This is a genomic window from Planktothrix serta PCC 8927, assembly GCF_900010725.2.
Taxonomy (GTDB): domain Bacteria; phylum Cyanobacteriota; class Cyanobacteriia; order Cyanobacteriales; family Microcoleaceae; genus Planktothrix; species Planktothrix serta.
Genome location: NZ_LR734868.1, coordinates 1 through 57,671 on the forward strand (window position 1 = coordinate 1; position 57,671 = coordinate 57,671).

Annotated in this window: 56 protein-coding genes and 1 tRNA gene (1 of these 57 running past the window's edge); 27 read left to right on the plus strand and 30 right to left on the minus strand. The window is 39.4% G+C overall.

Annotated features, from left to right (window positions below; genetic code table 11):
* Nucleotides 1-500 precede the first annotated feature (500 nt).
* Nucleotides 501-728 (plus strand): hypothetical protein, encoded by a 228-nt coding sequence (locus tag PL8927_RS10590; protein ID WP_083620974.1) that lies wholly within the window; start codon nucleotides 501-503, stop codon nucleotides 726-728.
* Nucleotides 729-763: 35 nt separating this feature from the next.
* Here the strand turns inward: PL8927_RS10590 and ggt are convergent, their stop codons facing one another.
* Nucleotides 764-2,326, minus strand: coding sequence for a gamma-glutamyltransferase (ggt, locus tag PL8927_RS10595; protein ID WP_331281812.1), 1,563 nt, complete (start codon nucleotides 2,324-2,326; stop codon nucleotides 764-766).
* A gap of 253 nt (nucleotides 2,327-2,579) precedes the next feature.
* Here ggt and PL8927_RS10600 point away from each other — a divergent pair, with 253 nt between their 5' ends.
* The 4 genes from PL8927_RS10600 to PL8927_RS10615 all read left to right on the plus strand — a co-directional run bounded on the left by PL8927_RS10600 (nucleotide 2,580) and on the right by PL8927_RS10615 (nucleotide 4,565).
* Nucleotides 2,580-3,074 carry a DUF4168 domain-containing protein gene (locus PL8927_RS10600; protein WP_083620976.1) on the plus strand — a complete coding sequence of 165 codons (495 nt, stop codon included), beginning with the start codon at nucleotides 2,580-2,582 and terminating at the stop codon, nucleotides 3,072-3,074.
* Between the two features lie 99 nt (nucleotides 3,075-3,173).
* The gene (locus tag PL8927_RS10605; protein ID WP_083620978.1) at nucleotides 3,174-3,656 is read left to right on the plus strand and encodes a DUF4168 domain-containing protein; all 483 of its coding nucleotides are present in this window, start codon (nucleotides 3,174-3,176) and stop codon (nucleotides 3,654-3,656) included.
* Between the two features lie 103 nt (nucleotides 3,657-3,759).
* Entirely contained in the window at nucleotides 3,760-4,134 is a 375-nt protein-coding gene (locus tag PL8927_RS10610; protein WP_083620980.1) for a HicB family protein, read from the plus strand.
* Nucleotides 4,131-4,565, plus strand: coding sequence for a type II toxin-antitoxin system VapC family toxin (locus tag PL8927_RS10615; RefSeq protein WP_083620982.1), 435 nt, complete (start codon nucleotides 4,131-4,133; stop codon nucleotides 4,563-4,565). The genes PL8927_RS10610 and PL8927_RS10615 overlap by 4 nt, the downstream gene beginning before the upstream one ends.
* Before the next feature lie 53 nt (nucleotides 4,566-4,618).
* Here the strand turns inward: PL8927_RS10615 and PL8927_RS10620 are convergent, their stop codons facing one another.
* The 5 genes from PL8927_RS10620 to PL8927_RS10640 all read right to left on the minus strand — a co-directional run bounded on the left by PL8927_RS10620 (nucleotide 4,619) and on the right by PL8927_RS10640 (nucleotide 6,857).
* On the minus strand, nucleotides 4,619-5,029 hold the full coding sequence (locus tag PL8927_RS10620) for an Npun_F0494 family protein (RefSeq protein ID WP_083620984.1): 411 nt from the start codon (nucleotides 5,027-5,029) through the stop codon (nucleotides 4,619-4,621).
* 50 nt (nucleotides 5,030-5,079) lie between these two features.
* Nucleotides 5,080-5,313: a hypothetical protein gene (locus PL8927_RS10625; RefSeq protein ID WP_083620986.1), complete on the minus strand. Its 234-nt coding sequence runs from the start codon at nucleotides 5,311-5,313 to the stop codon at nucleotides 5,080-5,082.
* 198 nt (nucleotides 5,314-5,511) lie between these two features.
* A complete protein-coding gene (locus tag PL8927_RS10630) occupies nucleotides 5,512-5,922 on the minus strand; it encodes a type II toxin-antitoxin system VapC family toxin (protein ID WP_083620988.1) in 411 nt (136 codons plus the stop codon).
* Nucleotides 5,919-6,227 carry a hypothetical protein gene (locus PL8927_RS10635; RefSeq protein WP_231505979.1) on the minus strand — a complete coding sequence of 103 codons (309 nt, stop codon included), beginning with the start codon at nucleotides 6,225-6,227 and terminating at the stop codon, nucleotides 5,919-5,921. Before PL8927_RS10635 ends, PL8927_RS10630 begins: the two co-directional genes overlap by 4 nt.
* A 138-nt stretch (nucleotides 6,228-6,365) precedes the next feature.
* Nucleotides 6,366-6,857, minus strand: a complete 492-nt coding sequence (locus PL8927_RS10640; RefSeq protein WP_083620989.1) for a hypothetical protein — start codon at nucleotides 6,855-6,857, stop codon at nucleotides 6,366-6,368.
* A gap of 178 nt (nucleotides 6,858-7,035) precedes the next feature.
* On the opposite strand from PL8927_RS10640, the gene PL8927_RS10645 reads away from it, so the two are divergent.
* A complete protein-coding gene (locus PL8927_RS10645; protein WP_083620990.1) occupies nucleotides 7,036-7,974 on the plus strand; it encodes a DUF1848 domain-containing protein in 939 nt (312 codons plus the stop codon).
* Nucleotides 7,975-7,987: 13 nt separating this feature from the next.
* Here PL8927_RS10645 and PL8927_RS10650 read toward each other — a convergent pair whose 3' ends face one another.
* From PL8927_RS10650 to PL8927_RS10675, 5 genes are all read right to left on the minus strand, one after another.
* The gene (locus PL8927_RS10650; RefSeq protein ID WP_083620994.1) at nucleotides 7,988-9,343 is read right to left on the minus strand and encodes a kinetochore Spc7 family protein; all 1,356 of its coding nucleotides are present in this window, start codon (nucleotides 9,341-9,343) and stop codon (nucleotides 7,988-7,990) included.
* Between the two features lie 78 nt (nucleotides 9,344-9,421).
* Entirely contained in the window at nucleotides 9,422-9,646 is a 225-nt protein-coding gene (locus PL8927_RS10655; RefSeq protein ID WP_231505980.1) for a hypothetical protein, read from the minus strand.
* 283 nt (nucleotides 9,647-9,929) lie between these two features.
* On the minus strand, nucleotides 9,930-10,457 hold the full coding sequence (locus PL8927_RS10660; RefSeq protein ID WP_083621112.1) for a hypothetical protein: 528 nt from the start codon (nucleotides 10,455-10,457) through the stop codon (nucleotides 9,930-9,932).
* 217 nt (nucleotides 10,458-10,674) lie between these two features.
* Nucleotides 10,675-10,941: a type II toxin-antitoxin system RelE/ParE family toxin gene (locus PL8927_RS10670; protein WP_083620998.1), complete on the minus strand. Its 267-nt coding sequence runs from the start codon at nucleotides 10,939-10,941 to the stop codon at nucleotides 10,675-10,677.
* Between the two features lie 2 nt (nucleotides 10,942-10,943).
* Nucleotides 10,944-11,153, minus strand: coding sequence for a hypothetical protein (locus PL8927_RS10675; protein WP_083621000.1), 210 nt, complete (start codon nucleotides 11,151-11,153; stop codon nucleotides 10,944-10,946).
* Between the two features lie 178 nt (nucleotides 11,154-11,331).
* On the opposite strand from PL8927_RS10675, the gene PL8927_RS10680 reads away from it, so the two are divergent.
* Complete coding sequence (locus tag PL8927_RS10680; RefSeq protein WP_083621002.1) at nucleotides 11,332-11,769, plus strand: peroxiredoxin; 438 nt, start codon at nucleotides 11,332-11,334, stop codon at nucleotides 11,767-11,769.
* Nucleotides 11,770-11,880: 111 nt separating this feature from the next.
* Entirely contained in the window at nucleotides 11,881-14,517 is a 2,637-nt protein-coding gene (locus PL8927_RS10685) for a C39 family peptidase (RefSeq protein ID WP_083621004.1), read from the plus strand.
* A 363-nt stretch (nucleotides 14,518-14,880) separates the two neighbouring features.
* On the opposite strand, the gene ilvA is transcribed toward PL8927_RS10685, so the two are convergent.
* The gene (gene ilvA, locus PL8927_RS10690) at nucleotides 14,881-16,392 is read right to left on the minus strand and encodes a threonine ammonia-lyase, biosynthetic (protein WP_083621006.1); all 1,512 of its coding nucleotides are present in this window, start codon (nucleotides 16,390-16,392) and stop codon (nucleotides 14,881-14,883) included.
* A gap of 159 nt (nucleotides 16,393-16,551) precedes the next feature.
* Here ilvA and moaA point away from each other — a divergent pair, with 159 nt between their 5' ends.
* Nucleotides 16,552-17,538, plus strand: a complete 987-nt coding sequence (gene moaA, locus PL8927_RS10695; RefSeq protein ID WP_083621008.1) for a GTP 3',8-cyclase MoaA — start codon at nucleotides 16,552-16,554, stop codon at nucleotides 17,536-17,538.
* Nucleotides 17,539-17,638: 100 nt separating this feature from the next.
* Here the strand turns inward: moaA and rpsD are convergent, their stop codons facing one another.
* The 7 genes from rpsD to PL8927_RS10730 form a co-directional block, all read right to left on the minus strand.
* Nucleotides 17,639-18,247 (minus strand): 30S ribosomal protein S4, encoded by a 609-nt coding sequence (rpsD, locus tag PL8927_RS10700; protein ID WP_083621011.1) that lies wholly within the window; start codon nucleotides 18,245-18,247, stop codon nucleotides 17,639-17,641.
* Between the two features lie 312 nt (nucleotides 18,248-18,559).
* Nucleotides 18,560-18,793 carry a hypothetical protein gene (locus PL8927_RS10705; RefSeq protein WP_083621013.1) on the minus strand — a complete coding sequence of 78 codons (234 nt, stop codon included), beginning with the start codon at nucleotides 18,791-18,793 and terminating at the stop codon, nucleotides 18,560-18,562.
* A 180-nt stretch (nucleotides 18,794-18,973) separates the two neighbouring features.
* Nucleotides 18,974-19,153: a type II toxin-antitoxin system VapC family toxin gene (locus PL8927_RS10710; RefSeq protein ID WP_197047387.1), complete on the minus strand. Its 180-nt coding sequence runs from the start codon at nucleotides 19,151-19,153 to the stop codon at nucleotides 18,974-18,976.
* Nucleotides 19,135-19,350, minus strand: a complete 216-nt coding sequence (locus PL8927_RS10715; RefSeq protein WP_083621114.1) for a hypothetical protein — start codon at nucleotides 19,348-19,350, stop codon at nucleotides 19,135-19,137. The genes PL8927_RS10710 and PL8927_RS10715 overlap by 19 nt, the downstream gene beginning before the upstream one ends.
* A gap of 24 nt (nucleotides 19,351-19,374) precedes the next feature.
* Entirely contained in the window at nucleotides 19,375-19,569 is a 195-nt protein-coding gene (locus tag PL8927_RS10720; RefSeq protein WP_083621016.1) for a hypothetical protein, read from the minus strand.
* Nucleotides 19,570-19,752: 183 nt separating this feature from the next.
* Complete coding sequence (locus PL8927_RS10725; RefSeq protein WP_083621018.1) at nucleotides 19,753-19,965, minus strand: hypothetical protein; 213 nt, start codon at nucleotides 19,963-19,965, stop codon at nucleotides 19,753-19,755.
* Nucleotides 19,966-19,970: 5 nt separating this feature from the next.
* On the minus strand, nucleotides 19,971-20,126 hold the full coding sequence (locus tag PL8927_RS10730) for a hypothetical protein (protein WP_231505981.1): 156 nt from the start codon (nucleotides 20,124-20,126) through the stop codon (nucleotides 19,971-19,973).
* A gap of 278 nt (nucleotides 20,127-20,404) precedes the next feature.
* Between PL8927_RS10730 and PL8927_RS10735 the strand changes: the two genes are divergently transcribed.
* From PL8927_RS10735 to PL8927_RS10745, 3 genes are read left to right on the plus strand one after another with little or no spacing between them, the layout of a single operon-like run.
* Nucleotides 20,405-21,634 (plus strand): DNA double-strand break repair nuclease NurA, encoded by a 1,230-nt coding sequence (locus PL8927_RS10735; RefSeq protein ID WP_083621023.1) that lies wholly within the window; start codon nucleotides 20,405-20,407, stop codon nucleotides 21,632-21,634.
* Nucleotides 21,635-21,645: 11 nt separating this feature from the next.
* A complete protein-coding gene (locus PL8927_RS10740; protein WP_083621026.1) occupies nucleotides 21,646-23,307 on the plus strand; it encodes an ATP-binding protein in 1,662 nt (553 codons plus the stop codon).
* Nucleotides 23,307-24,398, plus strand: coding sequence for a Druantia anti-phage system protein DruA (locus PL8927_RS10745; RefSeq protein WP_083621029.1), 1,092 nt, complete (start codon nucleotides 23,307-23,309; stop codon nucleotides 24,396-24,398). Before PL8927_RS10740 ends, PL8927_RS10745 begins: the two co-directional genes overlap by 1 nt.
* A 145-nt stretch (nucleotides 24,399-24,543) precedes the next feature.
* Here PL8927_RS10745 and PL8927_RS10750 read toward each other — a convergent pair whose 3' ends face one another.
* Nucleotides 24,544-24,894 carry a type II toxin-antitoxin system PemK/MazF family toxin gene (locus PL8927_RS10750; protein WP_083621032.1) on the minus strand — a complete coding sequence of 117 codons (351 nt, stop codon included), beginning with the start codon at nucleotides 24,892-24,894 and terminating at the stop codon, nucleotides 24,544-24,546.
* A complete protein-coding gene (locus PL8927_RS10755) occupies nucleotides 24,887-25,078 on the minus strand; it encodes a hypothetical protein (protein WP_026786301.1) in 192 nt (63 codons plus the stop codon). Before PL8927_RS10755 ends, PL8927_RS10750 begins: the two co-directional genes overlap by 8 nt.
* A 239-nt stretch (nucleotides 25,079-25,317) precedes the next feature.
* Here PL8927_RS10755 and PL8927_RS10760 point away from each other — a divergent pair, with 239 nt between their 5' ends.
* Nucleotides 25,318-25,920: a hypothetical protein gene (locus tag PL8927_RS10760; RefSeq protein ID WP_083621034.1), complete on the plus strand. Its 603-nt coding sequence runs from the start codon at nucleotides 25,318-25,320 to the stop codon at nucleotides 25,918-25,920.
* An 86-nt stretch (nucleotides 25,921-26,006) separates the two neighbouring features.
* Here PL8927_RS10760 and PL8927_RS10765 read toward each other — a convergent pair whose 3' ends face one another.
* The 4 genes from PL8927_RS10765 to PL8927_RS10780 form a co-directional block, all read right to left on the minus strand.
* Nucleotides 26,007-29,708, minus strand: a complete 3,702-nt coding sequence (locus PL8927_RS10765; RefSeq protein WP_083621037.1) for a beta strand repeat-containing protein — start codon at nucleotides 29,706-29,708, stop codon at nucleotides 26,007-26,009.
* Nucleotides 29,636-31,429 (minus strand): calcium-binding protein, encoded by a 1,794-nt coding sequence (locus PL8927_RS10770; RefSeq protein ID WP_156093163.1) that lies wholly within the window; start codon nucleotides 31,427-31,429, stop codon nucleotides 29,636-29,638. Before PL8927_RS10770 ends, PL8927_RS10765 begins: the two co-directional genes overlap by 73 nt.
* An 89-nt stretch (nucleotides 31,430-31,518) precedes the next feature.
* On the minus strand, nucleotides 31,519-35,151 hold the full coding sequence (locus PL8927_RS10775; RefSeq protein ID WP_083621044.1) for an Ig-like domain-containing protein: 3,633 nt from the start codon (nucleotides 35,149-35,151) through the stop codon (nucleotides 31,519-31,521).
* Nucleotides 35,152-35,553: 402 nt separating this feature from the next.
* A complete protein-coding gene (locus PL8927_RS10780; RefSeq protein WP_083621047.1) occupies nucleotides 35,554-37,737 on the minus strand; it encodes a hypothetical protein in 2,184 nt (727 codons plus the stop codon).
* 156 nt (nucleotides 37,738-37,893) lie between these two features.
* On the opposite strand from PL8927_RS10780, the gene PL8927_RS10785 reads away from it, so the two are divergent.
* The 3 genes from PL8927_RS10785 (at nucleotide 37,894) to PL8927_RS10795 (ending at nucleotide 41,232) form a co-directional block, all read left to right on the plus strand.
* Nucleotides 37,894-39,300: a proton extrusion protein PcxA gene (locus tag PL8927_RS10785; protein WP_083621050.1), complete on the plus strand. Its 1,407-nt coding sequence runs from the start codon at nucleotides 37,894-37,896 to the stop codon at nucleotides 39,298-39,300.
* 102 nt (nucleotides 39,301-39,402) lie between these two features.
* The gene (locus tag PL8927_RS10790; RefSeq protein ID WP_083621055.1) at nucleotides 39,403-40,413 is read left to right on the plus strand and encodes an NAD-dependent epimerase/dehydratase family protein; all 1,011 of its coding nucleotides are present in this window, start codon (nucleotides 39,403-39,405) and stop codon (nucleotides 40,411-40,413) included.
* A 6-nt stretch (nucleotides 40,414-40,419) separates the two neighbouring features.
* Nucleotides 40,420-41,232: an MBL fold metallo-hydrolase gene (locus PL8927_RS10795; protein WP_083621058.1), complete on the plus strand. Its 813-nt coding sequence runs from the start codon at nucleotides 40,420-40,422 to the stop codon at nucleotides 41,230-41,232.
* A gap of 27 nt (nucleotides 41,233-41,259) precedes the next feature.
* Here PL8927_RS10795 and PL8927_RS10800 read toward each other — a convergent pair whose 3' ends face one another.
* On the minus strand, nucleotides 41,260-43,383 hold the full coding sequence (locus tag PL8927_RS10800; protein WP_231505982.1) for a PAS domain S-box protein: 2,124 nt from the start codon (nucleotides 43,381-43,383) through the stop codon (nucleotides 41,260-41,262).
* A gap of 395 nt (nucleotides 43,384-43,778) precedes the next feature.
* Nucleotides 43,779-45,584: a ShlB/FhaC/HecB family hemolysin secretion/activation protein gene (locus PL8927_RS10805; RefSeq protein WP_083621061.1), complete on the minus strand. Its 1,806-nt coding sequence runs from the start codon at nucleotides 45,582-45,584 to the stop codon at nucleotides 43,779-43,781.
* A gap of 282 nt (nucleotides 45,585-45,866) precedes the next feature.
* Here PL8927_RS10805 and PL8927_RS10810 point away from each other — a divergent pair, with 282 nt between their 5' ends.
* Together PL8927_RS10810 and PL8927_RS10815 are read left to right on the plus strand one after the other, a co-directional pair.
* Nucleotides 45,867-46,205, plus strand: coding sequence for a 2Fe-2S iron-sulfur cluster-binding protein (locus tag PL8927_RS10810; protein WP_083621063.1), 339 nt, complete (start codon nucleotides 45,867-45,869; stop codon nucleotides 46,203-46,205).
* A gap of 53 nt (nucleotides 46,206-46,258) precedes the next feature.
* On the plus strand, nucleotides 46,259-46,690 hold the full coding sequence (locus tag PL8927_RS10815) for a hypothetical protein (RefSeq protein ID WP_083621065.1): 432 nt from the start codon (nucleotides 46,259-46,261) through the stop codon (nucleotides 46,688-46,690).
* A gap of 31 nt (nucleotides 46,691-46,721) precedes the next feature.
* On the opposite strand, the gene PL8927_RS10820 is transcribed toward PL8927_RS10815, so the two are convergent.
* A tRNA-Leu gene (locus tag PL8927_RS10820) sits at nucleotides 46,722-46,802 on the minus strand.
* Nucleotides 46,803-47,068: 266 nt separating this feature from the next.
* On the opposite strand from PL8927_RS10820, the gene accC reads away from it, so the two are divergent.
* The 3 genes from accC (at nucleotide 47,069) to PL8927_RS10835 (ending at nucleotide 53,941) form a co-directional block, all read left to right on the plus strand.
* The gene (gene accC, locus PL8927_RS10825; protein WP_083621067.1) at nucleotides 47,069-48,421 is read left to right on the plus strand and encodes an acetyl-CoA carboxylase biotin carboxylase subunit; all 1,353 of its coding nucleotides are present in this window, start codon (nucleotides 47,069-47,071) and stop codon (nucleotides 48,419-48,421) included.
* Between the two features lie 266 nt (nucleotides 48,422-48,687).
* Nucleotides 48,688-52,671, plus strand: a complete 3,984-nt coding sequence (locus tag PL8927_RS10830; protein ID WP_083621070.1) for a magnesium chelatase subunit H — start codon at nucleotides 48,688-48,690, stop codon at nucleotides 52,669-52,671.
* A 238-nt stretch (nucleotides 52,672-52,909) separates the two neighbouring features.
* The gene (locus PL8927_RS10835) at nucleotides 52,910-53,941 is read left to right on the plus strand and encodes a DNA-methyltransferase (RefSeq protein WP_083621072.1); all 1,032 of its coding nucleotides are present in this window, start codon (nucleotides 52,910-52,912) and stop codon (nucleotides 53,939-53,941) included.
* 5 nt (nucleotides 53,942-53,946) lie between these two features.
* Here PL8927_RS10835 and PL8927_RS10840 read toward each other — a convergent pair whose 3' ends face one another.
* Nucleotides 53,947-54,945 carry a BstXI family restriction endonuclease gene (locus tag PL8927_RS10840; protein ID WP_083621074.1) on the minus strand — a complete coding sequence of 333 codons (999 nt, stop codon included), beginning with the start codon at nucleotides 54,943-54,945 and terminating at the stop codon, nucleotides 53,947-53,949.
* The gene (locus PL8927_RS10845; protein ID WP_083621079.1) at nucleotides 54,938-55,189 is read right to left on the minus strand and encodes a helix-turn-helix domain-containing protein; all 252 of its coding nucleotides are present in this window, start codon (nucleotides 55,187-55,189) and stop codon (nucleotides 54,938-54,940) included. Before PL8927_RS10845 ends, PL8927_RS10840 begins: the two co-directional genes overlap by 8 nt.
* 421 nt (nucleotides 55,190-55,610) lie before the next feature.
* On the opposite strand from PL8927_RS10845, the gene PL8927_RS10850 reads away from it, so the two are divergent.
* The 6 genes from PL8927_RS10850 to ycf46 form a co-directional block, all read left to right on the plus strand.
* Nucleotides 55,611-56,060, plus strand: a complete 450-nt coding sequence (locus PL8927_RS10850; protein ID WP_083621081.1) for a hypothetical protein — start codon at nucleotides 55,611-55,613, stop codon at nucleotides 56,058-56,060.
* A complete protein-coding gene (locus PL8927_RS10855; RefSeq protein ID WP_083621084.1) occupies nucleotides 56,035-56,457 on the plus strand; it encodes a hypothetical protein in 423 nt (140 codons plus the stop codon). The genes PL8927_RS10850 and PL8927_RS10855 overlap by 26 nt, the downstream gene beginning before the upstream one ends.
* A 51-nt stretch (nucleotides 56,458-56,508) precedes the next feature.
* On the plus strand, nucleotides 56,509-56,721 hold the full coding sequence (locus tag PL8927_RS10860) for a hypothetical protein (RefSeq protein ID WP_083621119.1): 213 nt from the start codon (nucleotides 56,509-56,511) through the stop codon (nucleotides 56,719-56,721).
* 25 nt (nucleotides 56,722-56,746) lie between these two features.
* Complete coding sequence (locus PL8927_RS10865; protein WP_197047384.1) at nucleotides 56,747-56,905, plus strand: hypothetical protein; 159 nt, start codon at nucleotides 56,747-56,749, stop codon at nucleotides 56,903-56,905.
* A gap of 197 nt (nucleotides 56,906-57,102) precedes the next feature.
* Nucleotides 57,103-57,453: a hypothetical protein gene (locus PL8927_RS10870; RefSeq protein ID WP_083621089.1), complete on the plus strand. Its 351-nt coding sequence runs from the start codon at nucleotides 57,103-57,105 to the stop codon at nucleotides 57,451-57,453.
* A 98-nt stretch (nucleotides 57,454-57,551) separates the two neighbouring features.
* Nucleotides 57,552-57,671 carry the beginning of a stress-responsive protein Ycf46 gene (gene ycf46, locus PL8927_RS10875; RefSeq protein ID WP_083621091.1) on the plus strand. 1,401 nt of this gene lie beyond the right edge of the window, so 120 of the gene's 1,521 nt are visible here — the first part of the coding sequence; its start codon is at nucleotides 57,552-57,554; its stop codon lies off the right edge, out of view.

Below are 57,671 nucleotides of genomic sequence, written 5' to 3' on the forward strand. Positions count from 1 at the left end.
CAGTCTGGTCAACTTGGGCTTGATTTCAAGCCCCCGTTAAAATCGGTACCCCGATTTAACGGCGGGTTGTTGACAGTGCTTGTGATTGCAATAAACCATTCAAACTAACGACAAGTCTGTTTATTATTAAACGGTAAAACGGAAAAATAATCTAGTATAGGAGGCTACTAACGAGATTTATCGGTAATTCTATTTTTTCCAGTATAGCCGTTTTCAGCCCCTAATAAAATAGTTTTCTGAGACCAATGTTGTATTTTTTAATACATTTTTTAAGGTATTTTATTTTTATTCGATAATAGAATTTAACTATGTAGGGTTATAATCATGATCTCAACCAAAATCCTTCCTAAGTTAGATGTGCTTATGGGTCGGAATTCTGAACAATAGAGAAATCGGATAAAAATTGTTTAGATAGTTTTCCTTGGTGAAAGAATACTAAGGGACTTATGAAAATTTTTTCCGCTAATTGAAAATATAATTTTAGAAATAGGACAGAAATAATGATGCGTTTTATTCAAGTTAAAAATTTTGGTTTTAGCATAGATGCCGTCATTTGTTGGCAACGCTTAACCGATGAAATTGGCAGTCCCTTAGTGGTAAATTTTCAAGGAGATCAAACCCTGAAGTTTACCGATGAGGAGGCAGAACAACTGCATCAAATTTTAAATAATCTTTCAATGAGCTTAACAACTCGAACCTTAACTCCTCATCGCTTGGAAGTGGCTTAATTGTTGTTCCTACCTGTTCCCTGTTCCCTACTATATCAGTCTTCGTGACTCTTTAAACTGACTCCATTGCGACGTTGATCTCCGGCTCCGAATAATTGTCCGTCCGATGTTCTGACTATAGTATGAACACCCCCGAAAAACATATTTTTTTCCGGCCATAATCTGATCACATCCTGTGGGGATAAATCCAGACCTTTAATCATTTCTGGATCAAATCCTGGTTCTATATCAAAGCGATTATTTTCCCAATGAATCCGAGGATAGTTAACAGCATCTTCTACGGAAATTCCCAAATCAATTAAATTTAAAAGGACTTGTAAAATAGCCGTCCTAATCCGATTTGAACCGCCAGAACCGAGAACAATTTCTGGTTGATGACCGTTTAATACTAAGGTGGGAGACATCATAGAGGAAATTCTAACATTTTCCGGCCATTGATGAAATCCTTGGGGATTTAAGTCTTCTTCTCCTAACATATTATTCACCATAATTCCAGTTCTAGGAATAATATATCCTGAACCTTCTCCATTAGAAGTTGTCACACTGGCTGCATTTCCTTCTTGATCCAAAACACTAATATGGGTGGTACTTCCCCATTTATTAATGGGATGAATCAACTGTTGTTGATAGCTAGATAAGGAAGATAAGAAACTTTCGGCAATATTATCTTGATGTAAATTAGCATCTAACCCATCTTTTCGGGCAGTATTTGTTAACTGCATTACAGTCTTTAAAAGGTTTAAATATTGAGAAGTACCAAACTGAATTTGAGTTAAATTAATATCTGATAATAATTGGAGCGCAAAGGCGATTAACGTGCCTCCCGAACTCGGAGGAGGATTGGTTAATATTGTTTTTCCTCGATAGTTAATCTTTAAAGGGTGACGTTTAATTACTTCATAATTTTTCAGATCCTCTAAAGTTAAATGTCCGCCCTGTTCTTGACAATCTCGAACTAAATGATCAGCAATTTCACCTTGATAAAATTCTCGAATTCCACCGGAGACTAAAGCCTCTAAAGTTTGGGCAAAGTGGGTCATAATTAAGCGATCGCCAACACCAAGAATTTGACCATCAGGCGCGTAAATTTCCCGTCCTTCTGCTGTTGTTAATAGAATCGGTTGTAATAAATTAGAGAAAGTATAAGCTTGAAAAGAATTGATTTCAACGCCCTGTTTTGCCAAATTAATCGCAGGTTCAGCAACAATAGAAAACGGCAAACGTCCCAAGGTTTCATGAACTGCCATCACCCCGGCCCAAACACCAGGAACAGCCATCGAACCCAAACCAATATGAAATTCTTGGATAGTTGTGCCAAAATTAACACCAACCGGATAAAAATCTAACTTTGATGTTGGACGTTTACACCGAGGAGTTTGAGTAAAAAAATCAAATAAAACATTTTGATTTGTGTTAGTATGGGCTAATAAAAATCCGCCTCCTGCTAGGGATGTTAAACCGGGTTCCGTCACACAAGCAGCTAACATACAAGCCACTGCCGCATCAAAAGCATTCCCCCCAGCACGAAACATTGTCAAACCCGCTTCAACCGTTTCTGGATGCCCTGCTGCAATTACTCCATTTGTTTTCTGCATCATGTTTAAATTTCCCAGTTCAGCAAATTTCTAAACCTTTCAGCATACAATGGATCTAGGACGATAAAAATTGTCAATTAATCCCATAGCAGTATTTGGGTGTGGAGCCTTCCTCAACCTCCCAGTCAAACCCTCAGTTCCATAAAACTCTTAACTTAAGAGTTTTTAAGTTTTAGATGAGGAACTTCTTACCCATAAAATAATTCAAGACAACTAAGCACTTTCCCCCTATCCTGTGGCATCAGAACATCTCGATATGATCGATTCCTTGCGTCCCTTGCGATTTATGCGTCAGTATCAGTCAGTCACCCAAGCTCTATTACTAGGACTATTCTCTTGGGGAGCCGTTCTCTTGGGAATTGTCCCCGATTTGTCGGGAACAACAACTTCTGTATTTAACACCGTTGTTCAGGCGCAACAGTCCCCAGAATTTAGCGAAATGGAAATTCGCAGCTATGCTCGTGCGGTTTTAGGGATTGAACCTAGACGTCAAACCGCTTTTAACGAAATTCAAGCGATTATGGGAGCCGGAAAATCTATTCCCGATGTGGTTTGTAATGAAACCCGAACAATTAATCAGTTGGATAAAGCGGTTCGAGACATTGCGGTGAATTACTGCACCCAAGCTAAATCAATTATTGAAACTAACGAGTTAACGATTACTCGTTTCAATGAAATTACCCAACGTCAACAAGCCGACCCCGCTTTGCAAAAACGCATTCAAGCGGAACTCCAGAGTCTACAAAACTGATTAGGGTTTGAAAACAAATAGGAACATACTCCTCTCCCCCAAAAGTTTCAGCTTCTGTTCTATCAAGATTTTGAGTTTATATATTGTGAACCCCCCCCTATGAAAACTATATTTTCCGGTCGTCAATTTCTATCTAAATCTTTAACCGTTGCTATTCTATCCGGCTGTGGTGGCTTTTTAGGATGGAGTCAAACGCCATCGCAACCCTTCCCCCATCTGAGTTTGGGTTCTGCGGCTCAAGCGCAAGAAAGCTTTAATTATAGTGAAGAAAATATTAGGAATTATGCTCGTGCTGCGTTGGCTTTAGAATCCAGACGTCATGAAGTGGTGAATGAAATTAAAAAAATTGTTGGGGATGTTCCCCGGATTATTTGTGACCAACCCACCAGTTTTAGTGCGTTACCCGGAAATGCACCTAAATTGGCCGTGAGTTACTGCGACCAAGCAAAACGCACGGTTGAAGCCAAGGGATTAACGATTTCTCAGTTCAACGAAATGACCCGTCGTCAACAAAATGATCCTCGCTTTAGACAACGAATTCAAGCGGAAATTTTACGACTATTACAATCGGGCGCCAATTAGGTTTCCGGTGACACCACTCAAGAAACTGGGTTTCGGGCTCTATTCCCTGTTCCCTGTTCCCTGTTCCCTGTTCCCTATTTTTGCTATATAAAAGGATATTTCTATGACTGCCAACTTAATTCAAGATTTATCTTCATCAATTGCTAAACTGACTTATCCTGTGTTAATTCAAAAACAGAATGAAGAATATATAGCAACTGTATTAGGTTTGGATTTTAAAGTTAAAGGTTCAAGTAGAAAAGAAGCACTTGAACAATTATTAGAACAGGTTAATATTATGCTCAAACAAGGTGAAATTGTGCAACTGGAAATTTCTCTAGCGGAACCGGAACATCCTTGGATGAAGTTTGCAGGAATGTTTAAAGACGATCCCTATTTTGACGAAATGCTCAAAGATATTGAAGCTTATCGTCGTGAACGAGATGCTGAAACGGAAGAATATTATCGTCAACTTGATTTAGAGGAGACAGTGAAGTGAGTTTATGGATATTAGATACAGATCATATTTCCTTATTTCAACGACAACATCCTGTTGTAACCCAACGAGTAATTACAGTTAGTCCTGAAGAAGTTGCAGTTACTATTGTTACGGTAGAAGAACAGTTTTATGGACGTTTAAACCAAATTAAAAAAGCGAAATCTGCTGATGAGCTTCTATTTGCTTATGCTAGATTAGAAGAAACTTTAAAGTATTATCAAACGATTAATGTGATCAATTTTGATCAGGAAGCTTATCATTGCTATTTTGAGTTATTGCGTCAAAAAATTCGGATTGGTACGCAAGATTTACGCATTGCGGCTCTTGTTATCACCAATAATGGGATTTTAGTCACACGCAATCGACAAGATTTTGAACGAGTTCCTGGGTTAAGGTTTGAAGATTGGAGTATTGAAAATATAGGTGTTTAGAAACTGCGATCGCTTCAGTATAAACTTTTGAAACCGGGTTTTTTTCAGTTTGATTAAAGCGGAAATCGTAACCAACGATTGAGAGTATTAATCGAGCGATCGCACAAAGAAGGCTGAGGTATGCCTTGATTTTGACCCTCCCATTGGTCTATTAATTGCCGTCCTAGAGGTGTTAGGCGAAAACTATCTGTAATCCCCTGGCCATCAACTTCTCGCCGGAGAACCCCCACTTGTATCAGCCAGAGTAACGCATTTTCGGCTGTCCCTTCCGTTAAGGCTGTGGAGGTATAGGCAGAATTGACCCCAGACTGTCCTGCAATTCCATTCAAACTGATACTGCTCAACCGCATGGTTGCAAACAGTTGCAGTTGAAACGGAGAACACCGGATCGCTCGTTCAGCCCGTTTGAAGGTACGTTCAGAATATGGGATGGAAGACTTCTCTGGAGAGTCCAAAACAGTCATAACGCTTGAATAAGATAACTTTCTTTTTGTACTGTATCCCATCTCAAGGATTAACGCTGAAAGAATTGATAGCGAGATAATACCGTTTCACCGTGATCAGGAATCCAGGCCACCCATTCATCCTCACCGAGTTGACACAGGAGCAAGGCTTCATCGTGGCTGTAGGGATTCGGTTGTTGCCAAAGTTGCACCCAAGTTGAGGGTTCAAATTCCGAGGGATACCCGACAATGGGTTGCCATTGGGGTTGAATTTCTGTATCCGCTTGTTTGAGATTAAGTTTCATCGTTCCTTGTCCATTATCAACCGTTAATGCTTAAGTTCTAGCTATCTCGACTGGATAACTTAAATTATTTCTGTATCCAGAGTTACATAATTTCAAGTTTAACAAAAGAAACTGTTGCAGAACTTAACGTTTGAAGCGGGCACATGAGAAAAAAATTGAATCCTAATAAACCCAATCACCTGTAACAGATCCACGATTTTAGGGTATTACTTCAAAAGCATCTCGATCATACAGTCGATAAATATAAAAATCACTATCTAATGTAAATATGCGTTTAATCTTTTGGCTTTCTGCCGTCGCAACGAGAGAAGAATCTGCTAAATCCATAGGAATATCTTGATATTTTTCCATCAAAACCTTCATGCGTTGGCATTCGGTTTCATTAACAGAATGAAGATACAAGGCTTTTCTATTGAGGAATTCCCATAAGATTTTCTGTGCTGACCAACCTCGCAATTCTGATAAGAAATACATAGCTTCAGTAAAACAAGGCCATGTTGTTAAAAGAGAACCTGTCAATTTTCTATAAGTTTCAACACATTGAAGATGGGTTGCTCCCTGGCCCTTATCGATTAGAGCAACTAGAGGCCCTGTGTCAATTAAAATCATGGTCGCTGGAGTCCTTGTTTAGAGAGTTTTGTTGCAATTTGTTCTCCGAAATCTGTTTTCTTAAACTGATGATAAGGTTCAGTTTGACTATCAATAGCACCAATTAAATCTCCTATTTGTTCAGACAAGAGTTTTTCTTCTGATTGCTTTTTTAAGATTTGGGACGCAATCCAATTTTCAGGAGTTAAACCTTGTTCTTTGGCGATTTCTAAGAGAGTTTTGTAAGTTTCTTCAGGTAGAGTAATTGTATAGTTTGACATAAATTTAAAAAAATTGGCGTTTTCTCTCTTTTTTAATTCATCCATTATAATAGCATAAATAAATCCTAAGTTTCAAGTTCATCCAAATTACTCAACGATGAGGTGGTGGATCTATAGTGCTACACATTACAGACAGATAAATTAAATTCAACTCACAGCGAGAAGCTCATTCAGCTTATTTTTTCAGTCTGGGGATGCCATTAATAGATTATAGATTTCTCCCTTGTAAGGTTGCCAAATATAACTAGAACTAAACGGTTCAAAACCTGGCAATATTTCCAAACCATGAGTAAGTTCTTTTGCCAAAACTAATCCAGGAAGAGATAAATTGGGCAAATCTTCTATAAGTTCACTATAAGTTCTAAATTCATCAACTTCAACACCCACCAAAGCATAACGAAACGAAGGAGCAAGCCAGAGAGTTTGATATAATAAAATACCTAACTCTGTCATTTCATAAGCACTTTCAGGACTATCTATTCCCACTTCACTAATATTATTGGGATAAACCCGACACCACCAATTTTGCTCCATGTCTTGAAAAGTGTCTGTGCGACATTGGCATTGGCGACCATTTGAGAGTAACCATTCTATTCCCTCAAAGTGTTGAGCAAATTGATTGACATTGTTTTGATCAGAGCCACACTCTGCCGATAAACTGAATATCCACACCATTGTTATAGACTCCTATAATAGATATTGCAAGAGAAACGGACATTCCTTTTTTAATTTTAATTAAATAAACCTTAACTAGCACAATTTTCTTAAGGGTTAAATGCTACAATAACTGTTGACTCTAAACACCCACTGTTAGCATCAAAATAAAAAACCTATATTGGGTAGAAAAAATAAAATGATTATTAGTGCCAGCAGACGTACAGATATTCCAGCATTTTACCATAAATGGTTTATGAATCGCATTCGAGCAGGTTACTGCGTCGTGCCAAATCCGTTTAATCGTAATCAACTTTCCCGCATTGATTTGACTCCAAAAGATGTGGAAATTATCGTTTTCTGGACGCGCAATCCTAAACCTTTATTATCATCATTATCTGAGTTAGATCGACTCGGATATAAATATTATTTCCAATTTACAGTGATGAATAATCCCAGCTTTATAGATACTAATAAGCTACCTTTGTCATCCTCTATTGAAACATTTCAGAAATTAGCTGAATCCATCGGTTATGAAAAAGTTATTTGGCGATACGATCCGATTGTTTTTAGCCACTATACTGATATAGATTTTCATCTTCAGCAATACGCTGATATTGCTCATCAATTATCGGGTTATACTAGCCGATGTGTAATTAGTTTTATGGATCGGTATGCCAAAAATAATCCTCGCCTCAAAAAGATTGAAAAAGAACAAAATATTAAAATTTATAGCTTTGAAGATATCCCAGAAGTTTCTAGCGTTTTTTTGCCCTCTATTGCCAAAATTGCCCATCAATATAATATGCAGCTTTTTAGCTGTGCTGAATCTTTGGATTTGGACTCTTATGGTATTAAACATGGTAAGTGCATAGACGATGATTATATTAATCAAGTTTTTCAAATAGAAGTCAATCATAAAAAAGATTCTAGTCAACGAGAAGCTTGTGGTTGTGTCAAAAGCAAAGATATCGGAATGTATGATAGTTGTTTATTTGGGTGTCAATATTGCTATGCAACTACCAGTTTTGATAAAGCCAGGGAAAATCACCGACAACATAATCCTGATTCACCTTCTTTGATTGGATGGTATGAGACTCAAAATCACCAAAAAGGGAATCAATTAAGACTATTTTAAAAAGGGATAAATTTCATAGATTAACATAAAACAGCTTTTGAGTTCTATGAATCTTATCAAGTTTAAATTTATCTAATTTAAACCTCCATGTTTCTTGATATAAATCTTCTGATGATAATTGTATTTCTTCTGTATAGCATCCATTTTGATACCAAAAGTTAAAAAACTGTTGAATTCTATTTTCTAAATCTGTAGGACTAACACAAAGGAAATAATTCATGCCTGACTGACTTTCCCTAATAGTATTAGCTAAGTTATTGATTTCAAATCCTGTAATATCTAATATATTTGAAAAAATATGTAACTTGATGTTCTGAGTTGATGTTGAAAAGTCATTTTTATTTAAGGATTCAAGCTGTTTATTAATTAATTTAATATCTATATTCTGGGAATCCAAACGCAAATGATTTATATGTAAAATTCCACGGCTTAAAGCTATTTCGGAAGGTTCAATTAATGTAATTCTATCTATTATTATACTCGGAAAATTATTCTGTATTAAATAATCAAGAAAGCAGGTTGTTCCTAATGCTTGTCCACACCCATAATCAATTATCTCTATATTTAGATTTATTTGGAATTGAGTTAAATTACTAAAGAATCTTTCTAATAAATATAATAATTTATAATAATGAGAGCCACCATAAAAGGCAAAATAAGCCAAAAGAGTATTTTCCTCAGATAAAATATTTAAACCATGTGCTAGTTTACTCCAATGGTATCCCCAATTATTGCGTGGTATTTGATAACGAAAAGTCTCAACATTATACTTATATATTGACCAAAAATCTTGTGGTATAGAAGCTAAATTTTGTGCATATAAGGTATTTTTTTCTGTTAAAATTTCTATTTTTTTGTGAATTTTTTTCCGTGGGTCTTTGATTTTTGTTAAGAGAGAACTATTTTGGGGTTCACTGGTTATTTTTGACTGAGTTTTCTTGTCAATTAATTGTAAAAGATTTCTCTCTTGATTTTGAAGGTTATCAATGACATTTTGCAGATTCTCTCGCTGGGTATTTAGAGATTTAATCTCTTCTTTAAGACTATTAACCTCTCCAATAATTAAATTATATTCTAATTCAATAGTTAGTTTTAATTGAGTTTTTATATCAATTACTTTTACCAGTTTTATCTTTTGATTTTTCAGGTTTAAAATCTGATTTTCAAGGCTTTTTAAGGTTTCGGTTTGGCTATTGAGCTTTTTAAGTTCTCCTTCAGATTTTTTGCTTAAAACAAACGCACTACTAAGGGTACTAATTGTTGCTATACCACCTATGGCAGCACTTTTAGTAATATTTTTCTCTACTACTATACCTAAACCAAAAGCAATACTAAAACTCAATGTTCCTAATAAAAATAAATTTTTCATAACTTGATTCTCCGTCATTTTACAATTACAATGAATTTATTTAAAGTAAAAATAAAAAAATCGATAAAAGAAAATCTTTTAGCATTTCGCATTTTCTTTCGCTTCTTCTTGTTCTAATAAGCTGATTAATTTCTGAGCCGCATCACCATAATCATAAGGCGACCAAAGACGATAAACCACGTCATTATCTAAGGATTTTAAACCTTCTTCTTTCGCTAATTCGGTCGTTAAAAACTGCATCATTTCAACCTTCTCAGCACGGGATAATGGCCGCAGTTGTGCCAATAATTCAGGATTTGACATAAAACCTCCTTGAATTCATTTTTCTATCTTACCACTACTCCAAAGATTTTACCTAACCCTCGCGGAACTCAAAATCTATGTAAGAAACCGGGTTTCTGGGACAATTTTTGCGGCTTACCCAAGATTAAATTAAGAAACCCGGTTTCTGTTCTGGGGATAAACACCCCATCCCAATATTCCCACTTTCTCACCCCAAGACCCGCACCTAATTCAAACTATTATGAATTGCCTACAAAGGACTATTTTAGAAGCTTGATGCTATAACTAATTTCTATCAATAACTTTAATGGCTCGATTTACATTCCCAAAAAAGTCCAGGCCCAACCGTCAAAATCTGCTCAGTTGGCATGAACAATTCCCAATAAGCCAGTCCAGAATCATCTGGCAAATCTGGCTGTAAAATGAGTTGGTAATCATCCTCAAAAATGAGAGTGAGACTAATATTATGAGCAGAAATCACAAAATCAATCAATTCTTTATTTTCTAATTGCTGCAAAAATTTTTTAACAGTATCTATTTCTGAATCATCTATTTCACCATCTATATCTACGGGCAAAGAAGAAGTTAAGATGCGATCATCTTGCTTGAACACCCAAGGTGTTGCCCTTGTGCCAAATTGCCAACTACCTTTGCGTAGATGTGCTAATTTGGGGTGAGTATAAGCAGACATCTCACCGAAATCTAGCCGTAATTCATCCCCATAACTAAATATAACCTGATGACAAATTTCTCCGATCATCGGTTTAGTAATCACTGAAATAATTTGCTCGATATCTGGCTTTTGATTAGCAATAGATGTTTGAGTAGCCATTTTAAGATCCTCTAAAAATTCTTTTGCTTTCTGGCGGAGTTCTTGATAATTAAAATCCCCTCTACGGTTTAAAGTTCCACCCTAACCATTTTTCTTTTCTTCCTCAAGGAATAAACCAAAAGCAATCCTTAATTCGCCTGCCATTCTAAATTCTTTAGCGATCGCATCAACCTGTTTTAGATCGCGTTTTCTGCCCATAAAATTTCTTCAAAGCTAATTAATACACCTCATCATGGCTGCCAATATCTACAAACACAGCTTTTTCATCTTCAGTAAAATAGAACAATACTCTCTCCTCATAATCTACACTAAAACTCCAAAATTCCTTAAGCTTGCCCGATAGTTTGTGAGTTTTCAAACTCGGATCGTAAGGATCTACAGTGAACTGTTCTAATTTTTGCCAAAACTTTTCCTCTAAATCGGTATTGCCTTTTATCCGCTTTTTAAAGGCACGTTTAAACGAAGAACTGAAACTGATTTCCATGATTATTCCTCTATCAGTTGTCTCAGTTCATTAATATTTGAGGAAAACTTCAATTCCCCCTTTTGCTGTTCTACCTGCGCTAACTTAAAGTTATTATAGATCTCCTCACGGCGTTCTTCACGGATGTATTGGTTTAACAATATTTGAATTTCCTGTTTTTCATCCGTAGAAAGACTTTTGATTACCTCGACTACATCATTAAACGTCATCATTTACTAACCCTCACGGTACTGATCTACTTTTAATCATGCCCTATATCTTCATTAACTGGAATGGTAATGCTTGCCATCGTCCTAATTCATCCTTTTTTCTTCAGATTGTCTAAAATGTCTTAAAATAACTAAAGACAATCAACGTCAAGTTAAGTCTAATTGAGGAGGACGAAATACAATGCCTTTAGCAGTTGGGACAGATGCCCCTAACTTTACCGTCAAAGACACCAATGGAAATACCGTGTCTTTGTCTGACTTTGCAGGCAAAACCGTTGTCATGTATTTCTACCCTAAAGATGATACCCCCGGTTGCACCAAACAAGCTGGTAGTTTCCGCGATAACTATACAACTTATCAAGGAAAAGATATTGTTGTGTTAGGGGTCAGCACCGATGATGAAGCCTCCCACCAACAATTTACTGAGAAATATAATTTACCCTTCCCTTTATTAGCCGATACTGACAAAGTGATTACCACAGCCTATGATGTAGATGGTGGTGGCTATGCTAAACGGGTGACTTATGTAATTGATGGCAACGGTAAAATTATTCACGTTGATACAGCCGTCAATACTGCAAACCATGCCCAAGATATTTTAGCAGTTCTGGGCGCTTAATTGTAATCAAAATTATCCGTATTTCTGAACCTGCCGCCCGTAGAATTTTCTGGGGCGGTTTTTTACTGATTTTAACCCTTTATTCATTTCTATTAAGAGCGAGTTGTAAACATGGTGACATATCTCGGCCCAAAAGACATTCTGATTGATCAACCTGCTGTTTTAGTCGGCACTTATAACCCCCAACAATGCCAAACTGTTTCTATTATGGCAGAAGATAAATATCCTCTGACCGTCGATTTTAATCCTCAAGCTGGTATTTGGTCAGTCAGTCTGGAAAATGGATTTAATACGGCTGGAAAACGGTGGTTAAGACTGCAAGGAAAAGATTATCAAAATAATAGTATTGGGGATCAAGTGATTGATTGTATGGTCAATCAAGAAGGGATTAATACCCGATTTAATTATACCATTATTCCTCAACAAGATACAGTTTTAAAAGTTAAACCGATTGATTCTTCGCAATTAAATGAACAACAAAAACAATCCCTAAAACGGGGAGAGTGTTTAGTTGTAGATACCATAGAATTAGTCAATGATCATCTTAAACTCGAACTGAATAAACCCTTACCCAATTTAGGAAAATTTGTTTATGTTTATCAACCCCATGTTGTGGCTGCAAAAGGAGCAAAACTATTATGGTTTAATCAAAATCAACTCCCTGATCATATTCCAGGGAGTCAACTCTTGTGGGTAACACAAACAACCCCTCTCAAATTAAAACCCGATGATTTATCTCAATTAGCATCGAATCAATATATTGAAATGCCTCAAGGAAGCACTTATACAGTGCTAGGATATGCCTGTATTGCCGATCATTTTCGCGTCACACTCAATCAAGAATTTCCGGGTTTTGGGAAATCAGGATATCTCTATCGGTATCATGTTGAACTATTAGAAAAAGGTGAAGAAATTGCTTTTGATAATAATGCAATTAATTGTACTATTATTAATACAACACCCTTAAAAAAACGTCCTGTTGATTCGGCTTACCTAGATTCCTCGGAAAAAATTACCCTTCCGGCGGGAATGGTTTATGGGGTACAAAGTTATACCTCAGAAGCAGGTCATATTAAAGTCGCTTTCACCGAAAATTTTCCCAATTTTGGGAATACCGGATATTTGTATCCTGATTTTATTTTACTAAATCGGGGTAATACTTCTTTAACCTCTAATAAAACCTTAACTTATCAGGGGCCATCAGAAGTTTTAGTTAATACGTCTGTGGTTTTAAAAGGAACTTTTGATCCCAAAACCACCGCCGAAATTACCCTTTTTGCTGAAGATCGTTATGCCTTTGATATCAGTTTAGATTGGCAAGAAAGTACCTGGAATTGTCAATTAAACAAAGGATTTAGTGATGCGGGATATCGTTGGTTACGATTAAAAGCTATTGACTCGCAAGGGAATGTTACCGCCAGTCAAGTGATTAATATTACGGTCAGTGAAAATGCCATGACCGTTGGAGAATCCTTAACCTTAGAAATCCTTGAAGATACCTTATTTAAAGTTGTTCCCTTTGATTCGGCTTCCTTAAATCAACGGCAAAAAATAGCGGTAAAAGCGGGTCAAACCTTCAACGTCATCAAATATGGTTTAGTCGATGGTCATTTGAAAGTTGTCTTAGAAAATACGATTCCACCTATTGGCAACTTTGGTTATCTGTATACCGATTATGTGAGGTTAAAAAAAGGATCAGAAGTGTTTCGCTTTGATATTGATGAAGTTCCCGATACCGATGTTACAGCCCAAATGTTGGTAATGGAAACAACAAAAATTAAAGCAAAACCCGTTGATTCTTCTAATTTAGATCCTCAACAATTTGAACAATTGTTATTAGGACAAACCTTTGCTATTAAAGGTTATGCCTCAATTAAAGGGCATTTTCGAGTTACTTTAGCCCAATCTATTCCCGGTTTTGGCACAGTGGGTTATGTGTATTGGCAACACGTTAAATTAATTCGAGATGGTCAAGAAATCGGTTATGATCCTGATGCAATTACCCTGACCGTTTTAGAAAAAACGGTCTTGAAAAAACAACCGATTGATTCTAGCAAATTGTCAGACTCTGACCGCACAACGTTACCCTTGGGACGGGTTTATGGCGTGAAAAGTTATGGCTTAGAAAATAACCATATTAAGGTTTCTCTCTTGGAAGAATTGCCTAATTTTGGCAATACAGGTTATATTTTCCCCCAGTATATTACCTTCAAACGGGGAGGACGAACATTTAACCCCTTACCCCCTCAATTAGAGTTAAATGTACCTTATTTTTCTCAACGAGATAATCCGCGTTTTTATTGGTCTACTTGTAACGTTACTTCGATTGCAATGGTGATGTATTATTACGGTGTGCGACCGAAATACGGACAATTAGAAGATGAATTATTGCAATGGTGCTTTAATTATGCGGGAACAGGTTCTCAAACCGATCATAATGTATTATCTGCTTTAATTCGCGCTTATGGATTTAAAAGTAGTTTTAGTACCACTCGGTATTGGTCTGAATTGAAAAACGAATTAATTAATCGTCGTCCGGTTGTGATTGGTGTAGATACGACTCCATCGGGTCATATTATCACAGTTATTGGCTATAATAATCAGGGATATATTGTTAATGATCCTTGGGGAGATGCCTATACAGGATATTCTAATACTGAGGGTCGGCGGATTATTTATTCCTCTGGTTATATGAATCAAGTTGCAGGGCCAGATGGTTCAGTTTGGGCACATTTTATTGAACCTTAATTAACTGTAGGGGCGGGTTCTGTATTAATTTAGAATACCTACAAATAACCTCTATTAACCCGCCCCACTGTATTAATTTAGAATACCCACAAATAACCTCTATTAACCCGCCCAACCCTACCCTAAAAATTTAATATAAATCTTCAATTGTAGGGGCGGGTTCTGTATTAATTTAGAATACTCACAAATAACCTCTATTAACCCGCCCCACTGTATTAATTTATAATACCCAAAAATAACCTCTATCAACCCGCCCCACCCCAGAATTGAAATTCAATTAAAAAAGAAAGAGGGCGGGTTTTGGTAGATTGTTTGTGGGGATCAAAGATTAATTTAGAACCCGCCCCTACAGTTGTTTAATTTTTAGGACAAAAAGAGTTTATAAGCGGGGTTTTTATTCTCATCCCAATATCGATAACCCAAGCTTTCTAAAAAGGCTTGCCATTCTGCCATTTCTTCAGGAGGAACTTGCATTCCTACCACAATTCTACCATAATCTGCCCCATTATTTCGATAGTGAAATAAACTAATATTCCAGTTGGGACTCATCGAACAAACGAACTTCATTAACGCCCCTGGACGTTCAGGAAATTCAAAGCGATAGAGTAATTCATGATGGGCTAAAGCCGACCGTCCCCCGACCATGTGCCGCAGGTGTAATTTAGTGAGTTCATCATCAGTTAAATCAATAGTTTTAAATCCATTTTCCTCAAAATTCCCGATCATTTTTGCCGCATCTGCTCTATTTTTAATCTGCATTCCGACAAAAATATGAGCTTCTTTTTTATCCGCAATACGATAGTTAAATTCCGTTAAATTGCGTTTACCAATACATTCACAAAACTTGCGTAAACTCCCCGGTTCTTCTGGAATTGTAACGGCAAAAATAGCCTCTCGACGTTCTCCAAATTCCGCGCGTTCTGCTACAAACCGCAACCGATCAAAATTCATATTAGCCCCACAAGCAACAGCAATTAATGTTTCTGCTTGAATTTGTTCTCTTTCGACATAAGCTTTTGCTCCGGCTATTGCTAACGCTCCGGCTGGCTCTAAAATAGAACGGGTATCTTCAAAAACATCTTTAATAGCGGCACAAGTATCATCCGTATCTACTAATATAATTTCATCTACATATTCTTGACATAAACGGAAGGTTTCTTCCCCGACTTCTCGCACGGCTACACCATCCGCAAATAAACCCACTTGTGATAATTTAATTCGATGTCCGGCTTTAAGAGATTGAGACATCGCATCCGCATCAACGGGTTCAACTCCAATAATTTTAATTTCAGGACGTAATCGTTTAATATAAGCCGCAATTCCTGAGATTAATCCCCCTCCACCAATAGCAACAAAAATAGCATGAATCGGTTGTTGATATTGCCGTAAAATTTCCATCCCAATTGTACCTTGTCCCGCAATGACATAGGGATCATCAAAAGGGTGAATAAAAGTTAATCCTTTTTCGGTTTCTAATTGACGAGCATAGGCACAAGCTTCATCAAAAGTATCCCCATATAATACGACTTCACCCCCTCTTGCTTTGACAGCATTTATTTTAACTTGAGGGGTAGTTACAGGCATGACAATAATCGCTTTTGTGCCTAATTTAGATGCACCCAAAGCAACTCCTTGGGCATGATTTCCCGCCGATGCTGCTATCACTCCCTGCTTTAATAAATCGGGGGAGAGACAAGCCATTTTGTTATAAGCACCCCGCAATTTGAAGGAAAAGACAGACTGCATATCTTCTCGCTTCAAAAGTAGTTTATTATTCAGACGGGCTGAGAGATTAGGAGCGTATTCTAGGGGTGTTTCTTGGGCAACATCATAAACACGGGCGGTGAGAATTTGTACTAAGTAGTCGCAAAGCATGGAGTTCAAACCGACGCAAGGGGTGACACCTGATGATTTTACAGGATTGAGGTCACTATTTTTTATTTTAAGAAAAATGGGCGATAATTCTTGCCTCTTCAAGGGAAAAATTCGACATAATACAGAAAGAACAATATTCTGTCATTCTCCTAAAATTCCATGAACCTTGTTGATTATCTCCGCATTAGTTTGATTGATCGTTGTAACTTCCAATGTCAATATTGTATGCCAGAAGGAGCAGAAATTGATTATATCCTGCAACAGAATTTGTTGACTCTGGATGAACTATTAACCCTGTTGCGAGAGGTATTTATCCCCGTTGGGTTTACTCGATTTCGATTAACCGGAGGTGAACCTTTATTGCGTCCTGGTGTGGTAGAATTAGTTAAACAAATTAACGCCTTTCCTGAAACAAAAGATGTGGCGATGACAACCAATGGCTTTTTATTAGCAGGAATGGCAGAGGATTTATATCAGGCTGGACTACGACGGATTAATATTAGTTTAGATTCCCTTGATCCTGATATTTTTGATCAAATTATTGGCAACCGAGGACGCAGCCGTTGGCAACAGGTTTGGGCGGGAATACAAGCAGCTTATCAAGTCGGTTTTAACCCCCTAAAATTAAATGTTGTGGTAATTCCTGGGGTGAATGATCATGAAGTATTAGACTTAGCAAAATTAACAATAGAGCGACAATGGCACGTTAGATTTATTGAATTTATGCCCATTGGCAATAACGATTTATTTGCCGATCGCGGTTGGATTTCTTCAGAAGAATTAAGACAACAAATTCGAGAACAATGGGGTTTAGAAACCTCTCAGGTGACAGGAAATGGCCCTGCGGATGTGTTTCAAATACCGGGAGCAAAAGGAACATTAGGATTTATTAGTCAGATGTCAGAATGTTTTTGCGATCGCTGTAACCGGATGAGATTCTCCGCCGACGGTTGGTTACGACCTTGTTTATTAAATGAAACCGGACAAATTGACTTAAAAACTCCTCTGCGTCAAGGTGCGACGTTTGAGGAGTTAAGAGAACAGGTAAGTAACCTATTAGGAATTAAACCCGATATAAATTTTAAACAACGAGACTCTGGTACAACCGGAAATTATGCCCGCACCATGTCCCAAATCGGAGGATAGCAACCTGATTGATTTTGGATTTAGGGTTTAATAATAATTAGGTGGGGTACGTTATTTTTAGTCGATAACGCCCCACGAAAAATAGAACGGTGAGGAACTCTTAGGCTTGACGTGAATAATATTCAACCACTAACAGTTCGTTAATTTGTAAAGCCACCCATTCCCGTTCAATGACGCTATTTACCTTTGCAGTCAGTTGTGCTTTATCTAACTCCAGATGGCTAGGAACGTTGGCTAAACCGGGATATTGTAAATTGGCTTTTACCAGTTCACGGGATTTTTCAGTATTTCTGATCCCAATTAATTCGCCCGGTCTGCATTGATAACTCGGAATATTGACGCGATGACCATTAACGGTAACGTGACCATGACTGACCAACTGACGAGCCGATGGAATAGTAGGGGCCATTCCTAAACGGAAAATGGTATTATCCAAACGCATTTCCAGCAGTTGCAGCAACACTTGTCCAGTGGAACCGGAAGCGCGGCGAGCTTTACGGACATAACGTAACAGTTGACGCTCAGAAACACCGTAGTTATAGCGCAGTTTTTGTTTTTCTTCTAACCGGATCGCATATTCAGAACGCTTGCGACGAGCTTGACCATGTTGTCCAGGGGGATAGGCCTTTCTGGGGGTCTTCCGGGTTAATCCGGGTAAATCGCCCAAACGACGAACGATTCTCAGACGGGGGCCTCTATATCGAGCCATCTAACTTCTTCTCCGCATAAAATTTTTTGCACCAATCTTTTATTATAGTATGTATCCAATCAATATTTGATAGCTCGCCTTGCGCTTCTAGTACAGACTCGTCACCAGAAGCAAATCGCTCGTCCTAATACCAGTACCTCCTCAAATTTTGGGAGATGTCTCATGATCTATAGCAGTCCTAAATAGGTTGTAATATTTTATCGTAGGGGTGATGTCCCTCCAAACCCAGACATAAAGAGGGTTTGGAGGGACATCACCCCTACAGAATTTTTTCACAAATCATTTAGGATTGCTATAGTTTTTGAGTAATACTCAAACATGATCAGAAACAGTTTCCCCATATAAATACTGATCAATTTTCTCAGACCAATCTGGATTGCCTTGTAGCTGTAAAGATTGAGCGGTTTCAAGAAATGTTTTTGGGCGTTGTTCTTGAGGTAATATAGTTTCAACAATAATTCTCACCCTTGTACCTATATCCAGGTTTAAGGGAGATTCCAGTTGCAGGGATTTACCATCAAATATGGCATTAATTTCTTGAATCATAATAATTAAAATGCTCTCCAACCAGTTTTGTAATGATTTAGATTAATCCCATAATAGCATTTTTTAGAGACGCATATCGCGGGTTTCGGGTAACACAACAACCCGATGCTGAAACCGGGTTTCTTGATCAAGTCTCGGTTAGGATGCAGAAATCTTTAGTCCAACTTGTTCTTTCCCACTTTAAATATAGGCGTGACAGCCAAGCATTTGTTCGTGAAAGGTGACAATTGATACGGCAAAATCTGATAGTGAGTATTGAGCCATGCGTGTTGAAAGGTTGCTATAATCCTTCCCAGTTTGACGTTGAAGAATGCTCAGATGGTCTGTATCTAATAAATATTTCATAGCTCGTCTTCGCATTCAATTACAGACTCATCACCTTGACGAATTGCTCGTCCTAATACCAGTACCTCCTCAAAGGCTGGTTCATCTTTGAAAGACCCTGTAATTTGTTGTAGCCAATTTGTCGGTTGAGGATTTGCCACTTGTTTCTGCAATTCGGTAATTGCTGCTTCTACTGCTGCGATGCGTTCTTCTAAAGAGGTGTTGATTGCCATTTTAATTTCTCCTAATTTGACCATTCAATTTTCAAGAGACCAATCTGGATTGCCTTGTAACTGTAAAGATTGAGCGGTTTCAAGAAATGTTTTCGGGCGTTGTTCTTGAGGTAATATTGTTTCAACAATAACTTTTACCCTTGTACCTATATCCAGGTTTAAGGGAGATTCCAGTTGCAGGGATTTACCATCAAATATGGCATTAATTTCTTGAATCATAATAATTAAAATGCTCTCCAACCAGTTTTGTAATGATTTAGATTAATCCCATAATAGCATTTTTTAGAGAAGCATATCGCGGGTTTCGGGTAACACAACAACCCAATGCCGAAACCGGGTTTCTTGATCAAGTCTCGGTTAGGATGCAGAAACTAACGCAGAAACCCGATTTCTGGGTTAATTTTAAAGACAGGTAGCAAGAGCTTGTTGCAGGGGTTCTGATAACTCAATGGCCATGAAATAACGACTGGGGTATAGGTAGTCTTCTCCAGATTCATCAATGACGCGAATCATTTGATGATTGTTAGCTTTAGGATCGGGTAAAACTTGATAAATTTTGCGAATTTCTAAGGAAGCTGAATAATCTGTGTTATTGATGCAAACGACAAATTCCATATAGTTTACTCCAAAATATATTTGATCTTGAATTCTTTTTGACCGATTCCCTGGGCTTCATACCAGTGAATTTCTGCTTCACACATTGTCCCATCTTCGAGTTGAATAGTGGCGATACCTTTTAGCTTGCGCCAGCGTCCAGAGCCATAGTTTTTTTGCAATCGGTCGAGTTCTCGAATTGAGCGATTAACAGCAATGATTTCAATGTGATGAATTTCTCCTAAAATCTCAAATATAATTTTGGAGGGTTGGGATGTGCGAAACTGCCATCTCCGATGCTGTTGTCTCGTGATCTTTTAAGACTGAAAGCCGAGGAGTTGACAGACAACCTGTCTCGTGGTTAGATTGCAGGGCTGAATGTACAGAGCGATCGCGTGAATGTTGCGGTGGCGACTGTTACAATAGATTTTCTTTGGTATAAAACTATTACAAGTAAGATATGGCAGGAAAACAGATCCCCGATAGTGCTATCGAGCTAGTTGCTAAACACATCAATACCAGAAGTAATAAAGATCATGGTATTCCTGTGATTGGACATGAAGGGAATATACAAACGCCTCAAATCTTTGAAATTATTCAGTTTGACAAAATTGATGATAGCGATAGGAGGTTCTATGCGATAGATGGTAGCTACAACAGTGAGCAGTTTTATAATGGTCTAGCTATAGCAATTTATGCTGCTGGTTACATTTGCTTTCATCGAGGTAAGCAAATTAGGATGAATTCATCAGATGATCCTGTTGTATTAGGACAGGCATATTATCCCCAAAACATTTTAATCACCAATGAAAATCACTTAAATGCTATTTATGATGAATTTCTAAATTTAGATCCAGTAAAATATTTATTAAACTTTCTCAACGACTCACCAGAAAACATTTTTCCATACAAAAAAGAACAAATTTGTAAGAATTTATCAACTCTGCTGGGATTTTGTCAGGAAGTCCTAGAGATTGCACTGATTTTAGAGGTAATTAATCGCCCAGAAACAAAAGCTGGTGATTTTATTTTAAGAGATGGTACATTACGTCCTCTCCAAATAAAGCCGCAATACTTAGTAAACTTGGGAGAGTATGCTCATAAAAAACAGATAAAGATAGTCTCTGTGACTAAACAATCTCCACTTAAAATGGAACTGGCTTATACATTCAGACAAATTGATCATTATCTGCAAGATCAGCTTAAGCATGAGTATCCTTTTGTAGAAACAGACTTAAAACGCCAAAAACTCTGCTGCTGGTTTGAAATTCCAGATGTTGTTCTTAAAGCAGCATATGGTGATATGTTTATTAAAAAATCAATTAGTGGAGGAAGAGGATTTGGGCTATTTATGGCAGCTAGATTAGATTATGTAGAAAAGCTCCAAAACTATGACTGGCTTATAGCTGATGTGAATATTTTTGATGCCATGCCACAAATCCGAGCAGGCTCGTATGAAAGAGATAGGGAAGAACTTGAGTTAATATTTAAGGAGCTAACTCGGCTTACACAAGAACACTATATTCTTGGCTATCCCTACCCATTATGTGAAGTACATAATTTCATATCCTTGAAAAGAAATTTTAAAGATGAGATAATTGCTCGCCTTAAATACTCTCTTTATAAGGATCAAAGAATGGATAACGTCGATATTGAAAATTTATTTTTAGACACACACGACAGATTTTAGGCGCGAACACTATGAGAAAAGCAGATTTTGGCGTTTTATATGGGCAGAAAACCACTGAAGATGCCCTATTGATATACTCCTCCTATGAGGATGCTAAAGCTAGTCCACAAACTGGTGACTTTATTGTTCTGACGCCCAAAGATGAAGGAAATACCAAGTATCTTGCTAGGGTCGAAGCAGAAATTTATGATGAAGATCCTATCTTTAAGTCGCAGGAAAAAACATTAGTAGCAGTACATTATGCTCGAATTGCAGAAAGAGAACTTTCTGAGCGAGACAAACAGAAAATGTTCAGTTACACCTACAAAGTTCGGATTTTAGGAACATTTACAGATAGCGGCTCTACCATTGCTTTCACAACGGCTGTTAGGAAATTGCCCACAGTTTCTTATATTGCAAGACATCTAAACAAACGCGAAATAGAGTCAATTCTCAATAAAACCAATGAAAATGGTGCTGAAATTGGATATCTTTGTGTAGGAGAAACTATTTTTAAGGACAAGGGGCCTATTCTTTTCCAAATTGATAAATTGCGTAACAAACGCACGATGGTATTTGCTCAATCAGGTTTTGGAAAAACTAATCTTGTTAAGGTACTGCTTTACCATATGACTCGTGATAATTCCTATGGAAAGTTGATTTTTGATTTGAACGGCGAGTATTTTTTGCGTGGCACAGCTACCTATGGATTAGGAGATATCAATGAAAGTTCAATCCGCGATAATGTTGTCGTGTATACCGACAAAAAGTTACCAGAAACTTATAAAGAACAGAATCGATTTATTTCCGGTGGCAAAGTTACGCTCAATATGCACAGGCACTTAGCAGTAGGGGATATATTGAATTTTGGTGGTGGTTTTTCTGAAGTAATGAAAGCCTTTCTTCTATACCTTGATGAAGATGGTGTATCTAACTTTATTGAAAATATTGATGACTATGTTCACACTCCAAGCAATCTTTATCGAGACTTTTCTGATTTCTTTGGTGAGCAAAAAAAAGATAGAAATGGCAACATTAAAGAAGATGTTTCTGCCCGAAAAACAATTATGGCGATACGAAAAAGGATTCGTCATTTAATTGATGAAGGTAATTTACATTCTGGTAAATCTAATCTTATAGAAGATGTATTCACATATTTAAAGCAAGGAAAGACTGTCATCATTGACCTATCGCTAAAAGATAACATGGATGCCAGTATTATTTCTACTATTCTGGTTCGCAAATTGTTTGAAAGTAACAAAGAAAAATTTACATCAGATGAACCAGAAGAAGTTGTCAATGCCGTTATATTTGTAGAAGAAGCCCAAAATGTTTTATCTCAGGAATTTGTTAAGAGTAATGCCAATCCATTTGTTAGAGTTGCCAAAGAAGGACGCAAATTTGGGTTGGGATTAGTCGCTGTAACACAACGTCCATCTGCTATCTCTGATGAAATTAGAACCCAAGCCGAAAATTTCTTTGCTTTTCATATGGGAAATTCTGACGATATTAAGGCACTGGTAAAGTCTAATATCAATTATGATGGGGTGATATCAAACTTTATTCAGCGTGAGACAATTGCGGGTAATCTCTATATGGTTTCATCTGATCAAGCTTTCGCCCTTCCTGTACGAGTAACGGAATTTGAAAAGCTCGTAGAATCAAAAGTTTATAAAGAATCTAAATTTAATTAATGGAAAATAATGATTTTTGTACAATTGATCAGAAACTCCTGATTAAAGAACAGATTATCCAAAACCTAGAAGATTATGGAGTTTTTTGGGATCGAGACAATCAAAAAATCATTGTAAATGACCCCAATGATTTTAGAGAAGTCCAAAGAAAACTCTCTGAACAAACCAACTTAAAGGGTAAAGAATATAAAGAAAAAGTTCAGAAGTATTTAGCAGAACCTTCAGATATTAATATATCTAAAATAGATCCATATCTTGTTCTTGTTGAACCCATAGCAGAACATCAAAGATTATGGGCGTATGCTATATCTCACTGGTCGATACCCGTTACAAATGGTTATGGTCGGCGGATTAGATATTTTGTTTTTGATAGCCAAAATCATAAATTGATCGGGATTATTGGACTTTGTGACCCTGTAATTGGTCTAGGAGTACGAGATGAAAATTCTATTAATTGGACAAAAAATCAGAAATTGAAACGACTTTATAATTGCATGACAGCCTATATTTTAGGAGCTATTCCTCCATACAATCGAGTGCTTGCCTCAAAATTAGTTGCTCTTGCTGTAATGTTTCCAACAGTTCGTCAAGACTTTTATAGAAAATATAAGAATAAATCTTCTCTTATTACAGGAGAAAACAAAAAATCTGATCTTATTTATATTGATACTTTAGGAGCCTTTGGGAAATCAGCAATCTATAATCGTTTGATTAACTGGGAATTTGTTGATTATACTAAAGGTCAAAGTCATCTTCATATAACAGCAAATGGAAGTTGGGAACTAATTAAGCAAGTTGTACCACCAGATATTTTTGAAACATACAAATTTGGAAAGGGGCCAAATTGGAAAATGCGTATATTAAAAAGGGGACTAAGAGAACTTGGGTTATCAACAGATATGTTAAGCATTGGTTGGCAGAGAGCATACTATCGTTGTCCATTAGCAGAAAACTGGAATGAATATTTATTAGGAGAGACAGATTCTGTTGTCTGGCGAAAATTTACACAAAAAGACTTAGTAACTTATTGGCATCAAAGATGGGTTAATCCCAGAATGGATGTACTACAAGGTAAACTAGATGAGGAGTAACCCTAATCTTTATAGTGTACCGCACCCCTTCACACCAAAACCTTATATGTGGGATCAGCCAGAATTCGCTCATCAAACTCCATATTTTCCCATTAAAGATAGGAGAAATGACGCAATCGCGCAGCCTCGTGTAGCACATATCGCCTCACGTCATCGAGGGATCTTCGCCAGAATCCATATCCTCAAATCCTAACCAGAAAAGCAAAGCCTCTTCGACTTGTGCTAACTGCTCTGAGTTTAATTCGCCCAGTTTCCTTAGTAGCTTCGCGTGAGGAATTGTGATGATATTCTGAACATCGAACACTCCGGGCTTCAGGAATCTGGCTTTGACATCTACCTCAAAGCGTGAACCTCTTGGGCTTGTAGTATGAGGTATTAGAGTCGCTAACGCTCGATCCTGGTTGAGAGCCCGGATACTAACCACTAAGCATGGTCTAACTTTTGCCACATAGCCCAGATCGACAAGCCAAACTTCGCCACGATCAGGACTATTCATAATCAATTTCTTGTTGATCTAATGCTAAGAATAATTCTTCAGCATTTAAGATAAAGTCTTCATCTGTCAATGGTGGAAAGTCAAAATGGACGAGCCGCCTCAAGATTTCTAGCCCAATCTCAAGTTGCTCTGCGTCAGCCAACCTATCAAAAGTATTAAGAATCTCTTGAGCTAAGGCCGTCATAGTTTTTCACTCCTCTAATGAGTAAAGCATTGTGACTAAACTCCTTGATTAATTTTACTGCAAACCCCAAAGGATCGTGCCTTTGCCGTGGGCTTCATACCAGTGAATTTCTGCTTCACATCCATACGAGCAAAAGAATCACGCTGCATTCACGCCAGGGAGTGTTAAAGATGATCTTGATCAACTATCAACGGTCAACGGCTAACCCATGATATCATTGTGCAAAACTTGAAATGGCTATGAATTCTTCTATTGTGATGTTTTCTGGATTAAAAAAAGCACTGCTGACCAACCTCCCACGACATCGGCGTTGGTTATCCGTAGTGGCGACAGTAAGTTTGTTTCCGTTGTTTGTCTCCGTTGCTCCGGCATCGGCTTTTCCGTCCTTCGTATTAATTCGGCGACAGGACTATAGAAACTGTACTCAACAGTTAACTGAAGCCGGACTGTCTATTGAATTAGCAACTCAAGGCTGTGGAATGGCTGCTAGACCTAGAAATATGGGGTATTGTGTCACCCAAATGCAAAAAAATGTGGCTGCTTTACCCGTAGAACAAATATTAGGAAGTTGTCTCCAGGTCAGACGCCCCGATGAATTAGCAAATTGTGTGGTCAATATTAACAGAAATGTTACTGCATCTGATCCCTTGAATGTTCTCGATAGTTGTCGTCGGAGTGTATTACCCGAAAACTTATCTTATTGTGTTGTTGGCATGGTTGAAGCTAATACTAATCTAGCTGTTGATCAATTATTGAGAACCTGTTTAACTCCTCCTGAAAATGTTGTGGAGTTACAAAAGGAAGATTCCATTGAGTTGAAATTAGATACACCTGCTCAATAATATAGCAGGGAATAGGGAACAGGGAACAGGGAACAGGGAACAGATTATTTCTCTATTCTCTATTCCCATTTTTCCAATTTTAAGGATTAGAACAGAATAATATCATCTGAATTCAATGTTGTTACTCCTGTAACTCCCTCTAATTTAGCTAGAATTTGAGAATCATTTCCTGATGTATTATCGCCATTAGCATCATAAATTAAATAAGTATTCTGGCCATTATCAAAAGCAAATAGACTGGGATTATTTCCAGGTAAGACATTCGTTGAAACATTCGTTTGTACAGTCGTCAGGATATTAGCAACATCCGCAATTAAACTCGTCGATATGCTAATTTGATCTCCTCCAATCTGACCCAAAACTTCAAAATTGTTAATAGAATCATATAAACCACTGCCAATTTGAGAACTAATTGCAGTTCCCACCGCATTAAACCCGATACCTCCTCCATCAAGTGCATCACTATAAATAAACAGGTCTGTTTCTCCTAAACTACCCGTCAAACTATCGCGTCCTAAACCCCCAAACAGGTTATCTTGTCCCGCACCTCCATCGAGAGTGTCGTTTCCGCTTCCTCCCGATAAACTGTCATTACCCTCATTTCCCCGCAGGGTGTCATTCCCCTCCAGACCCACCAGGGTATCATTTCCTACCAGACCATTAAGGTTATCGCTGAGACTGCCTCCGGTCACGGAGTTAGGGTTATTATCAGCAACGGGTAACAGGTTAATCGTAATATTAGCAGTGGCTGTTCCTCCTTTACCGTCACTGATGATGTAGTTGAAACTATCCACTGGCTCAGTTCCGGGGAGACGAGTATACTGAACAAGCGACCCACTTTGAGTCACTAACCCTTGTGCTGTGGAAAGATTATCTACTGAGGTCAACGTCAGAACATCTCCATCCAAGTCACTATCGTTATCTAGGGGAGAAATCGAGAATTGGATGCTATTGTTAGTAAAAATTGGGCCGTCATTCACAGCAACAGGTAGATCATTAACCGCCGTAATATTCACCGTAACGGTTTGACTAACCGTAGGATTTTCACTATCACTGACACTATATAAAAATACTCCGGCTGCACCATTAATATTAGGTTGGGGGACAAATTCTAACTGACTAATTTCCGCACTGGTTAAGGTTTGACCAATAATAATGGAGTTGGTTTGACCTGTAATACGGATGATTCCTTTACTGCTATCAGGAATATTATTAACGGTAATAATTAACGGGTCATTATTGGGATCAACTGGGGATGAAATTCCTAAATTTGTAATCACATCTTCAGTAATATTAACGGTCGTATTCCCTTGAACTACTGGAGGAAGATTTAAGCCAGCAATTCCAGCAAAGTCATTAACATCAAGGGTTGTCACGCCATTAACGTTGTCTAATTTTGCTAAAATTCGAGAATCATTCCCCGTTGTATTATCACCATTGCCATCATAAATCAGGTAAGTGCTAGTGCCATCATTAAAGGCAAATAGACCGGGGCTTGTTCCCGGAATTACATCTCCAGTAATATTGGTTTGTACCGTTGTGGCAATGTTAGCAAAAGATTGAATTACCGTTGTAGCAAAATTAATTTTATCGCCGATCGCAGCGCCTAATCCTTCAAAATCCGTAATGGTATCATATAAATTACCTCCAATTAAGGATTTTATCTCGGTATTAGAACTCGCATTAAAACCCGATCCGCCTCCGTCATCAGCACTGGTATAACGGAATTGGTCGCTTCCTGCATTTCCCGTCATGGTATCCGGTGTTAAATCGCCTTGGAGCGTATCCTCTCCAATTCCTCCCTGTAACAGATCTGTTCCGCTTCCACCGGATAAACTGTCGTTACCATCATTTCCTCGCAGGCTGTCATTCCCGCCCAAACCTATCAGGGTATCATTTCCTCCCAAACCATTGAGATTATCGCCAAAATTGCCTCCGGTTACGGAGTTAGGGTTATTATCAGCAACAGGTAACAATTCAATATTAATCTGACCCGTGGCCGTTCCTCCTTGACCATCACTGATACTGTAGTTGAAACTATCAACTCCGGTATTATTTCCCAGACGGGTGTACTGAACGAGCGACCCACTTTGAGTGACTAACCCTTGCGCTACGGGAGGATTATCCACTGAAGTCAATGTTAGAACATCTCCATCGGGGTCAGTATCATTGGCTAAGGGAGAAATCGGGAATTGGATGCTATTGTTGGTGAAAATTGGGCCATCGGTAACGGCAACGGGAGGCTGATTTAAAGCACTTACTGTAATTGTACTAGCCGCCGTATTACTATTATCCGTTCCATCATTCACTTGAACCTGTACCGTCCGGGTTGTGGTGTTCGGAGGATTAGCTGTATTATTATAAACAACTTGTCCAATAGCGGTTTGATAAGCGGCTAGTGAGGCATTCCCCGTTAAGGTTAAAATTCCGGTGGTGCTGTTATAACTACTGGCGGTAATACCCATTGGTAACACACCATTGACCGCTAAACTTTCCGCACTGCCATTGAGTGCATTTGTTAAAGTAACTGTGGCTGACTCGATGGTGGTATTGTCTGCATCCGTAATCAGAATATTAGTTCCAGTGGCGATCGCAACAGCAGGTTGTCCTTGCTCAAAGGACGCCTCGGTATTATTTCCGGCTTGAGTACCATCTAGGTCTAAGGTTGGGGGTTGATTCGGCTGATTAATACTAATCGTACTAGAAGTTGTTTGGGGGCCACCACTACCTGTATTACCATTATCCGTTGTTACTATTTGGATCGTCGCCGAGGTATCAAAGGATGAAGGAGGCGCGAAGGTTAAACCATCAAGAGCCGTATTAATATTTTCAAGACGACCTACCAAAGTAACTAGCGTTGTTCCATCCCCAGAAATTTCCACATTATCCTGTATTGTCCCCAAAGTTAATGTTCCGGTACTAGCTGTTAAGTTAACTTGAACAGGATTACCATCAACATCGGGGTCACTAATCAAAATTTGATTATTATCCGCTTGACTAAATACTATCGGTTGGCTACCATTAGCTGTTTGTGACTCTGGAACTGTATTTACGGGAGGATCATTGACCGCATCAACGGTAATCGTACTAATTGCAATATTGCTATCACTATTATTATCCGCAACAACTACATCAATAACTCGATTTTCCGTATTCGGATTTTGAGAAATATTACTATAAACAACTTGAGAAAGTGCGGCTTCATAACTAGAAATTGGGGCTGTTCCTGTTAGAAGAATAATTCCCGTTTCGGGATCATAAGTTCCAGCAGTAATCCCTGACGGTAAAGTTCCTTGTATCGATAAACCTTCTACTTCACCATCGGGAATATTGGTTAAAGTAATCGTTGCTGAAGTCAGATCCGTATCATCCGCATCAATAATACTAACACTTCCAGTAATCGCTACAGGAGTTGTACCTTCGATAAAAACAGTAGTATAATTCCTGCCCAGTTGAGAACTACTGAGATCTAAAATCGGACGCTCATTCACTGACACTACATCAACTGTAACTGTTGCTGTTCCCGTTGCGCCATTATCATCTCGGATTTGATATTCAAACGTATCAAAACCGGAAAAGTTTTCATCAGGAGTATAAGAAATAACTCCAATATTTTGATTTAAACTGGTTCTTCCATTTGGAGGTTGAGTAATACCTGTCACCGAAAGCAGTCCAACCCCTGTATCATTGCTGGTGATTGTACTGGAAGGAATCTCTAACAAACTATTCTGGAAACCCGATACCGTATCATTTTCAGCCTGTAAAATTGCGGGAGTTGGAGGCTCCACAGGAGGTGGAGTCGGTTGAGATGGAGTGGGTGTTGGTGGGGTTGTGGGTGAGGTTGTCGGTGTTGGGNTGGTGGCGTTGTTGGCGGAAGAGGAGCAGTGGGGTCAAGAACAAAGTTAGATTCACTTAAAATACTGGCATTAACTCCCTGTAAGATGGCTAAAAATTCACCTGTATTTTTATCTTTAATAATCGTATTACTAGCATTGGAAGCTTGACCTTGGGAGATTTCGAGATCTTGGAATGTGAGTCCTCCAGATAGCCCAAGCTGATCATTGGTAGTAAAATCCGTAACAATATCCGCTAATTCAACGCTTGTTCCCCCTGTAGTTCCTGTAATAAAACTACCCCCATTGGGAGCTTGAGTAATCACATAACCGAAAACAAAAATATCATCCCCTGCACCTCCTGTCAGGGTGTCTACTCCGGCTTCTCCGGCTAATAAATCATTCCCGTCATCACCGGATAAGAAATCTCGACCTTTACCGCCATTAAGAATATCTTCCCCCGCACCTCCATACAAATTATCCGCCCCAATATCCCCATTCAGAACATCATCTCCCGCATTCCCAAACAGTTGATCATTATCATCTCCTCCAGAAACAGTATCATTCCCTAAATCGCCATAGAGAACATCAACTCCCTGACCCCCGACTAAACTATCATCATCTCCGCCGCCAAAAAGTTGATCATTTCCAACGTCTCCACTCAGGAAGTCCTGACCGGAATTTCCAAATAAAACATCATCTCCGTCTCCGCCGATGACGCTATCGTTACCCAGTTCACCGGATACGGTATCATTGCCTTTATCTCCGTAGAGCAGGTCATCTTCCCCCCCGCCTCGAAGACTATCATTACCTTGGCCACCATACAGACTATCAGCCCCGACTCCACCATTTAAGGTATCATTATCTTTATCTCCAAAAGCCAGATCATTCCCTGAATCACCGAAGATCAAATCATCCCCTTGACCTCCCCGCAGACAATCATCATCGGTGCCTCCTACAATGGCATCATTCCCTTCATTGCCATTAATTTGATCTAATCCAGCATCTCCTTGTAGGAGATCATTGCCTCCCAAACCAAAGATACTATCATTTCCCTCTAACCCAGAAATTGTATCATTTTGATTACTTCCTAGAATCGTATCATCGGCTTCTGTCCCTGACCCCGCCCCTTGAATTACGATGGGTTGGGGTTCAGTTTCGCCGGGAGTCGGTGTCGGTGTGGGAGTTGGTGTGGTTGTGGGAGTTGGTGTAGTTGTGGGAGTTGGTGTGTCTGTAGGAGTCGGAGTCGTGGGAGTTGGTGCAGTTGTAGTGGTGGGAGTGGGAGTTGGGGTTTCCGTCGTAAATCCATCGGGAATAAAAATCACACTTCCGGCTGGCCCCGATTGAATTTCTCCTGTTGTTAGACCATCTAGGCTTTGAAATTGACCCGTTTCTGTTTCGGCTAAATAGATGGGTGTATTGGTTTCAATTGATATGGCTTCTAAAATAGGTTCATCCGGTACAAAGATCACTCCTCCAGTAGCACCAGGTAAAGTTGTTCCGAGTCCATTAGAAAGGGGGAGTAAAGCTTGAACGTCTGCGGGAAATGTTTCAAATTTGTCATCAAAAGTTCTGGGAAAAATTAAAATTGTATCTCCAGTATTATACAGACCATTACTAGGAGAAATTCTTAAGGCTAAAGTCGCAGGGGTTGTATTGATAATAGAACTTGTCATAAGGGGAATGTTAACTGTTGACTGTTGACTGTTGACTGTTGACTGTTGACTCTTCACCCGAAACCCGAAACCCGAAACCCGAAACCTGCTTAGATAATTACAAAATCACTAGGCCCAATTAAGGTACTAATGTTGCTTGTTTGTGGGTCGATAGAAGGTAAAATCCCTAAATCAAAAGCAGGGAGACTATCATCACTTAAATTTGGATCATAGCCCATAACATAAGCACCCGGAAACCCGGCATAAGATAAGTTATTGCGATAGACAAAGAAAGCGGCTGTATCACTGGAGCCTTTTTGATTTTTTAAGGCAGCATTCACCGCTTGAATATTATCAAATGTATCTTGGAAGATGATCACTTGTTTATTACTAATATCATCACCTTCGGAGCCGACATTTGAAATAATAATTCCCTGTAAAGGAACAACCGTTCCTTCTGCTGTGGTAAAACCAGGGAAACCTAGAGAACTAAACAGGAATCGATCATCACCATTCAGATTAAATTCTGTGATCACATCAACCCCTTCTGCTGGAGCTAAATAGTAGTAGGAATTATTGCCTACATTTCCAATTAAACTATCAGCCCCTCCGCCCCCAGCTAAGGTATCATCATCTTCACCGCCAAAGATTGTGTCATTACCAGCATCCCCAAAGATGAGATCATTTCCAATTCCCCCAAACAAACTATCTAAGCCATCTCCAGCATAGATAGTATCTTCCCCAAGATCACCGACAATGGAGTCATTTCCCGCATCCCCAAAGATGGAATCATCTCCAGTTCCCGCTAAAACCGTATCTGCACCTTCACCACTACTGAGGGTATCGTCTCCCTCGCCCCCAATAATAGAATCGTTCCCATCGCCACCAAATACGGTGTCACTATTCTCTCCGGCATCGATAGTATCGTTATCTGCACCACCGAGCACTAAGTCTCGACCGACTCCGGCGAAAATCAGGTCTTGTCCGTCTTCTCCATAGAGGGAATCATCTCCGGCGTTTCCGGTCAGGGAGTCGTTTCCAGTGCCTCCTAAGAGGGTATCGTTACCAATACCACTAATCAGAATGTCATCATTATTACCACCGGAGAGTAAATTACTATCATCTCCAGCAACTAAGGTGTCATTCCCATCTTCTCCTAACAAGGTATTGCGACCTGCACCACCATCGAGAGAGTCATTTCCTTGACCTCCAAATAGAGAATCATTCCCGATTTGACCTAGGAGAATATCATCTTCTTCGTCGCCTTGGAGGACATCATCTCCTTCTCCACCATCGAGAGAATCTAGTCCACTTCCCCCCTGTAAAACATCTCGGTTGCCTTCACCTAAAAGGGTATCATTTCCAGCAAATCCTCTGATATTTTCACTTAAACCACTACCCGTAATTAAATCATTGCCGTCCGTACCCGAAATAATATCATCAACAATGGTAATACTAAACGCATTCTGAGTTGTCGTGCCAATATTATCGGTGAGAACAAAAACGAAATCATCTCCCCCTGATACATTTCGAGAATTATATTGAATGGAACCGTTATCAATATTTTCTTGAGTAAACCTCTCTCCGGCATTAATCACTTGAGGTGTAGACCCAATAATTTGTAAATTCCCTAAGTCGGGTTCTTGAGTAATTTGGTAAAAAATTTCATTGAGTGGGTTATCGGGGTCTGTTGCCAGGAGATTTTTAGATGTAATATTTTCAAAATCATTAATCGCCAGAATAATCCCATTATTAACTAATAATGTGGGAGGAATATTAACGTTAATTGTGACTTGACCTGTAGCAGTTAAGCCATAACTATTTTGAATGGTATAACTAAAGGTTTCTGGCCCTGTAAAACCGGGGTTGGGGGTGAAGGTAATATTTCCTCCACTAGAAATCGAAACACTACCATTGGCAACTGTCCCGGTACTGACTAAGGTTAATTGACTTCCTTGGGGGTCACTATCATTGGCTAATACGTTAAAGCTGACTGAACCATCGGGAGTCCGTTTTACGGTGTCATTTTGGGCAATAGGTGGCTGTAAGGGTGGAGTTGTTGGGGTAGGTGGAGTTGTTGGGGTAGGTGGAGTTGTTGGGGTGGGAGTTGTTGGTGTGGGTGGAGTTGTTGGGGTGGGAGTTGTTGGGGTGGGTGGAGTTGTTGGAGTGGGGGTTGTTGGAGTTGGGGTTGTTGGTGTGGGTGGAGTTGTTGGAGTTGGAGTTGTTGGGGTAGGTGTGGGAATGGGAATAATTGTACCGGAAATGGGAGTAAAACTATCTGCGGTAATGGTGCTACTATCGACACCAATTAAAACAGCAATATAATCTCCCTCACTGCCGTTTCTAATAATAGTATTCCCGGCATTTTCACTACTTTGACTAATAAATAAATCACTAAATTGTAAACCCCCCGCTAAACCAATGCGATCGCCCAGTTCAAAATCATTAACAATTTGAGCTTCTTCTAAACTAGCTCCGCCACTTTCAGTGGTCATCACAAAAATATCATTTCCTGAGCCTCCGGTCAGGGTATCGACACCTAAACCCCCAAACAGAAAGTCATCGCCTGTTTCACCAGAAATTTGGTCATCGCCTTCGCCCCCAAATCCGGTATCATTTCCCGTACCGCCAAATATTGTATCGTTGCCTAAGTTACCTTGTAGACTATCAGCGCCATCATTGCCAAAAATTAGGTCTTCTTCTTCGCCCCCAAAAACCGTATCGTTTCCCACATCACCCCAAAGAACATCGCTACCTTTATCGCCAAAAACCAGATCATTACCATCCCCTCCCCTAACACTATCTGACCCTTGACCGCCATAAACGCTATCATTGCCTAGACCGCCGATCACGGTATCGTTACCCAGTTGTCCTAAGCCCGTATCATCTCCTTCACTACCATCGAGGAAATCATTATCCTTGCCGCCATTAAGTTCGTCGTTACCTTCTCCTCCGGTGAGGCTATCGTTTCCTTCGTTTCCGTAGAGGGTATCATTGCCTTCATCCCCTCGGAGTTCATCATTTCCGGCTAAACCAAAGATGGTATCATCGCCATCTAAACCGTTGATCACATCATTTCCAGAGGAGCCTGTAATATAATCGCTGGTTTCTGTTCCTTGTCCAATGCCTTCAATAATAATCGGTCGATTTCCCGGTAATACTTGAATAAACACTTGAGCCGGGGCGGTTCCATCTGTAATGGTATAACTAAAACTATCTGTGCCAAAGAAATTCGGGTCGGGAGTGTAGGTAAAAATTCCTCCCCCGTTAAATACTAAGGTTCCGTTTGTCGTTGAGCTAAACTGACCTAGGGTGATACTCGTTGCACTGACCCCAGGAACAGTATCGTTTTCGAGAACATTAAAAAAGGTGGCTTGTCCCAAGTCCGTCTGAAAAAAGTCATTATTAGCAATGGGAGCGGGATTTGTCCCGCCACTTCCCGAAGGTGTGGGAGTTGGGGTTGTGGGAGTTGGAGTTGTGGGAGTTGGAGTTGTTGGAGTTGCTGGAGTGGGAGTCGGGGATGTGGTTGGGGTCGGAGATGTAGTTGGAGTTGGGGTTGTGGGAGTTGGCGCTGGGGGATTTTGAGGGACAAAGATGACTTCACCATTAGCACCCGGTAAGGTTTCCCCGACTAACCCCGTGAAGCTTTGAAACACACCCGGAAGTTCCGTTGGAAAGATTAAGAGGACTTCCTCAGTGTTAATTACTTGAGCCCTAACGGTATTAATTGCTGCACTTGTCATTTCTTAGTCTCCTCATGAATAAACCCAAGCGATTAAATGAAACTTTTACACCCCGACCCAGGATTAAGTATAATATTCCCAAAAGAGTCGCTGATACTAACATCAATTCCTAAAAATTTATAGCATTAATCCCTCCCTCTTGTGGACAGTATAACTAACTTCGTTATTAATATCATGATTATAGATGGCCGCAATTTCAAAAATGATCAAGCCTCCTTTCGGAAGCCTTAAAAAAATTTTGCATTCAAAATAATAAAGAACTTAGAAAATAAAGAAAACACGTTAAAACTTGCATTTTATTGATTTCAAGTTCTTAGATTAGATTGTCAGTTGTTAACTCAAAACTAATTACGGGTAGCCACCCGCCCAAGCACGTCTCTACACTGAATAACTGATAACTGATTACTGATTACTGATAACTGATAACTGACCCAGTGGGCCGAGTTGTTCTTGGCCATTAACCGCTAAATCACTGTGACAGAGAATTAAACGATCGCTGACCCGACTTAACAAATCTACAATAATACGACGTAATCGTTGTAGATCAGCCGACCTTGCATTTTCCTCTGTCCAAGGATGATGCTGTTGTTCGGTCAAAAACAACGGCGCTCCCCACAGAATACTCGCTCCCCCACTTAACCACAAGGGAGATCCCACATCCAGCCAAAAGTGCCAACGATGAGAAGCTCGACTCGCCCGATATTGGAAAATCGTTCCTAATGTTACCCCCGCAGGTTTAACCCCTAAACTCGATACAGGATAGGGATTAGCGGTAACAACACCCCGTCGTAATAACTGAATAAACTGACCTACTTGTTCTGAGGTGTTGACAGCCGTTTGCACCTGTAAACGATTCTGAACATCCCAATAGTGAATTGCGGTTTCCATTAACTCGCGTAAGACCGATAGTTGATCGTTTCTTAGGGTGCAATCGCGGATTAAAAATTGCTGAATTCCCCGGTCTAACAACACGACTGGACTTGCTAATAGCCGTTGTTGATAATGTTCTCGTTGAACTTCAACCCACTGCAAAATCTGATTATAGGCGAACGTTGCTTGATATCCCAACCGATCCCAACGGGGAAACGCCGTCACCGGAAGTAACCGAGGATTCTCTAAATCAGGAACAAAACAATGATCCGCTAACAGACCTGCGCGTACCGGGTCAATCATAGGTGTTGACGGTTGACACCCCCCCTTGCCCCCCGTGTACGGGGGGTTGGGGGGGACTGTTCCCTGTTCCCTGTGCCCTGTTCCCTGATAACTAAGGGTAACGAGCATTTCTGCGATCGCATCTCGATGGATCAGATGACCATTACCCGGATAAATTAGAGCCATTAAGGTTAATAATGCTCGAATCAGGGGAGAACTAACTAAGGGGCGTTGTTCGGTGCTCGACTCAACAGCAATTCCCGCATGGTTAAGGAGTTCGCGGAGGGTATAACGGGCGATCGCATCTAAACCCGGAGCAATCACCGCAATTTCATCGGGCTGGACTTGACCAGTTTTAACCCCTGCGATGATCTGTTCGGCGGTTTGTCGCAGTAAGTCGGATCGTGATATCGTTTGAATCGATTGAATATTAGCGGAAAACAACAGAGAATCGGGAAAAGTGAGGGCACTCTCAAATACTAAATCCAAAATCGGTTGAGCCAGGTATTTCCCTAAACCCTTTTGTTCGTCTAACGCTTCGAGACGACAGTGCTTTTGCAATGAGGCGAGAGCGTTAGGGTCAGCCCCTAACCCCAAACGAACAGCCCCATTTGGATTGTAGGTAAATGCAGCCATTTTTCCCTGCTCCAGAAAGAACTCAAACAAGTGGCGGGCGATGGCGGGATATTCATCCACATCATCTGCTAAAACCACTGGATATCGACGCAGTAAGTGTTTTTGATAAATGGGATGATACAGTAGATGTTGACCATAGAGGTCGGCAATGATTCCATAAGTCAGTAACCCCCGTTCTAAGCACCAATTCCTCCACTGTTGCAGCCAAAGACATAAGGAGTTATAAAGGGTTTCAGACTCGTTGAGGGGGGTAAATCCTTGCTCTAAAATCTGGGGAATATCTTCTATCGACGTTCCGCTCAAGGCTGCGAGTTGCAGAATATCCAGAATTTGGCGTACCATGCGATTAACGCTAATCCCTGGACGTCTGAGATTACTGATTTCCAGATCACGACTCCAAAGTTCCAGAGCAAGTTCCTGTTCTGTTTCGGGACGTAACCGCAGGGGAAATTGTGCTTTTAAGCCTAACTTTTCCACTAATAACGGCCAAAATAGAATCACTTCATCTTGAAAAAAGCCTAAAGGGGTTGTGGAGTAAAAAGAATATTGTCCCTGGGGTGTAGTCGTTAAACGTTCGACTAAGGCGATTCGGTTATCTCCATTGGCGGCAAAAATCAGGGTGGTGGTAGCCACAGGTTGAGGATTTAACTGGCGTTGTCGCTTTTTGTTTCGGGGTTGGGGGGGGTTAGGAAGTGTAGCCAATAAGGGTGTCCACTCACAAAATAATTCAATGAGGCGAGTGGTTTTACCACTTCGGGAACCTCCAGTAATCCATAAAGCAGGAGATAGCACAACAATCTGCGTGAAATTTGTTAAGATGCCTCGTACATTGTACCTTTGTCAGTTGATGACTGTTAACTGTTGACTGTTGACTGTTGACTGTTGACGGATTACTATTCTCTATTCTCTGTTCCCTGTTCCCTGTTCCCTGTTCCCTGTTCCCTGATTACTGATATGACCGCTTATAACTCCAATTTATTCAAACGATTTGTTGGGAATGTCAATCAATGGTTTCGTGATACACCAGAACGGGCTTTAGATCAAGCTTATGATGCAGCCTTGAAAATTCGCTCCCTTGAAAATGAGCATTTTCAGGGGGAAAAAATTGCGCCCGAATCTCATCCTGAATATAGCGATCGCGTCATTACTTATTTTAATTCTGAACTCAAAAAATATCTTAAAATTATTCAGGCTCGATTAATGGTATTTAATGCGAGTCGTTCCGTTTTGGGATGGTCAGAACAAATTCATCCTTCCTCAACTCTCGACAGTGAAACGGAACATAAAATTGAAAATAATGGCTCCTTACCTGACCCTAAAATAGTTTCTATTATTTGTGAAAAACTAGATTATATTGATGCGGTAATTGCTCGGTACAAACCCCTGCACTCGACGGAATTTTCTGTAGCTTTAATGAATGCTCCTACTGAGCAATCTCTATCGCTACGCGACACCGTGATCAATAAAGATTTAAAGGTTGTTAATACTTCTAAAACTAACAAATCTTTGAGCAATCCTATACCGAGTTCGGGAAAACCGATTAAACAGGATTTAACGACCCAGCCTTCCCCCAGTGTTTTACCTCGAACTCTGTTGAAAACATTAACTCGTATTCAACAGGAACTTAGACCCGGATCAGAATTAGAAATTATAGAAGCCCATCGAAAAACTAAAATTAAAACCCTTGTTTCTATTCGATTTGTTTTATTGTTAATTTTAATTCCTTTACTCACTCAACAATTAACCAAAAATTTTTTAGTGGGGCCAATTGTAGATCGGGTGTTTACAGATCAGCAACAAACTCCTATTTTTCTGAATGTTAATATGGAGGAGGAAGCTTTTATCGAATTACAGCATTATGAAGAACGGTTGAAATTTAAAACCTTAATTGGTCAAGCTCCTTCCCTAACGCCAGAAGAACTAGAACAAAAATTAAAGGAAAAAGCTAAAGAATTAGCAGATAACTATAAAGTAGATAGCAGTAATGCTATCAAAAATGTTTTTGCTGATATTATCGCGGTTTTTATGTTTTGTTTTGTTTTGGTTTCTAACCGTAACGAAGTGGATATTCTTAAATCGTTTATGGGGGATTTAATTTATGGGTTGAGTGATAGTGCTAAAGCATTTATCATTATTTTGTCTACCGATATGTTCGTGGGATTTCACTCTCCTCACGGTTGGGAAGTTATATTAGAAAGTACCGCGCGACATTTTGGACTTCCTGAAAATCGTGATTTCAACTTCCTATTTATTGCGACCTTTCCTGTTATTTTAGATGCGGTGTTTAAATATTGGATTTTCCGTTATCTCAACCGCAGTTCACCTTCTGCTGTTTCTACTTACAAAACGATGAATGAATAAATGAAGGTAGGGTATAAGCGAATAGAATAGAGATGGTAAAATAATTTAGGGCTAATTTTTTTGATGTTTTTATAATTTAATTGATTCTACACAATTTTAATTATGAAAAAGGTTTTAGTCACGGGTGGAACTGGATTTTTAGGTCAGAAATTAGCGTTGAAATTGCATTCTTTAGGTCAAGATGTCACGATTTTAGGTCGTAACTTAATAATAGGCGATCGCTTACAACAATTAGGACTAAAATTTTTACCCATTGATATTACAAATTCTGAGGAAATATTATCAACTATTTCAGGACAGGAGGAGGTGTTTCATTGTGCCGCGTTATCCTCTCCTTGGGGACGAGAGGAGGAGTTTTATAAAACTAATGTGATCGGAACTCGTAATATTATTAAAGGCTGTTTAACTCATCGAGTCAGACGTTTAATTTATGTTTCAACTTCGGCGGTTTATTTTAATTTAACCCATCGGTTTAATCTTAAAGAAACCGATAATTTAGCTCAAAATCCCATCCATCCTTATATTAAAACAAAGCAATTAGCAGAACAGGAAATTAATCGAGGGTTTCAACAGGGTTTACCTGTAATTTCAATTCGTCCGCGTGGAATTTTTGGCTCTGGTGATACGGTAGTTTTTCCTCGACTATTAAAAGTGAGTGAAACAACGGGAATTCCCTTAATTAATCGGGGAAAAGCCATACTAGATATGACTTATATTGATAATGTTGTGGATGGCTTATTGTTGTGTCAAACTGCACCCGATCAGGTATTAGGAGAATATTTTAATATTACCAATGGAGAACCCACAGAATTGTTTGATTTATTACAAATATTATCAGAAAAATTGAATATTTCCTTAAAATTCAAACCCTTACCCTACCCGATCGCATACACTTTAGCAACGGGGATGGAATGGATCTATCAATCTTTTTTACCCGGTCGAGAACCTGCTTTAACGCGCTATACTTTGGGATTATTAGCCTTTAGTCAAACTTTGGATATCACATCGGCTAAGGTGAAGTTGGGGTATAAACCTCGAATTTCAATTGCACAGGGGTTAGATGAGTTTGTTAGACATTGGAAACATCCGCTAAAGCACAACAACGAACAATAACGAAATATGGTAGAAATTACGTTTTTGAAGGCGGGATATTGTACACACCCTGAAGCGATGGTACTTCCTGGGAGCAGTTGGAAATCGATGGTTTTTCCGGCGTTATTTGCTTTAATTGATCATCCGATGGGGTTGATTTTATTTGATACAGGATATTCCGAACGATTTTATCAAGAAACACAGCATTTACCCCAAAAGCTTTATGCTTGGTTGACTCCCGTTTATTTAGAACCTCAAGAAAGTGCAATTTATCAACTGAAACTATTAGGAATTCAACCCAAGGATATCAAATATATTATTATTTCTCATTTTCATGCGGATCATATTGGGGGATTAAAAGATTTTCCTAAAGCAGAATTTATTTGTTTTCAGTCGGGTTATAATGCGATTAAAAATAAACAGGGTTTGAGTGCGTTAAAAGCGGGTTTTTTAGCGGGTTTAATGCCAGAGAATTTTGAAGATCTGGTAATTTTTGTTGAAAATAGTAATAAGATAAAATTACCGAATAATTTTGCCCCTTTTGACCAGGGGTTTGATTTATTCGGAGATGGTCGTTTAATTGCAATTGAATTACCGGGTCATGCGGTCGGACAACTGGGTTTATATTTAACGGATAATAGCGGACAACAGTATTTTTTAATTGCGGATGCTTGTTGGTTGAGTCGTGCGTATCAAGAATTAATTTATCCTCAACGAATTGCCGATTTATTGTTTGCAGACAAAAGAGCCTATCGACAGACATTAAAAAAAATTAATCAGTTATATCGAAATAATCCTGATCTTAAAATTGTTCCCTCCCATAGTTCTATTAAGGATTAATATTAAGTAGGATGCTGACACTGCTGTCTAACTGTTTAACGGAATTTCAATTAAAAACTCAGTTCCTACTCCTAATGTAGAAAAACACTGGAGTTCTCCCCGATGTTTATCCGTGACTAAATGATAGGCGAGGGATAATCCTAAACCTGTTCCTTTTCCCTGTAATTGGGGGGTAATAAACGGATCAAAAATACCTTGGCGTTCTGGATCTGACATTCCAATTCCATTATCAGAAATAGAGATAGCAACGGTATTTTTCTCCTGTAAATAGGTACGAATTTTAATCTGAGGTTGATCCGTTAAATCTCCCTTAGAACTGGTGGCTTCTAAACGATCAATTGTATAGGTTAGTAAATTCATAAACACTTGATTCAGTTGTCCGGCATAGCACTCTACTTTGGGTAAAACACTATACTCTTTAATCAGGGTAATACTCGGTCGTCCGGCTTTAGCTTGGAGACGATTTTGTAAGATTAAGATCGTACTATCTAAGCCTTCATGAATATCAACATATTTCATTTGAGATTCGTCTAAACGAGTGAAATGACGCAGCGATCGCACGACATCTCGAATTCGTTCTGCTCCCACTTTCATCGACTCTAACATCCGAGGTAAATCCTGTTTTAAAAAGTTTAAATTTACCTCTTCCATCTCATCGGCAATTTCAGGAACAACTTGAGGATAATACTGTTGATATAACCCCAATAAATTAATTAAATCCTCAATATAATTTTTGGCATGGGAAATATTTCCCGAAATAAAATTAACCGGATTATTAATTTCATGGGCAATTCCCGCCACTAACTGCCCCAAACTTGACATTTTTTCCGTTTGAATCAGTTGGGTTTGAGTGCGTTGAAGCTGAGTTAAAAGTTCTTCTAACTCGGCTCGTCGTTTGGCTTCTTGTCCTTCACTTTGGCGTAAAGCCTGTTCCATTTGTTGGCGTTCAGTAATATCTAATCCCACAAACACCGCCGCCGATCCGCGATGATATTTTTGAGCCACAATTAAATAAGTGTAAGGAACTCCTCGAACATTGGCGGTAATTTCTCTCGAACTTTTCCAAGTCTCTTCGGCAAAAAATTCATAGACAAATTCATTAAATTTGGGGCTATTTTGGAGAAATCCCACTTCTTTCCCTAAAAATTCTTCCGCCGGAACATTGTAAGAATTGGCTAAATGACGATTTACCCCTAAATATTTCAAATCCGAACTAATCCAAGAAACTAACCCCGGTACTGCATTTAATACGGCTTCTAATTGATCCTTTGAGGCTAAAACCGCAGAGGACGTTGCTTTTCGATCAGAAATATCATAAGCAAAACCACAAATTAAAGGTAAACAGGGAACACAAGCCGCGCCGAATTCTGTGGGAATAGTTAACCCCGGTTCACCAGACTGTAATTCCAAATAATTAATTTTAAAATCAACCGGGAAAATTGAACCGGATTTTTTTTGATGACGGGATTCAAACGTTAATGCTCCAGTTTGTTTTAATTCTTGGCAATATTCTTGCCAAACCACAGGGGTTAAATCTCGATCAATATCATGAATATTCAGTTTTAGCAATTCACTTTGAGTATAACCCAACATCCGACAGGCAGATTGATTGACATAACAAAACCGACCGTCTAAAGTCATCCAAAAAATGGCATCTGTTGCCTGATCAAACGCGATTTGAGTCAGTTGTAACCTTTCTTGTAACTGTTTTTGAGAGGTAATGACTTCAATGGCTAAAATTAATCCGCCGATGGTTCCTGATGCCGTTTGCCAAGGTTGAACCGTCCATTTACTCCATTCTATTAAACCATTCGCTAGAGGTTGGGAGGTTTCGAGTTCCCACCGAGATAATTTTCCAGCTAAACAATATTGAGCATTTTGATACCAAATTTCGGGTAAATTCGGAAACCATTGTTGATGGGAACAACCGATTAAATTAGGCTGTCCTGCACCATATTCCTGTTGCCATTGACGGGATACTGCTAAATACTGAAGTTGGGGGTCAACCATTGCCATCGCTGTCGGTAAATATTCGACAAAATGACGGAAATAATCTTCCTCGCCTGTTGCAGAAACAGGGGAAGAAATCAACTCACCTGGGGGGTCAGGAGGGTTAAAAATTGTAGTGGGTTGAATTTGCCTTTTGTTCACGGTTTGGCACTCCCTCAGTCAAAATTGGGTCAAGAACACTGATCCATTTGTCAATACAAGATGGAAGACATTGATTTCAGAAATAGAGTTTAAAATGAAAGATTAACCCGGTGAGGGGTGTTACCCTCCATTGTATGATTAATTACACCCCTTTGTCTATAAATCCTCTTGGCTTACCCTCATAATTCCCTGAAATCAGGGCAGCTTACACAATTAATAAATTTTTTTTCTAAATTAATTGTGATCTCTGATACTGAAACTTAAATTAATCATTAATGTAATGTAACTCATGTTCAATAGAGATTTCCTCTATCGGGAGTTAAGTCAAGTATTATTAACAAAAATTAAAGCTTCATCGTCGGGTAAGAGGGGGCTAAAGCCCTGACTACAGGGGATCAGAACGGACTCCAATTCAGTAAAAAATAAATCCCTTGTTCCTGTAAGCTGCGATCGCTGGACTCTATTTGAATTAACGGTATACCCCAGTCGATGCGTGCGGTTAGGCGATCGCCATATTGCCACCTTAATCCTAACCCAACTGACAATAAGGTGCGATCGGGTAATTCCAATTCTCCCGGTACGTTCCAAGCTTGACCAAAATCCATAAAGGGTGTGAGTTGTAAGACTCCCAAACCATTTCGGGTGCGAAGCAGGGGATAACGCAATTCTGCGGAGGCAAAAATCACGTTATCGCGTAACAAGACATCTTGACGATAGCCGCGCACACTCTCCTCCCCTCCCAGTCCCATTTGTTCTAAGGGGAGTAATTCTTGGTTTGTGAGTTGAACATCAGACCGCAGTAAAAACAGGGTATCGGGTGCTAATAACCGTACCCATTGCGCTTGACCTCGCCAAGCAAAATATTGACTATCGGGTTGATCGGAACTCAGGGTTGCATCTAAAAGTCCGACCCCAAAACTTAATTGCGATCGCACCGCAAACACTTGTTTTGGCCCCTGATTGGTGTATTCTTGAGAAAACCTCAAAATTGAAAGCCGCGTTTTCCCGTCCTCCTCTGCGCCTCTGGACAGGGGAAAACCCACCCCTAAAATACTGGTATCACTTTCCCGACGCGCAAAGGTTAATCCTAATGCGAGTTCTTCTGTTGGTGTTTGAATAATGGGTTGACGAAATCGCAATTCATAAGTCCGACTATTAGCTTTAATATCTAAATCGTCGAAAGGAGGTTCTACAATTCGACTATTTGTAGAGTTAAAATAAAGTCCTAATGTTGTATTGCGAGAGGTAATCGGAAACGTATATAAAACATCAACAATATTACTGCCCTGAGTATTACTATAGGACAGATTTAATTGATCGCCCTGTCCGAATAAATTCCCTTCGCTGACTTCAATTCCCCGTTCCCAGGAACCCACCGTCGGAGAACGATTATTATCTGTAAATAGATTAACATCAAAAGTTTTTGCTGTCTTAAAGGTAATATTGAGAATACTTTCACCCGGCTCAGTTCCTGTTGCTAATTCCGCAGAAATCGTTTCTACAACTGGGTCAAGTTGTAGTAATTGCAAGGCTCGTAAAAGACGTTGTTGATTAAACGGTTGACGAGTAACTAATTCTAATCGACTTTTAACATAGTTGGGGTTTAAACGTCCCTTTCCCTGAATATTAATTTGAGAGATTTTTCCTTCTAAAATTGAAAGGGTAACAATTCCATTGGTTAAAGTTTGCGGAGGAATTAACGCACCCGAAGTAATATAACCCTGATCAATATATAAATTTGTCACCGCCGAACGCGCTTGTAATAATTCGGTAAAGGTAATCGGATGACCGACAAACGGTTGTGTAATTTCAGCTAATTTTTGATCGCTAAAAACCGTATTTCCTTCAAATTCAAACCGTTCAATGGTAATAGTATTTGGAGTGTCAGGAAGTTGTTCTGGAGTTATCGGTAGAGGCGCCGATGGCGGAAGCAAAGGTTCTGGGGGAGGTAACGGGGGAGAAAGTTGGGGTTCTGGGAGTGAAGGTTGAGGAGGAATCGGTATAATTAAAGGTTCGGGAGGCAAAGATTCAGGAATTTGAGTTTGCACAGGAGAATTGACTTCAGCCAAGGCAGAATTTACTTGTAAAATTAGGATGAAAAATTGAGAATAGACGAAAAAACACACCAACAATTTCAGATGGAATTTAAGCTGATAAAAAGAGGGATTTTTTATCCAATGGAAATATAAAAAAGATGGCATAAAAAAATATAGAAATCCGGTATTACTCTAGTTTTAGAACAAAAGGGAGCAAGAATACGAAAACATTCAGAGCATGAATATTACGTCAACAGTTAACCCCCGTGTAGTCCTATTGATTTCTCTATTCAATGCAGTTAATCTAAATCCTGATTGTTATCCATTTTTAACTTTTGCAACAAATTAAGATCATAATTGTTGATTATTTTGTTTAAAGAGTCTTCTTCTTCTCTTATAATCAGGAATTAGGCTACTCCTGAACAGCAATTGAGTCAAATCTTTACTATGACGGTTTATCAAGTCCGCTTAATCAATGAATCTCAAGGTTTAGATTGTACCATTGCGGTTCCTGATGATCAATATATTCTCGATATTGCAGAAGACAATGGAATTCGTCTACCATCAGGATGTAAACAAGGAGATTGTTCGGTCTGCGTCGCCAAACTCCTCAACGGTCAAGTTGATCAAAGTGAACAAAAATTTCTCCGTCCTGCGGAAATTGCTATCGGGTATACTGTAACCTGTGTTGCTTATCCGCGTTCAGATTGTACTCTCTATACCCATCAAGAACAAGTTTTATATCAATCGTCTCTCTATCATCAACCGAATTCAGATGGTTTTTAATCCCTTGATTTCTCCCTAAATTAACTGTTAATACTCAACTCTTTTTGATTAACATGGATCGTTTTTTATACGAAAAATCTATTTCTTATCAAGGGCATTTAATTATTCCCTTTGTTCGAGTAACGGTGAGTGATAAAAAAATTTATTCTTATATTTTATTATCCCAATTAGGACATAAAGGAAAATACCACAAATCTGAAAATCCAGCCGATCTCTATTGTAGTCAACTCGAAAAAATTATCGAAATTGCCCAGGATCATTTAGATCAATATTCCGATACTGTTCCCAAATCAGATTATTTTCAATATCGATACACCTATCAAAATGATTTAATTGTGATTTATCAAGAAGCCGGAAAATATTTTTACGACCATTATAAACCCTATAGTTTAAATAATGTTGCCGCCCCTAAACTTTTCCCCTCAGAACAAGACTGTATTAACTGGGTCAAAGCCGGATTAGATCGTTCTGGTACAATCAGTTAGTAGAAATGTACTCCCCGTTAAGCTGTTAAAATGCGGATGGCGAGACTCGAACTCGCAAGGGAGACCCACACGCCCCTCAAACGTGCGCGTATACCAATTCCGCCACATCCGCTTCTAAACACTGCGTTTAATTTCGCAGCTAATTTACTAATATAGCACAGCTTCCTCAAAATGTCACCCCCCTTGACAATTTTTTTCTAAACCCCCAAATGATCACGGATTTAGAGGGATTTCACGGATTTCACGGATTTGTAGGGCCGGGTTAACGTCAACCGTCAACCGCCAACATCTAACACCCTCTTTTCGTGATGACCAAAATCCTTTATCCTAACTAATGGTGAACAGCAACAGCAATAGCAATAGCAATAGCAACAAAAGATGCGATTCTCAAAAATCTTAATTGCCAATCGAGGGGAAATAGCCTTACGGATTCTTCGCACCTGCGAGGAGATGGGCATTGCGACGGTTGCTGTTCATTCAACGGTAGATCGCACGGCCCTCCATGTCCAACTGGCCGATGAAGCCGTTTGTATCGGGGAACCCAGCAGCAGTAAAAGCTATTTGAATATTCCCAATATTATCGCCGCAGCCCTGACTCGCAACGCCACAGCCCTTCATCCCGGCTATGGGTTTTTATCCGAAAATGCCCGATTTGCGGAAATTTGCGCCGATCATGAGATTGCCTTTATTGGCCCCACACCCAGCGCAATTCGGTCAATGGGAGACAAATCAACGGCCAAAGAAACCATGCAGCGTGTCGGGGTTCCTACTGTCCCCGGTAGTGATGGACTCGTGACCGACGAAAAGGAAGCCCTGCAACTGGCCCAAAAAATTGGTTATCCGGTGATTATTAAAGCCACGGCGGGTGGTGGGGGTCGGGGAATGCGGTTAGTCCGGGAAGATAAAGAGCTTCCTAAACTATTTGCCGCCGCCCAAGGGGAAGCCGAAGCCGCCTTTGGAAATCCGGGGGTTTATTTAGAGAAATTTATTGAACGTCCTCGCCATATTGAAATTCAGATTTTAGCTGATAATTATGGCAATGTGATTTACTTGGGAGAACGGGATTGTTCGATTCAACGACGTCACCAAAAACTATTAGAAGAAGCACCCAGTCCGGTGATGACTCCCAAACTTCGGCAAAAAATGGGAATGGCGGCCGTAAAAGCGGCGAAATCTATTAATTATACTGGGGCGGGAACGATTGAATTTTTAGTTGATCAGTCGGGAAATTTCTATTTTATGGAAATGAATACTCGGATTCAAGTTGAACATCCGGTTACGGAAATGATCACCGGATTAGATTTAATTGCTGAACAAATTCGCATCGCCCAAGGAGAAAAATTATCCTTAACTCAAGATAAAGTTCAACTGCGGGGTCATTCTATAGAATGTCGGATTAATGCTGAAGATCCTGACCATAATTTCCGCCCCCACCCCGGACGAATTAGTGGCTATTTACCCCCCGGAGGAAATGGGGTGAGAGTTGATTCTCATGTCTATACAGACTATGAAATTCCTCCTTATTATGATTCTTTAATTGGTAAATTAATTGTTTGGGGGCCAGACCGTCCAACGGCTATTCTCAAGATGAAGCGCGCTTTAAGAGAGTTTGCAATTACTGGAGTTCCCACAACTATCGGATTCCATCAAAGAATTCTTGAAACTCCCGAATTTTTACGAGGAGAAATTTATACTAATTTTGTTGAACAAATGATGAAACGAGGAGACTGAACTTCCCCCACTAACCTGACGGGTGGAAGTTAGGACTGCTATCACCCAGTTATTAAAAATAATTCTTAATAAGAACGATGGCTCAAAAGTCAAGTAATGTAAAAAATGATGTCGATTTTCTTGTCGAATTATTGCAAAAGGGGGACAAATTTGCCCAGAATGCCCTTTTTCTGGTAACAATACTCAAAGGTAAGCCCTGATGATCTGGCAATGCCCATCGCCAATCACTTTAAGAGAGAGCAGACAAAAAAGGAACAAATTAAGATATGTTTACTTATGTAAAACCCACGATTAGACACATCAAGCCAGATGACCTGAACGGGCGACAACTGATGAAAGTCGTCTATGTGGTGTTAGAAGCGCAATATCAAAGCGCCTTATCGGCAGCAGTGGAGTCGATTAACAAAAATAACCCTAATGTGGCGATCGAAATTAGCGGTTATTTGATCGAGGAGTTACGTTCTCCCGAAAACTACGAAAGTTTTAAACAAGATTTATCAAAGGCTAATATTTTCATAGCCTCCCTGATTTTTATTGAAGATTTAGCGGATAAACTCGTTGAAGCCGTGACCCCCTATCGGGATACACTAGATGTGGCGGTCGTCTTCCCCTCCATGCCTCAAGTCATGCGCCTGAATAAAATGGGGACGTTTTCGATGGCGCAACTGGGACAAAGCAAAAGTGCGATCGCCCAGTTCATGAAAAAACGGAAAGAACAGTCTGGGGGGTCTTTCCAAGATGCGATGCTGAAGTTGCTGCAAACTTTGCCCAAAGTCCTGAAATACCTGCCAATGGACAAGGCTCAGGATGCCCGCAACTTTATGTTATCCTTCCAATATTGGTTAGGGGGTTCTTCCGAAAACTTGGAAAACTTCTTGCTGATGTTAGGCTCAAAATATGTGTTTACGGGTAAAGAAAAACTGCAATTTGCTGACCCCGTAACCTATCCCGATATGGGAATATGGCATCCCCTCGCGCCGAAAATGTTCGAGGATGCGACCGAATATTTTCACTGGTATAATAGCCGCGACGATATTTCCGACGACCCCAAAGATCCCCTCGCTCCCTGTGTGGGGTTAGTCCTGCAACGGACGCACCTGGTAACAGGAGATGATGCCCATTATGTGGCGATGATACAGGAACTTGAAGCATTAGGGGCGCGAGTTTTACCTGTGTTTTCAGGCGGGTTAGACTTTTCTAAACCCATTGATGAGTATTTCTGGGATAACCCCCCGAAAGGTATTCAACCCCAAACTATTGTGGATACTATTGTGTCGTTAACGGGTTTTGCCTTAGTGGGTGGCCCCGCTCGACAAGATCACCCGAAGGCGATAGACTCGTTAAAACGGTTAAACCGTCCCTATATGGTGGCGTTGCCTTTAGTTTTCCAAACCACTGAAGAATGGGAAGAAAGCGATTTAGGGTTACATCCGATCCAAGTGGCGCTGCAAATTGCTATTCCTGAACTTGATGGCGCTATTGAACCGATTATTATCTCAGGACGGGATGGAACAACGGGGAAAGCGATCGCACTGCAAGATAGAATTGAAGCGATCGCCCAACGATCCTTAAAATGGGCAAATTTGCGGAAAAAACCGAAATTAGCCAAAAAAGTGGCTATCACCGTCTTTAGCTTCCCCCCAGATAAAGGAAACATCGGGACGGCGGCTTATTTGGATGTGTTCGGGTCAATTTATGAAGTGTTGAAAGCCTTAAAAGGTAATGGCTATGACGTTCAAGACGTGCCCGACTCCGCCGAGAAACTGATGCAGGAAGTTATTCACGACGCCACGGCCCAATATCAAAGCCCAGAACTGAATATTGCCTATCGGATGTCTGTGAGCGAATATGAACGGTTAACCCCCTATTCTGAGCGCTTAAATGAAAATTGGGGGCCACCACCGGGAACCTTGAACACCGATGGCGAGAATTTGTTAGTCTTCGGAAAACAGTTCGGAAATGTGTTTATCGGCGTTCAACCCACCTTCGGCTATGAAGGCGACCCGATGCGGTTGTTGTTCTCCCGGTCAGCGAGTCCCCATCATGGCTTCGCTGCCTACTATACCTATTTAGAACAAGTCTGGCAAGCGGACGCGGTATTACACTTCGGCACGCACGGATCATTAGAATTCATGCCGGGTAAACAAATGGGAATGTCGGGAGAATGCTACCCCGATAATTTAATTGGTAGTATTCCCAACCTATATTACTACGCCGCCAATAACCCCAGCGAAGCGACTATTGCCAAACGGCGCAGTTATGCCGCGACAATTTCTTATTTAACTCCGGCAGCAGAAAACGCTGGGTTATATAAAGGATTGCAAGAACTCAACGAGTTAATTGCCTCTTATCAAAGCCTAAAAGATAGCGGTCGGGGCGTGGCTATTGTTAACAGCATTATGGATAAGTGTCGCTTGGTGAATTTAGACCAAGATGTCACCCTCCCGGAAACAGATGCTTCTGAGTTAACCCCCGAAGACCGAGATCAGATTGTTGGACAGGTTTATCGGCGGTTAATGGAAATTGAGTCGCGGTTGTTACCTTGTGGTTTGCACCTTATTGGTAAACCCCCCACGGCCGAAGAAGCGATTTCAACTCTGGTAAATATCGCCAGTATTGATCGGGAGGAAGAAAATCTTCTCAGCTTACCCCGAATTATTGCCAATAGCCTTAACCGCGATCTTGAGGAACTCTACTCTAACAATAACCTAGGGGTATTAGCGGATGTGGAGTTATTACAGAAAATCACCGAAGCTTGCCGCGCCGCCGTTATCGCCTTAGTTAACGAACAAACCGACGCCGAAGGACGGGTTTCCTTAGTCTCCAAACTCAACTTCTTCAATATGGGTAAAAAAGAACCCTGGATTGAAGCACTGCATGAGTTCGGTTTCACCAAAGTTGACCCCGAACCCATTAAACCGTTATTTGAGTATTTGGAATTTTGCTTACAACAGATTTGCGCCGATAACGAGTTGGGTTCCTTGCTGCGAGCCTTAGAAGGAGAATACATCATCCCAGGGCCAGGTGGTGACCCCATCCGTAACCCCGATGTGTTACCGACGGGCAAAAATATGCACGCCCTCGATCCCCAGTCTATTCCCACCGCAGCCGCCGTCAAATCCGCCCAAATCGTCGTAGAACGGCTGTTAGAACGGCAAAAGGTCGAAAATGGTGGAAATTACCCGGAAACCATCTCCGTAGTCCTCTGGGGAACCGATAACATCAAAACCTATGGGGAGTCCCTAGCCCAAGTGATGTGGATGGTGGGGGTTAAACCTGTTCCCGATGCGTTAGGACGGGTGAATAAGTTGGAGTTAATTTCTTTAGAAGAATTGGGACGACCTCGAATTGATGTCGTGATCAACTGTTCTGGGGTGTTCCGCGACTTATTTATTAACCAAATGGCGCTATTAGATAAAGCGGTGAAAATGGCAGCCGAATCTGATGAACCGTTGGAAATGAATTTTGTTCGTAAACACGCGATAGAACAGGCGAAAGAGTTAGGAGTATCGGTAAGACAAGCTGCAACACGGGTGTTTAGTAATGCGTCAGGTTCCTATTCTTCTAATGTGAATTTGGCGGTTGAAAATAGTAGTTGGGAACAGGAATCTGAGTTACAGGAAATGTATTTGAAACGCAAATCTTTTGCTTTCAATTCTGATAATCCGGGGACAATGGAACAGGATCGAAATATATTTGAGTCGGCGTTAAAAACCGCAGATGTGACATTTCAAAACTTAGATTCTTCGGAAATTAGTTTAACGGATGTCTCCCATTATTTCGATTCTGACCCGACGAAATTAATTTCCAGTTTACGCAAGGATGGCAAAAAACCGACGTCTTATATTGCGGATACAACAACAGCTAATGCACAGGTGCGGACGTTATCGGAAACGGTGCGTTTGGATGCACGGACTAAACTTCTAAACCCGAAATGGTATGAAGGAATGTTATCTCATGGGTATGAAGGGGTGCGGGAACTTTCTAAGCGCCTTGTTAATACAATGGGATGGAGTGCAACGGCGGGTGCTGTGGATAATTGGGTTTATGAGGATGTGAATGAAACGTTTATTGAAGATGCAGAAATGCAGAAACGTTTGATGAACTTAAATCCTCATTCTTTCCGTAAGATTATTAGCACGTTGTTAGAGGTTAATGGTCGCGGCTATTGGGAAACTAGCGAGGAGAATTTAGATCGTCTGCGGGAGTTATACCAAGAAGTTGAAGACCGTATTGAAGGGATTGAATAAAACCCTTTAAAATCCCCATTTCCCTCGGTACAGATGTTGTATGCAATATCTTTATCGGGGGGATATAATTTTTAATGAGGATATCATTTGAACCCATTGAGAGAAAGAATATGGAATCATCAGTTAAAAATAGTTAGTTATTAGAGACGAAACCATTGTTTATTTTGATATTTTTTAATGTGTTATAATAAGATTTAGCTATTACAATCAATATTTAATATTAATCAATTATTTACTAATGAGTATTTACTTCAAAACTCCAGAAATCACTTTATATCAAGGAGACTGTTTAGAAGTCTTATCATTACTTCCTGAAGAATCAGTAAATCTGATTGTTACCGATCCTCCTTACCACTCAACCAAAAAAGCTAATATCACTGGCGACAGAAATTTTAAGACTGATGAAGAATATCTAGCTTGGTTAGAGTCAATAACTGAACAATGGCAGCGAATATTAGCTCCCAATGGTTCTATTTATTGTTTTACTTCTTCTAAAATGGCAGCCCAAGTAGAGGTAATGTTAAGCAAAAAATTCAATATTTTAGCTTCAATCACTTGGACTAAACCTAATGATCCAGGTTATGATGGATGGAAGCAAAAAACAAAAAAAGAAAGTTTACGAAGTTGGTATTTACACTCGGAACGGATTATTTTTGCTGAAGCAACTTCTAAAGAAAACCCAAAACTATCAGCATTTAGCTTTTTATTAAAAAAGACTCGTTTAGCAACAGGATTATCTACAATTGAACTCACAGAGGCTATAGGAGAATACGGTAGTGTTAATCATGGTGGTGCTGTATCAAATTGGGAAACAGGTAGGAATATTCCCAATTGTGAACAATATGAAAAACTAAAATCTGTGTTTTCTAAATACGCTCCTGAAGTTCCACAACTCCCTGATTATGAAAAAATTATTAGACCTTTCTTTGTTAATTCTGATATTCTTTACACAGATATTTGGGATTTTAAAACGGTTAAACCTTATACCGGTAAGCACCCTGCTGAAAAACCTTTAGATCTAATTAAACATATTATTAATACAAGCTCTTATCCTAATGATATCATTTTGGATTGTTTTGCGGGTTCTGGTGTAGTTGGTCAAGCTGCTAAAATTCTTGGTAGAAAAGCAATCTTGGTAGAAATTGAAGAAAATTTGTGTGAAAAGATATCCCAAAGATGTTCCACCTCTGCTCATCAATTACCAAAAGCGCAGCCTAAAAATTTTGACTGGAAACAAGAACCCTTATTTCAATCCTTACTTAAAAGCTAGTAAAGTTAATTTTGCATTAATTCAATTTTTCTTCCATTATTACGGAGAATTTCTTCCATCCATGATAGTGTTCGTTCAATTCCCCAATCTCTTGCGGCTGCATTGCAATGATGATGACCCCAACCCAAATTATAAGAACAATGGTTGTATTCTCCTGCTCTCAGTTCTCTAATATGAAATAAATTTGCTGTAGTTACTGTTAAATCTGGAACATTTCTACCTTCTGCTTGTTCTACACGAGAAGCTAGTTCTTGAGCTAAAATAGGCTTTAAACATAATGGACAAATAGCACGTTGTTGGCTATCTATTATTCTATGTTCTTCAAGAAGTTTTAAGTCAGCAACACCGAGATCCTCGCACTCCTTGTCTATTTTCTGTTTGCATTCATCAGGATTTTCTATTCCTTCATCGCGAGCTATATCCATAATTCCTTCAGTTCGCCATGCCAGAAAAGATAATTGATATCTTGTGGCTTTTATTTCTTCAGATGAAGCATATTCATACACTCTAATTCCTGCACCTTGACCACCGCTATTACTATCAATGTATCCTTGTCTGATGAAGGAATCATCTTGACTGGTGGTATCTGGTACACGAGCTACATACTTCCCACCTAATGGTGATTTCCTTGATGTTGCTGACTGCCAATCTTTATATTGATTTGGATTATATGAGTTCCATTGTTGTCTAGTTTCATAATATACTAATAAATTCTCTCCTATAGTCAAATTATTGGGTAAACTGGAACTGGCTGATGGTGGAGTATCAGAAAAGTAGTTTTCTGGATCAGCTATAACAATATAACCGTTCTCAAATCCTTTATCTGGGAAAGCAATTCCTAGTGTCCATGAACTAAGAGGGATTATAACTGTATTATTTCGGTTAACACGATTCTGATAAATTGTATCCTTTTCTGCACCTCTAGTTTGACCAGTCTTCTCTACTTTTCTTGCAATTGCAGCAGGTAAGCCTAATTTATAGCTGATCTTACTTTTTTTAGACATAATCGCCCCTATCTACCCCATAGTTAGCAAAAAGAGCAGAAACAGATATATTAAGCGCATCGGCTAACTTTTCAATATTTTCTAAGGATGGGTTGCGCTCACCTCTTTCGATACTGGAAATATAGGTACGATGAAGACCCGACAGTTCAGATAATTTCTCCTGAGAAATATCTAACTCTCTTCTACGTCGCCTGATTGCTTTACCAAAGCGCGTTTTAATATCTTTTTGATTTTGTTGCTCCAAAATTTAATTATTTCAGACTTAAATAATTTGATCTACAGACTATATATAAACTTTTGAATAGTATAAGTCTACATTAAATAAGTTTCAAAATGAATACTATGAGTATCAATTTGGGCGAACCTAGAAATGAGGAATCCCTATTCCCCTGGGTAGAAACGTGGTATATCATATCTTTACCGAGGGGATATAATTGTTGTTTAGGATATCATTTCAACCCATTGGTCGGTTCAGTCAATAATTGAAAAAGTATTATTTAACATGGACTATTATGAGATTCCATAGAAGATTAATCAGCCGAATCATCTCCACCACATATAAAATATCGATAATTTATGTAAATAGTTTTTCTAAATATGATATAATAGTAAGGTTTAGATAGTGCGATCGCTAACTCTGCTGAATTTGAAAGAGGATAGATGAGATGACCGTCATCGATCAAGAACAGGTAATTACAAGCCTTAAATCAGTAACTCAAGACATTTCAGTCTATGGAGAGGATTTTTTAGGCTTTTATCAATTTATTTTTAATAGTATTCATCAAGCCCAGGACAAATTAGAGCAGTTAGAAGGTTTGGATTTAATTGTGATTGAAGATTTATATCAAGATTATGAAAAAATTTCTGACCAAAATTTAGTTTTGCAAAAGAAAGAACGAGAAGTATTACAAGTGTTGAGTTTGGGAGATTTTCAACAAGATGCTGAAATCACAGAGGTATTATCAGAAATCTTAGCTGATTTTTTACTAGAGTATTTACTGATTCCAATTTTGAATAATATTAATTATGAACAATTTTTATCCCAATCCAGTTATTATCAGAAATTATTCAAAAATGGGGTAACAGTTTATGAAGCAAAAAGACGCTTATATTGAAATTGCACAACGATATATTCAAACTGCCAAGCAACATCAATCTTTGTCAATTAATACCCAAGAAGTTATCGGTTTTCTAACTTATCATGGGTTTGAATCTATTGCTGTTGCTGTGATTGTTCATTATAAAAGTAGCGTTCCGCTTAATCATGAAACGAAGTTAAGAATGTTTTTAGCATTCTGTAAAAAACATTTATCTAATTCAGTGAATCTTAAACTGATTGCGGCTTTAATTATTCGCTTAGAAAAGAATGGGTATAGAAGTAAGTTTCTCTATCCTGAGTTAATTGATGAAAATAACTTTAAATCTCCTCAACATCAAATCACGTTAACAGAAGCAGGGTTACTGGTTAAAGATGTGGAACGAGTGATTAATCAGATCCTGAGTTCAATTTAGTATTTTATGTTATTATGTACTAAATATTCTACCAAATCATCCTCTTTAATTATGCTAGAAATTCACAAAAATTATATTGTTGATGAAAATCAAAATCCGATTGCTGTTCAGATTCCGATTGCTGAATTCGAGAAAATCGAAGAAATTTTAGAAGATTACTTCTTAGGTAAAATGATGGCAGATGAAGAAGATGCAGAAATTTTATCTAAATCAGAAGCTCTCAAATATTATCAAGGGTTAAAAGAAAGTAATGTGGGTTGTTAGATATACAAAAAAGTTTTTAAAAGAAATGAATTCTCTCCCCCAAGATGTTCAGTCTCGAATAGAAATTATTGTTTTTCAAGAACTAGAATGCCAAAACCCATTTGAGTTAGGATACTTAAGTAAAATGAAAGGATATACTGATAACTCTGAACTTCAAGCATTTATTGATCGATACTCAGCTTGATAGAAAAACGAATTTATATTTTATCGTTCCCAGGCTCCCGCCTGGGAATACCATATTGATGAGGCTCTACCCATCCGCATCTTGTTAAATGTAACGAAATATTACAAATATGCCGTTATAGAGGCATAACGTCTTGACATCTTAGAAGGGGTTCGTTATCTTGATATACATACCCGGGTACACCAGTTCACCGTCCTATGCAAAATAAGCAAAAGGTAACTCTCTATCTTCCGCCGGAACTGCACCGCAAATTAAAAATTAAAGCGGCAGTTGAATCAGAACCGATGTCATCCATTGCTGAACGAGCCATTGTTTTCTACCTCAACAATTCCGAGTTGGTAGACGAAGTGGAGGCATCCTATGGACAAACCCATCGGGTTTACTCCTGTCCAGAGTGTTCCAGTTCCATCATTATTAAGGAAGGGGAATTAAGCTCACTAAGAGAGCAGCCCAGTGTCCTATCCGATGATGAACTTCCAGTCCAACCTGTGAGAGATGTAGAATCTAGCACGGCGCAATCGGGAGAAGAAGAACTGGTTCCTTGCTAAATCCCTAGCTTCGAGACTGGCGCGAGTTGTGTTCAGAATCGGACGTTAGGAATCTGAAATTCTGTAAACGTTACACCGTCTCTATTGGATCGAGGACTATGCAAGAAGAACTCAGTATCTTAATTGAAGCCCGATATCCTCTGATCTACCTCGTCACCTCTGAGGAAGAGCGGTCTGAGCAGGCGATCGCCAAAATCGCACAAGCAAAACGCCAGAGA

What these genes read in the sequence shown, in the direction of transcription:
- PL8927_RS10590 (WP_083620974.1), top strand. Translation starts at nt 501, where the DNA reads ATGATGCGTTTTATTCAAGTTAAAAATTTTGGTTTTAGCATAGATGCC.
- ggt (WP_331281812.1), bottom strand. Translation starts at nt 2,326, where the DNA reads ATGATGCAGAAAACAAATGGAGTAATTGCAGCAGGGCATCCAGAAACG.
- PL8927_RS10600 (WP_083620976.1), top strand. Translation starts at nt 2,580, where the DNA reads ATGATCGATTCCTTGCGTCCCTTGCGATTTATGCGTCAGTATCAGTCA.
- PL8927_RS10605 (WP_083620978.1), top strand. Translation starts at nt 3,174, where the DNA reads ATGAAAACTATATTTTCCGGTCGTCAATTTCTATCTAAATCTTTAACC.
- PL8927_RS10610 (WP_083620980.1), top strand. Translation starts at nt 3,760, where the DNA reads ATGACTGCCAACTTAATTCAAGATTTATCTTCATCAATTGCTAAACTG.
- PL8927_RS10620 (WP_083620984.1), bottom strand. Translation starts at nt 5,029, where the DNA reads ATGACTGTTTTGGACTCTCCAGAGAAGTCTTCCATCCCATATTCTGAA.
- PL8927_RS10625 (WP_083620986.1), bottom strand. Translation starts at nt 5,313, where the DNA reads ATGAAACTTAATCTCAAACAAGCGGATACAGAAATTCAACCCCAATGG.
- PL8927_RS10630 (WP_083620988.1), bottom strand. Translation starts at nt 5,922, where the DNA reads ATGATTTTAATTGACACAGGGCCTCTAGTTGCTCTAATCGATAAGGGC.
- PL8927_RS10635 (WP_231505979.1), bottom strand. Translation starts at nt 6,227, where the DNA reads ATGGATGAATTAAAAAAGAGAGAAAACGCCAATTTTTTTAAATTTATG.
- PL8927_RS10640 (WP_083620989.1), bottom strand. Translation starts at nt 6,857, where the DNA reads ATGGTGTGGATATTCAGTTTATCGGCAGAGTGTGGCTCTGATCAAAAC.
- PL8927_RS10645 (WP_083620990.1), top strand. Translation starts at nt 7,036, where the DNA reads ATGATTATTAGTGCCAGCAGACGTACAGATATTCCAGCATTTTACCAT.
- PL8927_RS10650 (WP_083620994.1), bottom strand. Translation starts at nt 9,343, where the DNA reads ATGAAAAATTTATTTTTATTAGGAACATTGAGTTTTAGTATTGCTTTT.
- PL8927_RS10655 (WP_231505980.1), bottom strand. Translation starts at nt 9,646, where the DNA reads ATGTCAAATCCTGAATTATTGGCACAACTGCGGCCATTATCCCGTGCT.
- PL8927_RS10660 (WP_083621112.1), bottom strand. Translation starts at nt 10,457, where the DNA reads ATGGCTACTCAAACATCTATTGCTAATCAAAAGCCAGATATCGAGCAA.
- PL8927_RS10670 (WP_083620998.1), bottom strand. Translation starts at nt 10,941, where the DNA reads ATGGAAATCAGTTTCAGTTCTTCGTTTAAACGTGCCTTTAAAAAGCGG.
- PL8927_RS10675 (WP_083621000.1), bottom strand. Translation starts at nt 11,153, where the DNA reads ATGATGACGTTTAATGATGTAGTCGAGGTAATCAAAAGTCTTTCTACG.
- PL8927_RS10680 (WP_083621002.1), top strand. Translation starts at nt 11,332, where the DNA reads ATGCCTTTAGCAGTTGGGACAGATGCCCCTAACTTTACCGTCAAAGAC.
- PL8927_RS10685 (WP_083621004.1), top strand. Translation starts at nt 11,881, where the DNA reads ATGGTGACATATCTCGGCCCAAAAGACATTCTGATTGATCAACCTGCT.
- ilvA (WP_083621006.1), bottom strand. Translation starts at nt 16,392, where the DNA reads ATGCTTTGCGACTACTTAGTACAAATTCTCACCGCCCGTGTTTATGAT.
- moaA (WP_083621008.1), top strand. Translation starts at nt 16,552, where the DNA reads ATGAACCTTGTTGATTATCTCCGCATTAGTTTGATTGATCGTTGTAAC.
- rpsD (WP_083621011.1), bottom strand. Translation starts at nt 18,247, where the DNA reads ATGGCTCGATATAGAGGCCCCCGTCTGAGAATCGTTCGTCGTTTGGGC.
- PL8927_RS10705 (WP_083621013.1), bottom strand. Translation starts at nt 18,793, where the DNA reads ATGATTCAAGAAATTAATGCCATATTTGATGGTAAATCCCTGCAACTG.
- PL8927_RS10710 (WP_197047387.1), bottom strand. Translation starts at nt 19,153, where the DNA reads ATGCGAAGACGAGCTATGAAATATTTATTAGATACAGACCATCTGAGC.
- PL8927_RS10715 (WP_083621114.1), bottom strand. Translation starts at nt 19,350, where the DNA reads ATGGCAATCAACACCTCTTTAGAAGAACGCATCGCAGCAGTAGAAGCA.
- PL8927_RS10720 (WP_083621016.1), bottom strand. Translation starts at nt 19,569, where the DNA reads ATGATTCAAGAAATTAATGCCATATTTGATGGTAAATCCCTGCAACTG.
- PL8927_RS10725 (WP_083621018.1), bottom strand. Translation starts at nt 19,965, where the DNA reads ATGGAATTTGTCGTTTGCATCAATAACACAGATTATTCAGCTTCCTTA.
- PL8927_RS10735 (WP_083621023.1), top strand. Translation starts at nt 20,405, where the DNA reads ATGGCAGGAAAACAGATCCCCGATAGTGCTATCGAGCTAGTTGCTAAA.
- PL8927_RS10740 (WP_083621026.1), top strand. Translation starts at nt 21,646, where the DNA reads ATGAGAAAAGCAGATTTTGGCGTTTTATATGGGCAGAAAACCACTGAA.
- PL8927_RS10745 (WP_083621029.1), top strand. Translation starts at nt 23,307, where the DNA reads ATGGAAAATAATGATTTTTGTACAATTGATCAGAAACTCCTGATTAAA.
- PL8927_RS10750 (WP_083621032.1), bottom strand. Translation starts at nt 24,894, where the DNA reads ATGAATAGTCCTGATCGTGGCGAAGTTTGGCTTGTCGATCTGGGCTAT.
- PL8927_RS10755 (WP_026786301.1), bottom strand. Translation starts at nt 25,078, where the DNA reads ATGACGGCCTTAGCTCAAGAGATTCTTAATACTTTTGATAGGTTGGCT.
- PL8927_RS10760 (WP_083621034.1), top strand. Translation starts at nt 25,318, where the DNA reads ATGAATTCTTCTATTGTGATGTTTTCTGGATTAAAAAAAGCACTGCTG.
- PL8927_RS10775 (WP_083621044.1), bottom strand. Translation starts at nt 35,151, where the DNA reads ATGACAAGTGCAGCAATTAATACCGTTAGGGCTCAAGTAATTAACACT.
- PL8927_RS10785 (WP_083621050.1), top strand. Translation starts at nt 37,894, where the DNA reads ATGACCGCTTATAACTCCAATTTATTCAAACGATTTGTTGGGAATGTC.
- PL8927_RS10790 (WP_083621055.1), top strand. Translation starts at nt 39,403, where the DNA reads ATGAAAAAGGTTTTAGTCACGGGTGGAACTGGATTTTTAGGTCAGAAA.
- PL8927_RS10795 (WP_083621058.1), top strand. Translation starts at nt 40,420, where the DNA reads ATGGTAGAAATTACGTTTTTGAAGGCGGGATATTGTACACACCCTGAA.
- PL8927_RS10805 (WP_083621061.1), bottom strand. Translation starts at nt 45,584, where the DNA reads ATGCCATCTTTTTTATATTTCCATTGGATAAAAAATCCCTCTTTTTAT.
- PL8927_RS10810 (WP_083621063.1), top strand. Translation starts at nt 45,867, where the DNA reads ATGACGGTTTATCAAGTCCGCTTAATCAATGAATCTCAAGGTTTAGAT.
- PL8927_RS10815 (WP_083621065.1), top strand. Translation starts at nt 46,259, where the DNA reads ATGGATCGTTTTTTATACGAAAAATCTATTTCTTATCAAGGGCATTTA.
- accC (WP_083621067.1), top strand. Translation starts at nt 47,069, where the DNA reads ATGCGATTCTCAAAAATCTTAATTGCCAATCGAGGGGAAATAGCCTTA.
- PL8927_RS10830 (WP_083621070.1), top strand. Translation starts at nt 48,688, where the DNA reads ATGTTTACTTATGTAAAACCCACGATTAGACACATCAAGCCAGATGAC.
- PL8927_RS10835 (WP_083621072.1), top strand. Translation starts at nt 52,910, where the DNA reads ATGAGTATTTACTTCAAAACTCCAGAAATCACTTTATATCAAGGAGAC.
- PL8927_RS10840 (WP_083621074.1), bottom strand. Translation starts at nt 54,945, where the DNA reads ATGTCTAAAAAAAGTAAGATCAGCTATAAATTAGGCTTACCTGCTGCA.
- PL8927_RS10850 (WP_083621081.1), top strand. Translation starts at nt 55,611, where the DNA reads ATGACCGTCATCGATCAAGAACAGGTAATTACAAGCCTTAAATCAGTA.
- PL8927_RS10855 (WP_083621084.1), top strand. Translation starts at nt 56,035, where the DNA reads ATGAAGCAAAAAGACGCTTATATTGAAATTGCACAACGATATATTCAA.
- PL8927_RS10860 (WP_083621119.1), top strand. Translation starts at nt 56,509, where the DNA reads ATGCTAGAAATTCACAAAAATTATATTGTTGATGAAAATCAAAATCCG.
- PL8927_RS10865 (WP_197047384.1), top strand. Translation starts at nt 56,747, where the DNA reads ATGAATTCTCTCCCCCAAGATGTTCAGTCTCGAATAGAAATTATTGTT.
- PL8927_RS10870 (WP_083621089.1), top strand. Translation starts at nt 57,103, where the DNA reads ATGCAAAATAAGCAAAAGGTAACTCTCTATCTTCCGCCGGAACTGCAC.